We start from the raw sequence: 57,671 nt of genomic DNA on the forward strand, positions 1-57,671 counted from the left end.
GCACGTCGGGATCATCGGGATGCTGATCCTGACCCGCTGGTGGGACTTCTGGACCAGCTGAGCCGCGGCCGGGGTCCCTGCTTCACGGGGCCGGGCGGGATTGTCAGTGGGGTGACATAGGGTTTTCGACGTGGAGCCCGACCTGTTCACCGCCGCAGCCGAAGACCGCCAGGAAAAGGACCCGTCCAGCAGCCCCCTGGCCGTCCGGATGCGCCCGCGCACCCTCGACGAAGTCGTCGGCCAGCAGCATCTGCTGAAGCCGGGCTCACCCCTGCGCCGCCTCGTGGGGGAGGGCGGCGGCGGCCCCGCCGGGCCTTCGTCGGTGATCCTCTGGGGCCCGCCCGGCATCGGCAAGACGACCCTCGCGTACGTCGTTTCCAAGGCGACGAACAAGCGTTTCGTGGAGCTCTCCGCGATCACCGCGGGCGTCAAGGAAGTGCGGGCCGTCATCGACGGCGCCCGCAGGGCGCTCGGCGGCCACGGCAAGGAGACCGTCCTCTTCCTCGACGAGATCCACCGCTTCAGCAAGGCCCAGCAGGACTCCCTCCTGCCGGCCGTCGAGAACCGCTGGGTCACGCTCATCGCCGCGACGACCGAGAACCCGTACTTCTCGATCATCTCGCCGCTCCTGTCCCGCTCCCTGCTCCTCACCCTCGAATCCCTCACGGACGACGACCTGCGCGCACTGCTCCGGCGGGCGCTCACCGAGGAGCGCGGTCTCGGCGGCGCGGTCACGCTCCCCGATGAGGCCGAGGGTCACCTGCTGCGCATCGCGGGCGGCGACGCGCGCCGGGCTCTCACCGCCCTTGAGGCGGGCGCGGGTTCGGCCCTCGCCAAGCAGGAGAAGGAGATCACCCTCCAGACCCTGGAGGAGTCCGTCGACCGCGCCGCGGTCAAGTACGACCGGGACGGCGACCAGCACTACGACGTCGCGAGCGCCCTGATCAAGTCCATCCGCGGCTCTGACGTGGACGCCGCCCTGCACTATCTGGCCCGCATGATCGAGGCGGGTGAGGACCCCCGTTTCATCGCCCGCCGCCTGATGATCTCCGCGAGCGAGGACATCGGCCTCGCCGACCCGACGGCGCTGCCCACGGCCGTCGCGGCAGCCCAGGCCGTCGCGATGATCGGCTTCCCCGAGGCGGCGCTCACCCTCAGCCACGCGACGATCGCCCTGGCCCTGGCCCCGAAGTCGAACTCCGCGACGACGGCGATCGGCGCCGCCATGGAAGACGTCCGCAAGGGCCTCGCGGGCCCCGTCCCGCCCCATCTGCGCGACGGCCACTACAAGGGCGCGGCCAAGCTCGGCCACGCCCAGGGATACGTGTATCCGCACGACGTCCCCGGAGGCATCGCCGCCCAGCAGTACGCGCCGGACGCGGTCAAGGGAAAGCGCTACTACCAGCCCACCCGGTACGGGGCGGAGGCCCGGTACGCGGACGTGGCCGAGCGCGTCCGTGAGCGCCTCACCGGCGAGCAGCCGGGCGCGGCGGGCAGCTGACGCCCCGCGTGACCCCGGTCCGCGGCACTCCTCACCACCCTGTAAACTCTCCGAAGCGCTGCGTCTCGCGTCCGGCCCCGGCCGGCACCACCAGAGCGGGACATGCAGCCGGAACCCCGACGCCGCAAGGCATTGGGGATCCAGGAGCGTCGCGCACCGTCGAATAGGTGTCGCGGGCAGCCCACCACCATCCCGGACTTCCGGGAAGCGGTCGGTGGGCCACTCGCGTGCTGCACGTATGTGCCCAGACCAGGGAGCGGCTGCCTGCCCCGTCCGCAAGGACAAGGCGGGTTTCCCCGGCTGCGGATGCGACCTCCCTTAACCCTGGTGAAGCCGTATCCACACAGAACAATGAGGTGTTTGGTTCATGACGAACCAGTCCCGCCCCAAGGTCAAGAAGTCGCGTGCCCTCGGTATCGCGCTGACCCCGAAGGCCGTCAAGTACTTCGAGGCCCGCCCCTACCCGCCGGGCGAGCACGGCCGCGGCCGCAAGCAGAACTCGGACTACAAGGTCCGTCTGCTGGAGAAGCAGCGTCTGCGCGCGCAGTACGACGTGTCCGAGCGTCAGCTCGTCCGCGCCTACGAGCGTGCCGCCAAGACGCAGCTCAAGACCGGTGAGGCCCTGGTCATCGAGCTGGAGCGTCGTCTCGACGCCCTGGTTCTGCGTTCGGGCATCGCCCGCACGATCTACCAGGCCCGCCAGATGGTCGTTCACGGCCACATCGAGGTCAACGGTGGCAAGGTCGACAAGCCGTCGTACCGTGTCCGTCCCGACGACGTCGTGATGGTCCGCGAGCGCAGCCGCGAGAAGCCGCTGTTCCAGGTCGCGCGTGAGGGTGGCTTCGCCCCCGACGGCGAGATCCCGCGTTACCTCCAGGTCAACCTGAAGGCCCTGGCCTTCCGTCTGGACCGTGACCCGAACCGCAAGGAAATCCCCGTGATCTGCGACGAGCAGCTCGTCGTCGAGTACTACGCCCGCTGATCATCCGGCGGACGTAGCACTTCCTGCGTTTCAGCCCGTCGTCTCCCCGCTCTGCACGGTCGGGGAGGCGGCGGGTTCGCGCGTTTCCGGGGCCGGATGCGCGGTACGCGGCCCCGGCACCACCGCCGGCCGCGATGCGGCGTCCCGTCCGAGCGCTCGCTGAACGGCCTCCCCGGGCTCCAGGCGCGCCCCGGCCGCCACGAACGACTCGAACCGTGCGTCGCCGAGGATGGCCCGGGCGTCCGACGCACACCGCTCGTGCGGCGCGTTGTAGTGCGCCGAACCGAACAGCGGCAGCCCCACGGACGGCCAGATCCGGCCCGCGGCGCCCTGGAGCAGAGCCGCCTCACCCGCGTCCCCCTCCGTCACGGTGACGAGCGCCAGCAGCTCGATCGTCAGGACCGTGCCCAGCAGGTCGTGGAACGTGTCACCGATGACGAGGCACTCGCGCAGCAGCTGCCGCGCCCGCACCAGATCGCCCTTGGTCCACTCCGCGTACGCCAGGACATACAGCGCGTATGCCAGCGTCCACCGCTCGCCGTGGTCCTCGCAGATCAGCCGCACGTCCTCGCACAGCTCGACCGCCGCGGCGAGATCTCCCCGGAACGCCACGGCCATCGCCAGCTCGACCTGGCCCATCAGCACGCTGCTGTTCAGCTCACCGATCTCCCGGTAGCCGGCGAGGGCCGTCCGCAGCAGTTCCTCGGCGCGCGGCAGATCGTCCGTGACCAGCGCCAGGCAGCCTCTGCGGTGCTCCGCGTACGCGACCGCCGTGGCGTCGCCCACACGTTCCGCCTCGTCGCGGCACTCCTGGAGTGCGGCCAGCGCGGGCACCGTGTCGCCCTGGAGGATCGCCACATAGCCGAGCACCCACAGCGCCTTCAGCCGGGACCGGGAGTAGTCGCCGTCCTCGCTCTCGGCGTCGAGCCCCACGCTGCGCTCCAGCCAGTGCCGCCCCTCCGACAGACGGCCGCAGCCCGCCCAGAAGAACCACAGCGTGCCCGCGAGGTACTGCCCCAGATGCGTCTCGCCCGGTTCCGTCAGACAGAACTCCAGCGCGGCGCGCAGATTCGGCAGCTCCGCCCCGATCTGCGCCGCCACCTGCGCCTGCCGCGGCGAGAACCAGTCCAGCTCGCACCACGTGGCGAGGCCCATGTACCAGTCGCGGTGCCTGCGCCGCATGCGCGCGGTGTCGCCCGACACCTCCAGCCAGTCCGCGCCGTACGCCCTGACCGTGTCGAGCAGCCGGTAGCGCACCACGGAGTCCGCCTCCTCGCGGATCACCACGGACTGCGCGATCAGCTCGGAGAGCACATCGAGGATCGCTTCGGCGTGCAGCCCGTCCCCGCTGCAGATGTACTCCGCCGCGTCCAGGTCGAACTGCCCGGAGAACACCGAGAGCCGCGCCCACAGCAGCCGCTCCTGCGCCGTGCACAGCTCATGGCTCCAGCCGATCGCCGTCCGCAGCGTCTGATGTCGCGGCAGCGCTCCGCGCGTGCCGCCCGTCAGCAGCCTGAACCGGTCGTCGAGCCGCCCGAGCAGGTCCGCGGACGACAGTGCCCGCAGTCGCCCCGCCGCCAGTTCCACCGCGAGCGGCAGACAGTCGAGCCGCCGGCACACCTCGACGACATCCGTCCGGTTCCCGTCGTCCAGGGCGAAGCCGGGCAGCAGCGCGGCGGCCCGGTCGGCGAAGAGCTCCGCCGCGTCCGCCGTACCGAGCGGCGCCAGCGGGAAGATCCGTTCCCCTTCCACGGACAGGGGCCTGCGCCCCACCGCGAGGATCCGCAGATCCGGTGCCGCACCGAGCAGTTCGGTCACGAGCGGGGCGCACGCGCCGACGAGATGCTCGAACCCGTCGATGACAAGCAGGAGTTGACGCTGTCCGAGGTGGTCGAGAAGGACCTCGCGCTGCGGGCGGCTCGTGTGGTCGGTCAGTTCGAGGGCCGCGGCAAGCGCGTACTCGACCAGATGCGGCTCGCGCACCGTGGCGAGGTCCACCCGCCGGACCGCGTCGCAGCCCAGGTGCCCCGCGGCCACGGCCGCCGCTCTCGCCGCGAAGCGGGACTTGCCGACGCCGCCGGCGCCGGTCACGGTGACCAGGCGAGCCGCCTCAAAAGCTCGCGTGAGCTCCGCGAGTTCATCGGCCCGACCGACGAAGCGGTTGAGCTCGAGGGGGAGGTTGCCGGGCGGGGTGGAACCCTCCGGCCTGTCGGCAGGGCGCAGTTCGCGTCGCATCAGGTACGGAGAGTACTCGTGCGTGTGCAGTCCGTACAATCGGTACGCGCAACTCCGCCCGCGGCGAGGGGTAATCCGGTACGGAGCGCGGACCCCGGCGCGATAGGCTCGGGAGACGACTTTTCGATGTTCAGGAAGCGGTGCTAAGTGTCCGGTGGAGAGGTGGCCGGGATCCTGGTGGCCGTCTTCTGGGCGATCCTGGTCTCCTTCCTCGCGGTGGCTCTGGCGAGGCTGGCCCAGACGCTCAGGGCGACCACCAAGCTCGTGGCGGATGTGACCGAGCAGGCGGTCCCGCTGCTTGCCGACGCCTCCGCGGCCGTGCGTTCCGCACAGACGCAGATCGACCGGGTCGACGCCATCGCGTCGGACGTCCAGGAGGTCACGTCGAACGCGTCGGCACTGTCCTCCACCGTCGCCTCCACCTTCGGTGGCCCGCTCGTCAAGGTGGCCGCCTTCGGCTACGGCGTGCGCCGGGCGATCGGCCGCAAGTCCACGGGTGCCTCCGCAGCCGAAGCGCCCGCCAAGCCGTCCCGCCGCACCGTGATCGTGGGCCGCGCCGTCCCGTCGGCGCGGCGCAGCAAGCGAGCCACGCGGGACAACCCGAGTAAGAGGGACTGACGCAGCGATGTTCCGCCGTACGTTCTGGTTCACCGCGGGCGCAGCCGCCGGCGTATGGGCCACCACCAAGGTCAACCGCAAGCTGAAGAAGCTGACGCCGGAGAGCCTCGCCGCGCAGGCCGCGAACAAGGCGATCGAGGCGGGCCACCGCCTCAAGGACTTCGCCCTCGACGTCCGCGACGGCATGGCCGAGCGTGAGGCCGAACTCGACGACGCACTGGGTCTCAGCGCCCCCGTGGACGCCGAACTCCCCGCGCAGCGCCGCTTCGCCGGCGTCGAGAACCACGTGAAGAACAACCCCAAGTACCTCGAGAACACGACGTACTCGTACAACCGGAATGAGGACCACTGATGGAGTCGGCTGAAATCCGCCGCCGCTGGCTGAGCTTCTTCGAGGAGCGTGGCCACAAGGTCGTGCCCTCGGCGTCGCTCATCGCGGACGACCCGACTCTGCTGCTCGTCCCCGCCGGCATGGTCCCGTTCAAGCCGTACTTCCTCGGCGAGGTCAAGCCGCCCGCCCCGCGGGCCACATCGGTGCAGAAGTGCGTGCGCACGCCGGACATCGAAGAGGTCGGCAAGACGACCCGCCACGGCACGTTCTTCCAGATGTGCGGCAACTTCTCCTTCGGCGACTACTTCAAGGAAGGCGCCATCAAGTACGCCTGGGAGCTGCTCACCAGCTCCGTGGCGGACGGTGGTTACGGCCTCGACCCGGAGAAGCTCTGGATCACGGTCTACCTCGATGACGACGAGGCCGAGCGCATCTGGCACGACGTCGTCGGCGTTCCCAAGGAGCGCATCCAGCGCCTGGGCAAGAAGGACAACTTCTGGTCCATGGGCGTCCCCGGCCCCTGCGGCCCGTGTTCCGAGATCAACTACGACCGCGGCCCCGAGTTCGGTGTCGAGGGTGGCCCGGCCGTCAACGACGAGCGGTACGTGGAGATCTGGAACCTGGTCTTCATGCAGTACGAGCGCGGCGCCGGCATCGGCAAGGAGGACTTCGAGATCCTCGGCGACCTGCCGTCGCAGAACATCGACACCGGTCTCGGCCTCGAGCGCCTCGCCATGATCCTGCAGGACGTACAGAACATGTACGAGACGGACACCCTGCGCGTCGTCATGGACAAGGCCACCGAACTCACCGGTGTCCGGTACGGCGAGAAGCACGACACCGACGTGTCGATGCGTGTGGTCGCCGACCACATGCGCACCTCCGTGATGCTCATCGGCGACGGCGTCACCCCCGGCAACGAGGGCCGCGGCTACGTCCTGCGCCGCATCATGCGCCGCGCCATCCGCAACATGCGCCTCATGGGCGCCACCGGTCCGGTCGTCAAGGACCTCGCCGATGTCGTGATCGACACGATGGGCCAGCAGTACCCGGAGCTCATCACCGACCGCAAGCGGATCGAGACCGTCGCCCTCGCCGAAGAGGCCGCCTTCCTCAAGGCCCTCAAGGGCGGCACGAACATCCTCGACACCGCCGTCACCGACACCAAGGCCGCGGGCGGCACGGTCCTCGCCGGCGACAAGGCGTTCCTGCTCCACGACACCTGGGGCTTCCCGATCGACCTCACCCTGGAGATGGCCGCCGAGCAGGGCCTGTCCGTGGACGAGGACGGCTTCCGGCGCCTGATGAAGGAGCAGCGGGAGCGCGCCAAGGCCGACGCCCAGGCCAAGAAGACCGGCCACGCCAACGTCGGCGTCTACCGCGAGATCGCGGACGCCGCCGGCGCCACCGACTTCATCGGCTACACGTCGACCGAGGGCGAGTCCACGATCGTCGGCCTGCTGGTCAACGGCGTCTCCTCCCCGGCCGCCTCCGAGGGCGACGAGGTCGAGGTCGTCCTCGACCGCACCCCGTTCTACGCCGAGGGCGGCGGCCAGATCGGCGACACCGGCCGCATCAAGCTGGACAACGGCGCGGTGATCGAGATCCGCGACTGCCAGAAGCCCGTCCCGGGTGTCTACGTCCACAAGGGCGTCGTCCAGGTCGGCCAGGTCACCGTCGGCGCCCCGGCCCAGGCCGTCATCGACATCACGCGCCGCCGCTCCATCGCCCGCGCCCACTCCGCCACGCACCTCACGCACCAGGCGCTGCGCGACGCCCTCGGCCCGACGGCCGCCCAGGCCGGTTCCGAGAACCAGCCGGGCCGCTTCCGCTTCGACTTCGGCTCCCCGTCCGCCGTGCCCACGGCCGTGATGACGGACGTCGAGCAGAAGATCAACGAGGTGCTCTCCCGCGAGCTGGACGTCATGGCCGAGGTCATGAGCATCGACGACGCCAAGAAGCAGGGCGCCATCGCCGAGTTCGGCGAGAAGTACGGCGAGCGTGTCCGCGTCGTCACCATCGGCGACTTCTCCAAGGAGCTGTGCGGCGGCACGCACGTGCACAACACCGCTCAGCTCGGCCTGGTGAAGCTGCTCGGCGAGTCGTCCATCGGCTCGGGCGTCCGCCGCATCGAGGCCCTCGTGGGTGTCGACGCGTACAACTTCCTCGCCCGCGAGCACACGGTCGTCAACCAGCTGACCGAGCTGCTCAAGGGCCGCTCGGAGGAGCTGCCGGAGAAGGTCTCCACGATGCTCGGCAAGCTGAAGGACGCCGAGAAGGAGATCGAGAAGTTCCGCGCGGAGAAGGTCCTCCAGGCCGCCGCCGGTCTCGCCGCCGGCGCCACCGACGTACGCGGGATCGCGCTCGTCACGGGCCAGGTCCCGGACGGCACCGGCGCCGACGACCTGCGCAAGCTGGTCCTCGACGTGCGCGGCCGTATCCAGGGCGGACGCCCGGTCGTGGTGGCCCTGTTCACGACGGTCAACGGCAAGCCGCTGACGGTCATCGCCACGAACGAGGCCGCCCGTGAGCGCGGTCTGAAGGCCGGCGACCTGGTCCGCGCGGCCGCCAAGACCCTCGGCGGCGGCGGTGGCGGCAAGCCGGACGTCGCCCAGGGCGGCGGCCAGAACCCGGCCGCCATCGGTGACGCCGTGGCCTCGGTCGAGCGACTCGTCGCGGAAACCGCCTGATGCGACGCGGCCGCCGGCTCGCGATCGACGTCGGGGACGCCCGGATCGGGGTCGCCTCGTGCGACCCCGACGGGATCCTCGCCACGCCGGTGGAGACCGTGCCGGGACGCGATGTCCCGGCCGCCCACCGGAGGCTCCGGCAACTCGTGGAGGAGTACGAGCCGATCGAGGTCGTCGTCGGACTCCCTCGCTCCCTCAAGGGGGGCGAGGGCCCGGCCGCGGCCAAGGTCCGCGCGTTCACCCAGGAGCTGGCCGCCGGGATCGCCCCCGTCGGCGTGCGGCTCGTGGACGAGAGGATGACCACAGTGACGGCCAGTCAGGGGCTGCGCGCCTCGGGCGTGAAGTCCAAAAAGGGCCGGTCTGTCATCGACCAGGCCGCCGCCGTCATCATCCTCCAGCAGGCACTGGAGTCCGAACGGGCGTCAGGTAAAGCTCCGGGCGAGGGCGTCGAAGTGGTCATCTGATCGCGATACGGTAACGTTCCGCGCGACCGGCGGCGTTCGAACAGCTGCCGCACAGCATCAAGAGGCGGAACGGTTGCCCTGCCACCCAGACGCGGCTGCCGCCTCGCGGCTTGTAGGGGATCGATGACTGAGTATGGCCGGGGCCCGGGCTCCGAACCGTGGCACCCCGAGGACCCGTTGTACGGGGACCAGGGGTGGGGGCAGCAGGCCGCCGACGGCCAGCCTGTCTACGGCGGCCAGGGGCAGTACCACCCTCAGCAGCCGCAACAGCATCCTCAGGCCCAGCAGCCGCAGCAGTACGGCGGCGAGTGGGGCACCGGTCAGCACGACCAGTACGGCCAGCAGCAGTACGGGGGCGGCCAGCAGTACGGCGGTCAGCAGCAGGGTGGCGGTCAGCAGTACGGCGGTCAGCAGCAGGGTGGCGGCTGGGACACCGGTCAGCACGGCCATGTCCCGTACAACGCCGACCCGGTGGATCCGTACGGCGGTCAGCAGCAGCCTGTCGCGTACGGCGGTGAGCAGCCGGATCTCTACGGCACCCCCGACGCGTACCCGCCGCCGGAGCCGCCCGGCCGGCGCGGGTCCGCCGCGGAGCCGGAGACGAACTGGGACCCGGGCCCCGACCAGGGTGAGCACGCGTTCTTCGCCGGTGGCGGCGATGACGACGGCGACGACTACGACGACCCGAGTGACCGGGGCAGCCGCCGCGGCCGCGGCGGCAAGAAGCCGAAGAAGCGGCGCAGCGGATGCGCCTGCCTGGTCCTCACCGTGATCTTCGCGGGCGGCGTCGGCGGTGTCGGCTATTTCGGCTATCAGTTCTATCAGGACCGTTTCGGATCGGCGCCGGATTATGCGGGGTCCGGAAACGGCGAACCCGTTTCCGTGGACATTCCCAAGGGTGCGGGCGGCTATGTCATCGGCCAGCGTCTGAAGGACGCGGGCGTCATCAAGAGCGTGGACGCCTTCGTTTCGGCGCAGGAGCAGAATCCACGGGGCAAGTCCATTCAGGACGGCGGATATAACCTCGAGAAGGAAATGTCGGCCGAAAGTGCGCTCGAGATGATGCTCAGCCCGAGCAGCCGGAACAACCTGATCATTGCCGAGGGCCGCCGCAACGTGTGGGTCTACGAGCAGGTCGACGAGCGGCTCGGCATCGCGAAGGGCACGACGCAAAAGGTCGCGCAGAAGGACTACAAGAAGCTCGGTCTGCCCTCCTGGGCCATGAACGAGCCGAATGTGAAGGACCCTCTGGAAGGGTTCCTCTATCCGTCCAGCTACGGCGTCGCCAAGGGCGAAAACCCTGAGACGGTCCTGAAGCAGATGGTGTCGCGGGCGACCGAGACGTACGAGGACTACGGCGTCGAGAAGAAGGCCAAGAGCCTTGGCCTCGACAGCCCGTGGCAGCTGATCACGGTGGCGAGTCTCGCGCAGGCCGAGGGTACGAGCCACGACGACTTCCGCAAAATGGCAGAGGTCGTCTACAACCGTCTCAAGCCCGGCAACGTTCAGACGAACGGAATGCTGGAGTTCGACTCCACGTACAACTACGTCAAGAACCAGAGCAAGATCGACCTGAGCCTCACCGCGCTGCGCAAGTACGACAACCGCTACAACACGTACTACTACAAGGGCCTGCCGCCCGGGCCGATCGGAAACCCGGGTGAGGAAGCTCTGAAGGGCGCCGTCGACCCGACCAGCGACGGTTGGTACTACTTCATCTCGATGGACGGCAAGACCAGCGAGTTCACCAAGACGAACGCGGAACACCAGAAGCTGGTCGACAAGTGGAACGCGTCGAGGAAGAACTGATGCCGGCAATCAGAAGGGCGGCCGTACTCGGGTCGCCCATCGCCCACTCCCTTTCCCCGGTGCTGCACCGCGCCGCCTACGAGGAATTGGGCCTGACGGACTGGTCCTACGACCGCTTCGAGGTCGACGAGGTGGCCCTGCCCGACTTCCTGGCCGGGCTCGGGCCCGAGTGGGCGGGCCTCTCGCTGACCATGCCGCTGAAGCGCGCCGTGATCCCGCTGCTCGACACGATCAGTGACACGGCCGCCTCCGTCGAGGCCGTCAACACCGTCGTCCTCACCGAGGACGGGCACAAGGTCGGCGACAACACCGACATCCCCGGCATGGTCGCCGCCCTCGCCGAGCGCGGCATCGACAAGGTCGAGTCCGCCGCGATCCTGGGCGCGGGCGCCACCGCCTCCTCCGCGCTCGCCGCCCTGTCGCGGATCTGCGCCGGCGAGATCGTCGCGTACGTACGCAGCGACGCCCGCGCCGCCGAGATGCGGGAGTGGGGCGAGCGGCTCGACGTGGACGTGAAGATCGGGAAGTGGTCGGACGCGATGCGTGCCTTCACCGCGCCGCTGGTCGTCGCCACGACGCCCGCCGGAACCACGGACGCCCTCGCCGCCGACATCCCCGAGCGGCCCGGCACCCTCTTCGACGTCGTCTACGACCCCTGGCCGACACAGCTCGCGGCCCGCTGGTCCGGGTACGGCGGAGCGGTCGTCAGCGGGCTCGACCTGCTGGTGCACCAGGCCGTCCTCCAGGTCGAGCAGATGACGGGGCGCGCCTCGGCGCCGCTCGGTGCGATGCGCCGGGCGGGGGAGCGGGCGCTCGCCGGCTGACCCGGACCGTGTCCGTCCTGGCGTCCGTCTGATGGACCGGGGGCCGGGTCGGGTGCGCGGACGTGGGAGGATCGGGGGTGGCGGGCCAGGGCCGCGCACCCGGCCGCGCCATCGCAGTTCGAGGCGCGAGCAAGAGGAGCACCGTTGAGCAGGTTGCGCTGGCTGACCGCTGGGGAGTCCCACGGACCCGCACTTGTCGCGACGCTGGAGGGACTTCCCGCCGGCGTGCCGATCACCACGGAGATGGTGGCGGACCACCTGGCCCGGCGGCGGCTCGGCTATGGACGCGGCGCGCGGATGAAGTTCGAGCGCGACGAGGTGACCTTCCTCGGCGGCGTGCGCCACGGCCTGACCATGGGTTCGCCGGTCGCGGTCATGGTGGGCAACACCGAGTGGCCCAAGTGGGAGCAGGTCATGTCGGCCGACCCGGTCGACCCCGAGATCCTCGCCGATCTGGCGCGCAACGCGCCGCTGACCCGGCCCCGCCCGGGTCACGCCGACCTCGCCGGCATGCAGAAGTACGGCTTCGACGAGGCCCGGCCGATCCTGGAGCGGGCCTCTGCCCGTGAGACGGCGGCCCGCGTCGCGCTCGGCGCCATCGCCCGCTCCTACCTCAAGGAGACGGCCGGCATCGAGATCGTCAGCCACGTCACCGAGCTGGCGAGCGCCAAGGCGCCCTACGGCGTCTACCCGACCCCGGCCGATGTCGACAAGCTCGACGCCGACCCGGTGCGCTGCCTGGACGCGGATGCGTCGAAGGCGATGGTCGCGGAGATCGACCAGGCCCACAAGGACGGCGACACCCTCGGTGGCGTCGTCGAGGTCCTCGCCTACGGCGTGCCGGTGGGCCTCGGCTCGCACGTGCACTGGGACCGGCGTCTGGACGCCCGCCTCGCGGCGGCCCTCATGGGTATCCAGGCCATCAAGGGCGTCGAGGTCGGCGACGGCTTCGAGCTCGCCCGCGTGCCCGGCTCGAAGGCGCACGACGAGATCGTGACGACGGCCGACGGCATCAAGCGCACGTCGGGCCGCTCCGGCGGCACCGAGGGTGGCCTCACCACCGGTGAACTGCTGCGTGTGCGCGCCGCGATGAAGCCGATCGCGACGGTCCCGCGCGCGCTCGCCACCATCGACGTGGCGACCGGCGAGGCCGCGAAGGCCCACCACCAGCGCTCCGACGTGTGCGCGGTCCCGGCCGCCGGCATCGTCGCCGAGGCCATGGTCGCGCTCGTGCTCGCCGACGCCGTCGCGGAGAAGTTCGGCGGCGACAGCGTCCCCGAGACCCGGCGCAACGTGCAGTCGTACCTCGACCACCTCCAGATCCGGTGACCGGCCCGCTGGTCGTACTCGTCGGCCCGATGGGCGTCGGCAAGTCCACGGTGGGGGAGCTGCTCGCCGAGTGGCTCGGCTGCCCCTACCGGGACACCGACGCGGACATCGTGGCCGCCCAGGGCCGCACCGTCGCGGACATCTTCGTGGACGAGGGCGAGCCCCACTTCCGCGCACTCGAACGGCAGGCCGTGCGCGAGGCCGTCGCCGGGCACACCGGTGTGCTCGCGCTCGGCGGCGGAGCGATCCTCGACGAGTCGACGCGCGCGCTGCTGGCCCCGCTCCCCGTCGTCTATCTGTCGATGGACGTCGAGGAGGCGGTCAAGCGGACCGGTCTCAACACCGCCCGTCCGCTGCTCGCCGTCAACCCGCGCCGCCAGTGGCGCGAGCTGATGGAGGCCCGCCGCCACCTGTACACCGAAGTCGCCCGCGTCGTCGTACCCACCGACGACCGCACCCCCGAAGAGGTCGCCCGCGCGGTCCTCGACGCCCTGGAGTTGAAGAAGGCATGACCGAGCAGCAGGTGACCCGGATCCAGGTCGGCGGCACAGCCGGTACCGACCCGTACGAGGTCCTCGTCGGACGTCAGCTCCTCGGCGAACTCGGCGGCCTGATCGGCGACTCCGCCCAGCGCGTCGCGATCATCCACCCGGAGGCGCTCGCCGAGACCGGTGAAGCGCTGCGCGGCGACCTCGCCGACCAGGGTTTCGAGGTCGTCGCCATCCAGGTGCCCAACGCCGAGGAGGCCAAGACCGCAGAGGTCGCCGCCTACTGCTGGAAGGCGCTCGGCCAGTCCGGCTTCACCCGCACCGACGTCATCGTCGGCGTGGGCGGCGGCGCCACCACGGACCTCGCCGGGTTCGTGGCCGCGACGTGGCTGCGCGGGGTGCGCTGGATCGCCGTGCCGACCACCGTGCTCGGCATGGTGGACGCGGCCGTCGGCGGCAAGACCGGGATCAACACCGCCGAGGGCAAGAACCTCGTGGGGTCCTTCCACCCGCCGGCCGGCGTGCTCTGCGACCTCGCGGCCCTCGACTCGCTGCCGGTCAACGACTTCGTGTCCGGGCTCGCGGAGATCATCAAGGCCGGCTTCATCGCCGACCCGGCGATCCTCGACCTGATCGAGTCCGACCCCGAGGCGGCGCGCTCCCCGCAGGGCCCGCACACCGCCGAGCTCATCGAGCGCTCCATCAAGGTCAAGGCCGAGGTCGTCTCCGGCGACCTCAAGGAGTCGGGCCTGCGCGAGATCCTCAACTACGGGCACACCCTCGCGCACGCCATCGAGAAGAACGAGCGGTACAAGTGGCGGCACGGCGCCGCCGTTTCCGTCGGCATGCACTTCGCCGCCGAACTCGGCCGTCTCGCCGGACGCCTGGACGACGCGACCGCCGACCGGCACCGCACCGTCCTCGAGTCCGTCGGGCTGCCCCTGAGCTACCGCTACGACCAGTGGCCCAAGCTCCTGGAGAACATGAAGGTCGACAAGAAGTCCCGCGGCAACCTGCTGCGGTTCATCGTCCTCGACGGCCTCGCCAAGCCGACGGTCCTCGAAGGGCCCGACCCGGCCGTGCTCCTGGCGGCGTACGGCGAAGTGGCCGAATAGCTCCCGTCTTCGGGCACTTCGCGACCTCCCCGGCCGTTCACACAACGGCGGCCGGGGAAGGTACCGTTCGGTAGCGCCTTGTTCGCCGGCGCCAGTTGCCTGTACGAGACGGAGTCGCACCGGATGCAGCACGGAGTGGGTTCGCCGCTGCCGCCGCCCCCTCAGCAGGGGCACGGACCGGCCGCCGGCTGGTCCCAGGCCGGGCATCACCCGGGCCCCGGACCGGCGGGTCCGCCACCGCCTGCACCCGGCTTCGTCGGCCCACCGGGCCCCTCGGGCCCGGCACCGCACGCCCCGGCGCCCGCCCCGCACCAACCCGCGCCGCACCCCCAGGCTCCGCACACCCAGCCGCCGCAGAGCCAGCCCCCGCAACCGGGCGTCGTCCCTCAGCACGCCCCCCAGCAGTCCCCGCAGCCCCCTTCACGGGACACCACGGGCCATGTGCAGCTCCCGCCCGGCGGCCCCGTCGCGATGCCGAGCCCGCCGCCCGCCGCGGGCACCGCCGACGCCACCGCCACGACGCTCGCCGTCCTGCTCATCGGCCCCGCCGGCGCGGGCAAGACGAGCGTCGCCAAGTACTGGGCGGACCAGCGCCGCGTCCCCACGGCTCACATCAGCCTCGACGACGTACGCGAGTGGGTGCGCTCCGGATTCGCCGACCCGCAGTCGGGGTGGAACGACCACTCCGAGGCCCAGTACCGCCTCGCCCGCCGCACCTGTGGCTTCGCCGCGCGCAACTTCCTGGCCAACGGCATCTCCTGCATCCTCGACGACGCCGTCTTCCCGGACCGTCCGGTCGTGGGCCTCGGCGGCTGGAAGCGGCACGTGGGCCCCGGCCTGCTGCCCGTGGTGCTGCTCCCGGGCCTGGAGATCGTCCTCGAGCGCAACGCGGAGCGCAGCGGGAACCGCCGTCTCACGGACGAGGAAGTCGCCCGCATCCACGGCCGCATGGCCGGCTGGTACGGCTCGGGTCTGCCCATCATCGACAACTCCCAGATGGACGTGCCCACCACGGCCCGCGTCCTCGACGACGTCCTCGCGCGCTCGATCGCGAGCCCGCCCCAGTGGTAGCGGGCCGCGCAGAGCGCCCTGGAGGGGCCACCTCGCCGCCCGTCCGGACGCGCTGGCCGGGCCGCGCACCTCTGTCACTCGTACGCTCGATTCATGTCAGAGGTGTACGCGGCCCGTAGGGACCGGCTGAGGGAGCGCGCTGCGGCGGGCGGCAGTGCCGCCGCCCTTGTCTCGCGCCCCGCCAACGTTCGCTATCTCGCGGGTGCGGCGCCCCATGGTGCCGTACTTCTGCTGGGTAAGGGCCCCGGCGCCGAAGGCGACGTCCTGATGTGCCGGGTGCCCCCCAGCGACCAGCCTGCCGACGGGCGGCCCGACGAGTCGCTGCGGATCCAGGTGCTCGATGCGCCCGGCGGAGACCCCGCCGTCGCCGCCGCCGACGTCGCGCTGACCCTCGGGGCGGATTCGCTCGCCGTCGAGGAGCACCATCTGACCGTGGCCAGGCACCGGGCGCTCGGCTCCGTGGCGCCACGGCTGCGCCTCGGCGACCTGGGCAGCGCCGTGGAGCAGCTGCGGCTCGTCAAGGACGAGGACGAGATCTCCTGTCTGCGCATCGCTGCCGAGATCGCCGACCAGGCCCTCGGTGAACTGCTCGAATCGATCCTCGTCGGCCGCACCGAACGCCACCTCGCCCTGGAGCTGGAGCGCCGTCTCGTCGACCACGGCGCCGACGGCCCCGCCTTCCCGACCTCGGTCGGCACCGGGCCGAACTCGGGCCGCGGCGCCCACCGCCCCACCGATCGCCGCGTGGAGGAGGGCGACTTCCTCTCGGTCTGCCTCGGCGCCGCCTACCGCGGCTACCGTTGCGAGATCGGCCGTACGTTCGTGATCGGCACCTCGCCCGCGGACTGGCAGATCGACCTGTACGACCTGGTCTTCGCAGCCCAGAGGGCCGGCCGGGAGAGCCTCGCACCCGGCGCCGAGTGCCGCGAGGTGGACCGCGCGGCACGCCACGTACTGGACTCCGCGGGGTACGCGGACGGCCTCTCACAGCTCACCGGACACGGTGTCGGACTCGAAATCGACGAGGAGCCGCAGTTGGCCCCCGCGGCCATGGGTAAACTGGACCTTTGTGTGCCGGTCACCGTCGAACCGGGGGTCCACCTCCCGGGCCGGGGCGGTGTCCGGATCGATGACACGCTCGTCGTGCGCCCCGAGGCGGACGGCGGACCCGAGCTACTCACCATTACGACCAAGGAGCTGCTCGCGCTGTAAGGCGCGCGCGCCCGGGGTCGTCCATCGTCAGTCCAGGAGATTCCGCAACCGTGGCTTCCACGAACGACCTCAAGAACGGCCTGGTGCTCAAGCTCGACGGGGGCCAGCTCTGGTCCGTCGTCGAGTTCCAGCACGTCAAGCCCGGCAAGGGCCCTGCCTTTGTGCGCACCAAGCTCAAGAACGTGCTCTCCGGGAAGGTCGTCGACAAGACCTTCAACGCCGGCGTCAAGGTCGAGACGGCCACGATCGACAAGCGCGACATGCAGTTCTCGTACATGGACGGCGAGTACTTCGTCTTCATGGACATGCAGACGTACGACCAGCTCATGGTCGACCGCAAGTCTGTCGGTGACGCCGCCAACTTCCTGATCGAGGGCTTCAACGCCTCGGTCGCGCAGCACGAGGGCGAGGTGCTCTTCGTCGAGCTGCCGGCCGCCGTCGAGCTCGTCGTCCAGGAGACCGAGCCGGGCGTCCAGGGCGACCGCTCCACCGGTGGCACCAAGCCCGCCACGCTGGAGACCGGCCACCAGATCCAGGTGCCGCTCTTCATCACGACCGGCGAGAAGATCAAGGTCGACACCCGCACGAGCGACTACCTCGGCCGGGTGAACAGCTAACCGTGGCTGCTCGCAACACGGCCCGCAAGCGCGCCTTCCAGATCCTTTTCGAGGCAGACCAGCGCGGAGTCGACGTCCAGACGGTCCTCGCGGACTGGATCCGGCACTCCCGGTCCGACACCCGGCAGCCGCCGGTCAGCGAGTACACGATGGAGCTGGTAGAGGGATACGCGCGCAAGACCGCGCGTATCGACGAGCTCATCTCGCAGTACGCCGTTGGGTGGACCCTGGACAGGATGCCGGTCGTCGACCGCAACATCCTGCGCCTGGGCGCCTACGAACTCGTCTGGGTCGACGACACTCCGGACGCCGTGGTGCTCGACGAGGCCGTGCAGCTCGCCAAGGAGTTCTCCACGGACGACTCCCCGGCCTTCGTCAACGGGCTTCTGGGACGCTTCAAGGACCTGAAGCCGACGCTGCGCCGCGACGAGGCGTAGCAGACAGGCAGCGACAGTCATCAGGCCCGGAGCGGAACACTGAATCAGTGTTCCGCTCCGGGCCTGATGCGTTCCTGGGACGACGGCAGGGCACGGAAACGCCGGAGGGGCGGGCCGCGAAAACGCGGGCCCGCCCCTCCGGCGTGACGTTTCTGCCAGCTTCTGTTCGTCAGAGGTCGTCGTGTGCGACGGCGCGACGCGCGTCGGCGTCCAGGACGCCCCAGCTGATGAGCTGCTCGGTGAGGACCGAGGGCGACTGGTCGTAGATGACGGCGAGGGTGCGCAGGTCGTCCTGGCGGATCGACAGCACCTTGCCGTTGTAGTCGCCACGCTGGGACTGGATCGTCGCCGCGTAGCGCTGCAGGGGGCCCGCCTTCTCCGGCGGGACGTGGGCCAGGCGCTCCAGGTCGAGGACGAGCTTGGGCGGGGGCTCGGCCGCACCGCCCGGCGTGGTGCCCGGCAGGAGCTCCTGCACCGGCACCCCGTAGAAGTCCGCCAGCTCGGCGAGGCGCTGCACGGTCACGGCACGGTCGCCGCGCTCGTACGAACCGACCACGACCGCCTTCCAGCGTCCCTGGGACTTCTCCTCGACACCGTGGAGGGAAAGGCCCTGCTGGGTGCGGATGGCGCGGAGCTTGGCCCCGAGCTGTTTGGCGTATTCGCTGGACATATAGCTCCCGGACGCTGTATCAACGTGCGGCTCCGCCGCGTGGCTGGTAACTCACTGTGAGGTTACGCAGCGTTACTTGGCTGCGTCAAGCCGAGTGGTCCGATACCGACCTTCCCCCGGAACGGCGTCTCTCGCACCTCCAGGGGGGTGATCAGCGGCGTTCCGGGCCTGGTACCGTGGATGGCGCAAATCCGACGTCCTTTAAGGTCCGTCCCGTGAGGCGGAGAAGGGGGTCCGTTTTTATGGACATCAGCAGCTCCGATGAGGCACGCCCCGTACTCGAGGGTCCCGACATCGCGCGGGTACTGACCCGCATCGCTCACGAGATCGTCGAGCGCGCCAAGGGCGCCGAAGACGTCGTGCTCCTGGGCATTCCCACCCGCGGCGTCTTCCTGGGCCGCCGGCTCGCGGACAAGCTCGAAGAGATCACCGGACGCAAGATCCCGGTCGGCTCCCTCGACATCACCATGTACCGCGACGACCTGCGCATGCACCCGCCGCGGGCGCTGGCCCGCACGGAGATCCCCGCCGACGGCATCGACGGCCGCCTCGTCGTCCTCGTCGACGACGTGCTCTTCTCCGGCCGCACCATCCGCGCCGCACTCGACGCCCTGAACGACATCGGGCGCCCCCGCGCCGTGCAGCTCGCGGTCCTCGTCGACCGCGGCCACCGCGAACTCCCCATTCGCGCCGACTACGTCGGCAAGAACCTCCCCACGTCGCTGCGGGAGACGGTCAAGGTCCAGCTCGCCGAGGAGGACGGACGCGACTCCGTGCTGCTCGGCGCCAAGCGGACCGCTCCGGCCGGCGAGCAGTAGCCGCCCTCAGCCCGACCCTGAGGGTGCTGCCGCGCGCCCGTATGCCCGAATACTCCTGAACTTTCCTACGGAGCCTCCCCGATGATGCGACACCTCATCTCGGCCGCCGACCTCACCCGCGACGACGCCGTCCTCATCCTCGACACCGCCGAGGAGATGGCCCGGGTCGCCGACCGGCCGATCAAGAAGCTGCCCGCCCTGCGCGGCCGCACGATCTGCAACCTCTTCTTCGAGGACTCGACCCGCACCCGGATCTCCTTCGAGGCCGCCGAGAAGCGCCTCTCCGCGGACGTCATCAACTTCGCCGCCAAGGGATCCAGCGTCTCCAAGGGCGAGTCCCTCAAGGACACCGCGCAGACCCTGGAGGCGATGGGCGTCGACGCCGTCGTCATCCGGCACGGCGCATCCGGCGCGCCCTACCGCCTCGCCACCTCGGGCTGGATCGACGCCCCGGTCATCAACGCGGGCGACGGCACCCACCAGCACCCCACGCAGGCGCTCCTCGACGCGTTCACGATGCGTCGCCGCCTGGTCGGGCGCGACGCCGGACTCGGCAAGGACCTCGAGGGCAAGCGCATCACGCTCGTCGGGGACGTCCTGCACAGCCGCGTCGCCCGCTCGAACGTCGACCTGCTGCACACCCTCGGCGCCGAGGTCACCCTCGTCGCCCCGCCGACCCTCGTCCCGGTCGGCGTCGAGACCTGGCCCTGCGAGGTCTCGTACGACCTCGACAGCACCCTGCCGAAGTCCGACGCCGTCATGATGCTGCGCGTTCAGCGTGAGCGGATGAACGCCGCCTTCTTCCCGACCGAGCGCGAGTACTCGCGTCGCTACGGCCTGGACGGCGACCGCATGGCGAAGATGCCCGAGCACGCCATCGTGATGCACCCGGGCCCGATGGTCCGCGGCATGGAGATCACCGCCGAGGTCGCCGACTCCGACCGCTGCACGGTCATCGAGCAGGTCGCCAACGGCGTCTCCATCCGCATGGCCGTCCTGTACCTGCTTCTGGGCGGCAACGAGCCCGCCGTCACCCACACCCGTACCGAGGAGAAGTAAGAACCATGAGCAAGATCCTTATCCGAGGTGCGAAGGTGCTCGGCGGCGAGCAGCAGGACGTCCTGGTCGACGGCTCCGTCATCGAGGCGGTCGGCACCGGCCTGTCCGCCGAGGGCGCCCAGGTCGTCGAGGCCGGCGGCAAGGTGCTCCTGCCGGGTCTCGTCGACCTGCACACCCACCTGCGCGAGCCCGGCCGCGAGGACTCCGAGACCGTCCTCACCGGTACCCAGGCGGCCGCCTCCGGTGGCTACACCGCTGTGTTCGCCATGGCCAACACCTTCCCGGTCGCCGACACCGCCGGTGTCGTCGAGCAGGTCTACCGGCTCGGCCAGGAGCACGGCTACTGCGACGTGCAGCCCATCGGCGCCGTCACCGTCGGCCTGGAGGGCAAGAAGCTCGCCGAGCTCGGCGCCATGCACGAGTCCGCCGCCGGCGTCACCGTCTTCTCCGACGACGGCAAGTGCGTCGACGACGCGGTGATCATGCGCCGCGCCCTGGAGTACGTGAAGGCCTTCGGCGGCGTCGTCGCCCAGCACGCCCAGGAGCCCCGCCTCACCGAGGGCGCCCAGATGAACGAGGGCATCGTGTCGGCGGAGCTCGGGCTCGGCGGCTGGCCCGCCGTCGCCGAGGAGTCGATCATCGCCCGCGACGTGCTGCTCGCCGAACACGTCGGCTCCCGCGTGCACATCTGCCACCTGTCCACGGCCGGTTCGGTCGAGATCGTGCGCTGGGCCAAGTCCCGCGGCATCGACGTCACCGCCGAGGTCACCCCGCACCACCTGCTCCTCACCGACGAGCTGGTCCGCTCGTACAACCCCGTCTACAAGGTCAACCCGCCGCTGCGCACCGAGCGCGACGTGATGGCCCTGCGCGAGGCCCTCGCCGACGGCACGATCGACATCGTCGCCACCGACCACGCCCCGCACCCGCACGAGGACAAGGACTGCGAGTGGGCCGCGGCCGCCATGGGCATGGTCGGGCTCGAGACCGCCCTGTCCGTCGTGCAGCAGACGATGGTCGAGACCGGTCTGCTCGACTGGGCCGGCGTCGCCGACCGCATGGCCGTCAAGCCCGCGCAGATCGGCGGCGCCAAGGGCCACGGACGGCCCGTCTCGGCAGGTGAGCCCGCGAACCTGGTCCTGGTCGACGCCGATTACCGTGGAGCCGTGGACCCCGCCGGCTTCGCCTCGCGCAGCCGCAACACGCCCTACGAGGGGCGTGAGCTGCCCGGGCGCGTCACGCACACGTGGCTGCGGGGCAAGGCCACGCTCGTCGACGGGAAGCTCGCGTGACACGACTGACGCAACCACTGGCAGTGCTCGCCGCCGAACAGAAGTCGGCGGACGTGACGGACTGGCCCGACCGGATCGGCTGGATCGTCGGGCTGCTCCTCTTCATCGCGCTCGTCTACTGGCTGATGCGCCAGGGCTGGAAGTGGCGCGGCACCCTCCAGGGCGACCTGCCGCCGCTCCCCACCGCGCCGTCCGCGCCCGGTCCGGCCAGACTTGAGCTGAGCGGCCGGTACCACGGCTCCACGACCGCGGGGCAGTGGCTCGACCGCATCGTGGCGCACGGTCTCGGCACCCGCAGCCGCGTCGAGCTCACGCTCACGGACGCGGGTCTGGACGTCGTACGCCCCGGGGCCACGGACTTCTTCATCCCCGTCGCACAGCTGCGCGAGGCCCGGCTCGACAAGGGCATCGCCGGCAAGGTCCTCACGGAGGGCGGTCTCCTGATCGTCACCTGGGGGCACGGGGACAAGCTGATCGACTCCGGCTTCCGCTCCGACCACGCCGCGGAGCAGGCCGAGTGGGTCGAGTCCCTCAACAACATGATCGACACGAGTAGCTCAAGCAGCACGAACAGCACGACCATCACGACGGAAGGCACCGCACGATGACGACCTCCACCCGGGGAGCCGCCAACGCTCCCGCCGTACTCGTCCTGGAGGACGGCCGCATCTTCCGCGGCCGCGCCTACGGGGCCGTGGGGGAGACCTTCGGTGAGGCGGTGTTCAACACCGGCATGACCGGTTACCAGGAGACGCTGACCGACCCGTCGTACCACCGGCAGGTCGTCGTGATGACCGCCCCGCACGTCGGCAACACCGGCGTGAACGACGAGGACCCCGAGTCGAAGCAGATCTGGGTCGCGGGCTACGTCGTGCGGGACCCCGCGCGCGTGCCCTCCAACTGGCGCTCGCAGCGCTCGCTCGACGAGGAGCTGCGCAAGCAGGGCGTCGTCGGCATCAGCGGCATCGACACCCGCGCCCTCACCCGCCACCTGCGCGAGCGCGGCGCCATGCGCGTCGGTATCTTCTCCGGCAACGCGCTGCCCGACGACGGCACGATGCTCGCCGAGGTGCGCCAGGCGCCCGAGATGAAGGGCGCGAACCTCGCCGCCGAGGTCGCCACCAAGGAGGCGTACGTCGTCCCCGCGATCGGTGCGAAGAAGTTCACCGTCGCCGCCGTCGACCTCGGCATCAAGGGCATGACACCGCACCGGATGGCCGAGCGCGGCATCGAGGTGCACGTGCTGCCCGCGACGGCCACGGCCGAGGACATCTACGCGGTGCGGCCCGACGGCGTGTTCTTCTCCAACGGCCCGGGCGACCCGGCCACCGCCGACGGCCCCGTCGCGGTCATGCGGGAGGTCCTCTCCCGTAAGACCCCGCTGTTCGGCATCTGCTTCGGCAACCAGATCCTCGGCCGCGCCCTCGGCTTCGGCACCTACAAGCTGAAGTACGGCCACCGCGGCATCAACCAGCCGGTGCAGGACCGCACGACCGGCAAGGTCGAGGTCACCGCGCACAATCACGGATTCGCCGTCGACGCCCCGCTCGACAAGGTCTCCGACACCCCCTTCGGCCGCGCCGAGGTCTCCCACGTCTGCCTGAACGACCAGGTCGTCGAGGGGCTCCACCTCCTCGACCAGCCGGCGTTCAGCGTCCAGTACCACCCCGAGGCAGCGGCGGGCCCGCACGACGCGGCCTACCTGTTCGACCGCTTCGTAGAGCTCATGGAGGGCCAGCGTGCCTAAGCGCACCGATATCCAGTCCGTCCTGGTCATCGGTTCCGGACCGATCGTCATCGGCCAGGCCGCCGAGTTCGACTACTCGGGCACCCAGGCCTGCCGCATCCTGCGCGCCGAGGGCCTGCGGGTCATCCTCGTGAACTCCAACCCGGCGACGATCATGACCGACCCGGAGATCGCCGACGCCACGTACGTCGAGCCGATCACCCCCGAGTTCGTCGAGAAGATCATCGCCAAGGAGCGCCCCGACGCGCTCCTGCCCACCCTCGGCGGCCAGACCGCGCTCAACACCGCGATCTCCATGCACGAGAACGGTGTCCTCGAGAAGTACGGCGTCGAGCTCATCGGCGCCAACGTCGAGGCCATCAACAAGGGCGAGGACCGCGACCTCTTCAAGGGCGTAGTCGAGGCCGTCAAGGCCAAGATCGGCCACGGTGAGTCCGCCCGCTCGGTCATCTGCCACACCATGGACGACGTCATCAAGGGCGTCGACACGCTCGGCGGCTACCCCGTCGTCGTCCGCCCCTCCTTCACGATGGGCGGCGCGGGCTCCGGCTTCGCGCACGACGAGGAGGAGCTGCGCCGCATCGCCGGCCAGGGCCTGACCCTGTCTCCCACCACCGAGGTGCTCCTGGAGGAGTCCATCCTCGGCTGGAAGGAGTACGAGCTCGAGCTGATGCGCGACAAGAACGACAACGTCGTGGTCGTCTGCTCCATCGAGAACTTCGACCCGATGGGCGTCCACACGGGTGACTCGATCACCGTCGCCCCGGCGATGACGCTCACCGACCGCGAGTACCAGCGTCTGCGCGACATCGGCATTGCGATCATCCGCGAGGTCGGCGTCGACACCGGCGGCTGCAACATCCAGTTCGCGATCGACCCGGCCGACGGCCGGATCATCGTCATCGAGATGAACCCGCGCGTCTCCCGCTCCTCGGCGCTCGCGTCGAAGGCCACCGGCTTCCCGATCGCGAAGATCGCCGCCAAGCTGGCCGTCGGCTACACGCTCGACGAGATCCCGAACGACATCACCGAGAAGACGCCGGCCTCCTTCGAGCCGACGCTCGACTACGTGGTCGTGAAGGCCCCGCGGTTCGCCTTCGAGAAGTTCCCGTCCGCCGACTCCACCCTCACCACCACCATGAAGTCGGTGGGCGAGGCCATGGCGATCGGCCGCAACTTCACCGAGGCGCTCCAGAAGGCGCTGCGCTCCCTGGAGAAGAAGGGCAGCCAGTTCACCTTCGTCGGCGAGCCCGGTGACAAGACCGCGCTCCTCGAAGAGGCCGTCCGCCCGACCGACGGTCGCATCAACACCGTCATGCAGGCCATCCGCGCCGGCGCCACCCAGGAAGAGGTCTTCGAGTACACGAAGATCGACCCCTGGTTCGTCGACCAGCTCTTCCTCATCAAGGAGCTCGCGGACGAGCTGGCCGCCGCCGAGCGCCTCGACGTCGACCTGATCGCCGAGGCCAAGCGGCACGGCTTCTCCGACGCCCAGATCGCCGAGATCCGCGGCCTGCGCGAGGACGTCGTCCGCGAGGTGCGCCACGCTCTCGGTGTCCGCCCGGTCTACAAGACGGTCGACACCTGCGCCGCCGAGTTCGCCGCGAAGACCCCGTACTTCTACTCGTCGTACGACGAGGAGAGCGAGGTCGCGCCGCGCACCAAGCCCGCCGTGATCATCCTGGGCTCGGGCCCCAACCGCATCGGCCAGGGCATCGAGTTCGACTACTCCTGCGTCCACGCCTCCTTCGCTCTGAGCGACGCCGGCTACGAGACCGTCATGGTCAACTGCAACCCGGAGACCGTGTCCACGGACTACGACACCTCCGACCGCCTGTACTTCGAGCCGCTGACGCTCGAGGACGTCCTGGAGATCGTCCACGCGGAGTCTCTCGCGGGCCCGATCGCGGGCGTCGTCGTCCAGCTCGGCGGCCAGACCCCGCTGGGCCTGGCGCAGGCACTCAAGGACAACGGCGTACCGGTCGTGGGCACCCCGCCCGAGGCGATCCACGCCGCCGAGGACCGCGGCGCCTTCGGCCGCGTCCTCGCCGAGGCCGGTCTGCCCGCGCCCAAGCACGGCACGGCGACCACCTTCTCCGGGGCCAAGGCCATCGCCGACGAGATCGGCTACCCGGTCCTCGTCCGCCCGTCGTACGTCCTCGGCGGCCGCGGCATGGAGATCGTGTACGACGAGGCCCGCCTCGCCTCGTACATCGAGGAGTCCACGGAGATCTCCCCGTCCCGCCCCGTGCTCGTCGACCGCTTCCTCGACGATGCGATCGAGATCGACGTGGACGCGCTCTACGACGGTCACGAGCTCTACCTCGGCGGCGTCATGGAGCACATCGAGGAGGCCGGCATCCACTCCGGCGACTCGGCGTGCGCCCTGCCCCCGATCACGCTGGGCGGCTTCGACATCAAGCGCCTGCGTGCCTCGACCGAGGCCATCGCCAAGGGCGTCGGCGTCCGAGGCCTGATCAACATCCAGTTCGCCATGGCCGGCGACATCCTCTACGTCCTCGAGGCCAACCCCCGCGCCTCGCGCACCGTCCCCTTCACCTCGAAGGCGACCGCGGTGCCGCTCGCCAAGGCCGCCGCGCGCATCTCTCTCGGCGCGACCGTGGCCGAGCTGCGCGCGGAGGGCCTGCTCCCGAAGACCGGCGACGGCGGCACGCTGCCGCTGGACGCGCCGATCTCCGTCAAGGAGGCCGTGATGCCGTGGAGCCGCTTCCGCGACGTCCACGGACGCGGCGTGGACACCGTCCTCGGCCCGGAGATGCGCTCCACCGGCGAGGTCATGGGCATCGACTCGGTCTTCGGCACGGCGTACGCCAAGTCGCAGGCCGGCGCGTACGGCCCGCTGCCGACGAAGGGCCGCGCGTTCATCTCGGTCGCCAACCGGGACAAGCGCACGATGATCTTCCCGGCGCGCGAGCTCGTCGCCCACGGCTTCGAACTGCTCGCCACGTCCGGCACCGCCGAGGTGCTGCGCCGCAACGGCATCAACGCCACGGTCGTGCGCAAGCTCAGCGAGGGTGAGGGCCCGAACGGTGAGAAGACCATCGTCCAGCTGATCCACGACGGCCAGGTCGACCTCATCGTCAACACCCCGTACGGCACGGGCGGCCGCCTCGACGGCTATGAGATCCGTACGGCGGCGGTGGCGCGCAGCGTCCCGTGCCTGACCACGGTGCAGGCCCTCGCGGCCGCCGTACAGGGCATCGACGCCCTCAACCACGGTGACGTGGGCGTCCGTTCACTCCAGGAACACGCGGAACACCTGACCGCGGCCCGCGACTAGCAGCCCACAGAGGGGGACATCGGAAACGGTGTCCCCCTCCGTGTGAGGACACCCACGATGTACAAACTCTTCTTCAACCTCGTCTTCAAGCGCATGGACCCGGAGCAGGCCCACTACCTGGCCTTCCGCTGGATCCGCCTCGCGGCCCGCGTCCCCGTGCTCCGCACGGTCGTCGCCGCCGTCCTCGCGCCCCGCCACGAAGAGCTGCGCACGGAGGCCCTCGGCCTGCGGATGCACGGCCCCTTCGGGCTCGCCGCCGGCTTCGACAAGAACGCCGTCGCGATCGACGGCATGACGATGCTCGGCTTCGACCACATCGAGATCGGCACCGTCACGGGCGAGCCGCAGCCCGGCAACCCCAAGAAGCGCCTGTTCCGCCTCGTGCCGGACCGCGCGCTGATCAACCGCATGGGGTTCAACAACGAGGGTTCCGCGGCCGTGGCGGAGCGCCTGGCGGCCCGCAGGCCCGCCTTCAGGGCCACGGTCGGCGTGAACATCGGCAAGACCAAGGTCGTGCCCGAGGAGGAGGCGGCCGGCGACTACGTGAAGTCGACCGAGCGGCTCGCCGCCCACGCCGACTACCTCGTCGTGAACGTCTCCTCGCCGAACACGCCCGGCCTGCGCAACCTCCAGGCCACCGAGGCGCTGCGCCCGCTCCTGACCGCCGTGCGCGAGGCCGCCGACCGCACCGTCACCTCGCGCCGCGTCCCCCTCCTGGTGAAGATCGCCCCCGACCTCGCCGACGAGGACGTCGACGCCGTCGCCGACCTGGCGGTGGAGCTCGGTCTCGACGGGATCATCGCCACGAACACCACCATCGCGCGCGACAGTCTCGGCCTGGCCTCCGACCCGTCCCTCGTGAAGGAGACCGGCGGCCTGTCCGGCGCACCCCTCAAGGCACGCTCCCTGGAGGTCCTCAGGCGCCTCTACGCGCGCGTGGGGGACCGGATCACCCTGGTGGGCGTCGGCGGCATCGAGAACGCCGAGGACGCCTGGCAGCGCATCCTCGCCGGCGCCACCCTCGTCCAGGGCTACAGCGCCTTCATCTACGAGGGCCCGTTCTATGCTCGCGACCTCCACAAGGGCCTCGCCGCCCGCCTGAACGCCTCGCCGTACGCCACCCTCGCCGACGCCGTCGGCGCCGACGTGAAGAAGGCCCACGCATGACGGTTCTCGAACCCTTCGGCGCCCGCCTGCGCCGCGCCATGGACGAGCGCGGTCCCCTGTGCGTGGGCATCGACCCGCACGCGGCGCTCCTGTCGGCCTGGGGCCTGAACGACGACATCGACGGCCTGGAGCGCTTCACGCGGACCTCGGTCGAGGCGCTCGCCGACACCGTCGCCGTCGTCAAGCCGCAGTCGGCGTTCTTCGAGCGCTTCGGTTCGCGCGGCGTAGCCGTCCTGGAGCGCGCCGTCGCGGACCTGCGCGCCGCCGGCACGCTGGTCGTCATGGACGCCAAGCGCGGCGACATCGGCTCCACCATGGCCGCGTACGCGGAGACCTTCCTGCACAAGGACTCCCCGCTCTTCTCGGACGCCCTCACCGTCTCGCCGTACCTCGGCTACGGGTCCCTGAAGCCGGCCGTCGACCTGGCCCGTGAGTCGGGCGCCGGGCTCTTCGTCCTCGCCCTGACCTCCAACCCGGAGGGCGGCGAGGTCCAGCACGCCGTACGCGCCGACGGGCGCAATGTGGGCGCGACGATGCTCGCCCACCTCTCCGAGGAGAACGCGGGCGAGACGCCCATGGGCTCCTTCGGCGCGGTCGTCGGCGCGACGCTCGGGGACCTGTCCTCGTACGACCTGGACATCAACGGTCCGCTCCTCGCCCCGGGCATCGGCGCCCAGGGCGCGACCCCGGCGGATCTGCCGGCCGTCTTCGGTGCGGCCGCGCGCAACGTCGTCCCGAACGTCAGCCGCGCCGTCCTGAAGGCGGGCCCCTCGGTCGCCGCCCTGCGTGATGCGTCGGTCCGCTTCGCCGACGAGGTCCGCGCGGCGGTCGCCGCCGGCTGACCCGATCGGGTCACGGAATCGCGGCTGTTCGAGGCGCTGAGAGGCGCCGCCGAGGTGCGAAAAGAGTCCTGGCGGGGGCCCGCGGGAGCCTCCTTGACCATTCCGTGATGTTTCAACGGGGCCTCGAGGAGGGGCTCGCACACGGATCCGGGCAGAAATCCGGGGCTATATGTCTGTAATGTCGGGCTCGACGGAGGCTGACCAGGACTTTTCGTCTGTTCTCGCTGACTCAGGCGGTCCTGGCCGCTAGTCTCCGTCGAGTGGGGGCCCTCCCACGCTCTCAAGGCAGTGGGGGAGAAACGGGCGAGCGTATTGCTCGTTGCTCCCCAGGTGAGGGGCGACTAAGTTCCTCACCGGTCCGTATCCGACAGTTCGACATCCGAGGTGACGTAGGCGTGGCTCTTCCGCCCCTTACCCCTGAACAGCGCGCAGCCGCGCTCGAAAAGGCCGCCGCGGCTCGCCGGGAGCGGGCCGAGGTCAAGAATCGACTCAAGCACTCCGGCGCCTCCTTGCACGAGGTCATCAAGCAGGGTCAGGAGAACGACGTCATCGGCAAGATGAAGGTCTCCGCCCTTCTTGAGTCTCTCCCCGGCGTGGGCAAGGTCCGCGCCAAGCAGATCATGGAGCGGCTCGGAATTTCCGAGAGCCGCCGCGTGCGTGGACTCGGTTCCAACCAGATCGCGTCCCTGGAGCGCGAGTTCGGCAGCACCGGCGCCTAGTCCTCCGTGCCCGGACCGACTGGTCCGGGCACGCGGGGATAGCTGGAATAATCGCTGCATGAGTGAACGTCCGCGGCTGACCGTGCTCTCCGGCCCCTCCGGGGTCGGCAAGAGCACGGTCGTCGCTCATATGCGCAAGGAACACCCCGAGGTCTGGCTGTCGGTTTCGGCCACCACCCGCAAGCCGCGACCCGGCGAGAAGCACGGTGTCCACTACTTCTTCGTCACCGACGAGGAAATGGACAAGCTGATCGCCAACGGCGAGCTGCTGGAGTGGGCCGAGTTCGCGGGCAACCGGTACGGCACCCCGCGCCGGGCCGTCCTGGACCGTCTCGAGTCGGGCGAACCCGTCCTCCTCGAGATCGATCTCCAGGGCGCCAGACTCGTCCGCGAGTCGATGCCCGAGGCGCAGCTGGTCTTCCTCGCCCCGCCGAGCTGGGAGGAGCTGGTCCGCCGGCTCACCGGCCGGGGGACCGAGGCCCCCGAGGTGATCGAGCGCAGACTCGCGGCAGCCAAGGTCGAACTCGCAGCCGAAGCGGAGTTCGATACGACCCTGGTCAACACCTCCGTCGAAGACGTGGCCCGTGAGCTGCTAGCCTTGATGAGAGTTGTTTGATCTTCGATCTATTTGGGATCTCGAATTCCGCCGGAGCAATCCCGCGTTTCCTTGATCACATGTGATCTTCAATCCCATCGGAAGGCAGAGAGTGTCCTCTTCCATTACCGCGCCCGAGGGCATCATCAACCCGCCGATTGATGAGCTGCTCGAGGCGACCGACTCGAAGTACAGCCTCGTGATCTACGCCGCCAAGCGCGCGCGTCAGATCAACGCGTACTACTCGCAGCTCGGTGAGGGCCTGCTCGAGTACGTCGGCCCGCTGGTGGACACCCACGTCCACGAGAAGCCGCTCTCGATCGCGCTCCGCGAGATCAACGCGGGGCTGCTGACGTCCGAGGCCATCGAGGGTCCGGCTCAGTAAGCAATCAGTTTTTCTTGGCCACAGGCCCGGCAGCGCGACTGCCGGGCCTGTGGTGTGTCATGGAGTCGTACGGGTCCAAGGGGAGTCGTACGTTCCCGAGTGCGGGAATCCGAGTGCGGGGAGGCACGGACGGTGGACAAGCCCAAGGTCGTTCTGGGGGTCAGTGGCGGAATCGCCGCCTACAAGGCGTGCGAGCTCCTGCGCCGGCTGACCGAGTCCGGGCACGACGTACGCGTCGTGCCGACGGAGTCCGCCCTGCACTTCGTGGGGGAGGCGACCTGGTCGGCGCTGTCCGGCAACCCCGTCTCGACCGAGGTCTGGGAGTCCGTCCACGAGGTCCCGCACGTGCGCATCGGCCAGCACGCCGACCTGGTGATCGTCGCGCCCGCGACCGCCGACATGCTCGCCAAGGCCGCGCACGGCCTCGCCGACGACCTCCTCACGAACACGCTCCTGACCGCCCGCTGTCCGGTCGTCTTCGCCCCCGCCATGCATACGGAGATGTGGGAGCACCCGGCGACGCGGGAGAACGTGGCCACGCTCCGCCGCCGCGGCGCCCTCGTCATCGAGCCCGCCGTCGGCCGCCTCACCGGCGTCGACACGGGCAAGGGCCGCTTCCCCGACCCGGTGGAGATCTTCGAATTCGCCCGTCGGGTCCTCGCGCGCGGCGATCTGGCGACCACCCAGGACCTCGCCGGACGGCACGTCGTCATCAGTGCAGGCGGCACCCGCGAGCCCCTCGACCCGGTCCGCTTCCTCGGCAACCGCTCCTCGGGCAAGCAGGGCTACGCCCTCGCCCGCACGGCGGTCGCCCGCGGCGCCCGCGTCACCCTCCTCGCGGCGAACGCGACGCTGCCCGACCCGGCCGGCGTCGACGTCGTCCACATAGGGACGGCAGTAGAGCTGCGCGAGGCCGTCCTCGAGGCGGCGCCGGAGGCGGACGTGGTGGTCATGGCGGCAGCCGTGGCCGACTTCCGCCCCGAGACGTACGCCACAGGGAAGATCAAGAAGAAGGACGGGCAGGAGCCGGAGCCCATCGTCCTGGTCCGCAACCCGGACATCCTCGCCGAGCTCTCGGCGGACCGGCCGCGCCCCGGGCAGATCGTCGTCGGCTTCGCCGCGGAGACGGACGACGTCCTCGCCAACGGCCGCAAGAAACTGGCCCGCAAGGGCTGTGACCTGCTCGTGGTCAACGAGGTGGGGGAGCGCAAGACCTTCGGCTCCGAGGAGAACGAGGCCGTTCTGCTCGGCGCGGACGGCAGCGAGGCCCCGGTCCCGCACGGCCCGAAGGAAGTGCTCTCCGACACGATCTGGGACGCGGTCGCCCGGCTGCTGCCCATCGGCGACGAGCGGGCCGTGGAGCGGATCTACGACGGCGAGTGAATGCCGCTTTCGCTCCAGCGGAGGTCCCGAACCGCACGAAGCGCTTACAATTCGGACACGTTCGCCTCTTCCTAAGAGCGATCGTCGTACCGCAGAATGCAGTGCCGCTGGTCACAGCGCTCCCAAGTGGCGAGACGCGTGGTCCGACGGCCGAGAGTGACCGATAAACTGGTCACGGACGACGCCGGGCGCAGCCCCCGGCCGTCCGCAAATGATCAGCCAGCAGCCGCTGCAACCACAGGGAGCGTTGTGTCCCGTCGCCTGTTCACCTCGGAGTCCGTGACCGAGGGTCACCCCGACAAGATCGCTGACCAGATCAGCGACACCATTCTTGACGCGCTTCTGCGGGAGGACCCGACCTCCCGGGTCGCCGTGGAGACGCTCATCACCACGGGCCTCGTGCACGTCGCCGGTGAGGTCACGACCAAGGCGTACGCGCCGATCGCGCAGCTCGTGCGCGACAAGATCCTCGAGATCGGCTACGACTCCTCGAAGAAGGGCTTCGACGGCGCCTCCTGCGGCGTGTCGGTGTCCATCGGCTCGCAGTCCCCCGACATCGCCCAGGGCGTCGACACGGCGTACGAGTCGCGTGTCGAGGGTGACGAGGACGAGCTCGACAAGCAGGGCGCGGGCGACCAGGGCCTGATGTTCGGCTACGCCTGCGACGAGACGCCCGAGCTGATGCCGCTCCCGATCCACCTCGCGCACCGCCTCTCGCGGCGCCTGTCCGAGGTTCGCAAGAACGGGACGATCCCGTACCTGCGCCCCGACGGCAAGACCCAGGTCACCATCGAGTACGACGGCGACAAGGCGGTCCGCCTCGACACGGTCGTGGTCTCCTCCCAGCACGCGTCGGACATCGACCTCGAGTCGCTGCTCGCCCCCGACATCCGCGAGTTCGTCGTGGAGCACGTCCTGAACCAGCTCATCGAGGACGGCATCAAGCTGGACACCGAGGGTTACCGCCTTCTGGTGAACCCGACCGGCCGCTTCGAGATCGGCGGCCCGATGGGCGACGCCGGCCTCACCGGTCGCAAGATCATCATCGACACGTACGGCGGAATGGCCCGCCACGGCGGCGGCGCCTTCTCCGGCAAGGACCCGTCGAAGGTCGACCGCTCCGCCGCGTACGCGATGCGCTGGGTCGCCAAGAACGTCGTCGCGGCCGGACTCGCCTCGCGCTGCGAGGTCCAGGTCGCGTACGCGATCGGCAAGGCCGAGCCCGTCGGCCTGTTCGTCGAGACCTTCGGCACGGCGACGGTGGACACGGACAGGATCGAGCAGGCGATCGCCGAGGTCTTCGACCTCCGCCCCGCCGCGATCATCCGCGACCTCGACCTGCTGCGCCCGATCTACGCGCAGACCGCCGCGTACGGCCACTTCGGCCGCGAGCTTCCCGACTTCACGTGGGAGCGCACGGACCGCGTGGACGCGCTGCGTAAGGCCGCGGGCCTCTAAGCGGGACCCCGCGGCGGACGACGCCTGTAAGTGAACGGCCCCGGACCGGTTCGGTCCGGGGCCGTCGCGCGTCTTCGCCACCATCGCGGCGGCCGCTGTCAGTGCAGTCTGGTAGGAATTTGGCTGTGAGCAGCGAGAACGGGCAGGGCGACGGCGGTGGTGAGGGTGCGCCGCCCGAGCAGCTTGCGCTGATTCGGGAGAGCGTGCGGCAGGCCAAGGTGCCGCGGGCCAAGCCGCGTACGTGGCGGGGGGCCGCGCTCGCCAAGGAGCTGCCCGTGGCCCGGGTGCTCGTCGACAAGGGCGTGCTGCATCTCGACCGGTACTTCGACTACGCGGTGCCCGAGGAGCTCGACGCCGACGCGCAGCCGGGGGTGCGGGTGCGGGTGCGGTTCGGCGCCGGGAAGCATTCCGTACGGGACGGGCGCCGCGAGGGGGGCGGGCTGATCGACGGGTTCGTCGTCGCGCGGGTCGCCGAGTCCGAGTACCAGGGGCCGCTGGCCGCCCTCGCGCAGGTCGTGTCGCCCGAGCCCGTGCTCGGGGAGGAGCTGCTCGGCCTCGCCCGCGCCGTCGCCGACCGGTACGCGGGAAGCCTCGCCGACGTGCTCCAGCTGGCCGTCCCGCCACGGAACGCGCGCGCCGAGAAGAAGCCGTCGCCCGAGCCGCTCCCGCCTCCGCCGGCGCCGGACGCGGGGAGCTGGCGGCGGTACGAGCGCGGGCCGGGCTTCCTGGACGCTCTCGCGTCCGGTGGCGCGCCCCGGGCCGTGTGGAACGCGCTGCCAGGACCCGAGTGGGCCGACGAAGTGGCGCGCGCCGTCGCCGCGACCCTCTCCTCCGGGCGCGGGGCCCTGGTCGTGGTGCCCGACGGGCGGGCGGTCGCGCGGGTCGACGCCGCGCTGAGCGCCGTACTCGGCGAGGGACGGCATGCCGTGCTGACCGCCGACGCGGGTCCCGAGAAGCGGTATCGCGAGTGGCTCGGGGTGCGGCGCGGGGCGGTGCAGGCGGTCGTGGGGACGCGGGCCGCGATGTTCGCCCCTGTGCGGGACCTGGGGCTCGTGGTCATTTGGGACGACGGGGACTCCAGCCATGCGGAGCCGCATGCTCCGCAGCCGCACGCGCGCGATGTGCTGCTCTTGCGAGCGGCGCACGACAAGTGTGCCTTCTTGCTCGGGAGTTGGAGCTGCACGGTCGAGGCCGCGCAGCTCGTCGAGAGCGGTTGGGCCGCGCCCCTCATCGCTGGTCGTGAGCAAGTACGGGGCGCCGCGCCCCTCGTACGGACCGTGGGGGACGGGGACCTCGCGCGCGACGAGGCGGCGCGGGCCGCGCGACTGCCGACGCTCGCGTGGCAGGCGGTGCGGGAAGGGCTGAAGAGAGGGCCGGTTCTGGTGCAGGTGCCGCGGCGCGGATACGTGCCGCGACTCGCGTGCGAGCGGTGCCGCGAGCCCGCGCGCTGCCGCCACTGCGCCGGGCCCTTGGAAGCGAGCGAGGGGACCGCCGCCCTCAAGTGCGGCTGGTGCGGGCAGGAGGAGCGCGCCTGGCAGTGTCAGGAGTGCGGGGGGTTCCGGCTGCGGGCGCAGGTCGTGGGGGCGCGCAGGACGGCGGAGGAGCTGGGGCGGGCGTTTCCGGCGGTGCCGGTGCGCACGTCCGGGCGGGAGCAGGTTCTCGATACGGTGCCGGGGGCGCCGGCCCTCGTGGTGAGTACGCCGGGCGCGGAGCCGGTGGCCGAAGGCGGGTACGCGGCCGCGCTGTTGCTCGACGGCTGGGCGATGCTGGGCCGCCCCGACCTGCGGGCGGGGGAGGACGCGCTGCGGCGCTGGATCGCGGCGGCCTCGCTGGTCAGACCACAGGGGACGGGCGGCACGGTGGTGATCGTGGCCGAGCCGACGCTGCGTCCCGTGCAGGCGCTGGTGCGGTGGGACCCGGTGGGGCACGCCGTGCGGGAGCTTTCCGAGCGGGCCGAGCTCGGCTTTCCCCCGGTGTCGCGGATGGCGGCGGTGTCGGGTGCGCCCGAGGCGCTCGCCGGGTTCCTGGCGGCGGTGGAACTGCCGGGTGACGCCGAGGTGTTGGGCCCTGTCCCGGTGCCGGACGCGGCGCCGGGACCGTCACGCCGTCCCGGTGCGCCGCCGCCGGGGGAGCACTGGGAGCGCGTCCTGGTCAGGGTCCCGCCCGGCAGCGGCGCGGCACTCGCGTCGGCGCTGAAGCATGCTCAGGCGGCCCGGATGGCCAGGGGCGGCACGGAACCGGTACGGGTGCGGGTGGATCCGCCGGACATCGGCTGAGGTGGTGGACGTGGCGCGGGTGGCGCACCCGGAGCCGCCGGTGGCAATCGGCCTCTCCGGGTGCTGCCCCGAAACAACGCAGTACGCCCCACCACACCTCTGCCTCCCCGTACTTGACGATGTGCAGGGAGGCAGACCGCAGGTGAGGTCAGCCGTTACGCGGGCCGGGGAAGGCCGTTGGGCGGGGGTCCTCGCGGAGCACCGGGCTGCCCGCGGTCGGCTGCGTGGGCATGGAGCGGGCGGCGGGTACGGACGGGATCGTCGCCGTGCCGATGGGGACGGGGGGCCGTGTCCCCGCCGTCTCCGTGGCGCGCTCGGCCTCGGCCGCCGCCTGCGCCGCGGCCCTGCGGGCCCCGTACCGGCGGTGCACCGCCTGCTTCGTCACCCCGAGCGCGGAGCCCACGGCGTCCCACGAGAAGCCCAGCGAGCGGTCGAAGTCGACGGCGGCGGTCACCAGGGTCTCGACGCTGTCGCGCAGTTCCTGGGCCAGGCGGACGGTCGGGGCTGGAGCGCGCCCGTAGACGACGAAGCCCGCGGAGGGGCCGGAGCGGCGCGGACGGTAGACGTTGCCGAGCTGGGCGCTGAGGGTGCGCAGTGCGTCCACCTGCCGGCGGACCCGCTCGATGTCCCGTACCAGGAGGTGCAGGCTGGCCCGTGCCTGGGCGTCGTGGGTTGCGTGGTCGGCCATGAACAAGCCTCTCGAACCGGCGTTGAAACGGATGGGGCCGCATCTGTGGCCCGTGGTTGGTCAACTCTTCCTTGACCAACGCGCCAGTTGGTGAGGGGTCACGCTGGAGGGGCGTATGCGCATATGCGCAGGGCGCGCGTCCCTGCGTACGCCCCCAGGGGGAGGTGGCCCCGAATACCGGAGGAACGGGCCCGTGGAACGGCCATAGACTGGTGTGCTGCCCGTCAAGTCCCTGCCCCGAGAGGCCGAAAGACACCTATGAAGCTCGTCTTCGCAGGCACCCCCGAGGTCGCCGTTCCCGCTCTGGACGCCCTGATCGCCTCCGACCGGCACGAGGTCGCCGCGGTCGTCACCCGGCCGGACGCTCCCGCGGGCCGCGGCCGCAGGCTCGTCGCCAGTCCGGTCGCCGAGCGTGCGGAGGAGGCGGGGATCGAGGTCCTCAAGCCGGCGAAGCCGCGCGACGAGGCGTTCCTGGCCCGGCTGCGCGAGATCGCGCCCGACTGCTGCCCGGTCGTCGCCTACGGCGCGCTGCTGCCGAAGGTCGCCCTCGACGTCCCCGCCCGCGGCTGGGTCAACCTGCACTTCTCGTTGCTGCCCGCCTGGCGCGGCGCCGCCCCCGTACAGCACGCGATCATGGCCGGCGACGAGATCACCGGAGCGTCCACGTTCCTGATCGAGGAGGGGCTCGACTCCGGGCCCGTCTACGGGACGGTGACGGAAATGGTGCGGCCCACCGACACGAGCGGCGATCTGCTCACCCGGCTGGCCTTCGCCGGCGCCGGACTGCTCTCCGCGACCATGGACGGCATCGAGGACGGCTCCCTGAAGGCTGTGGCGCAGCCCGTCGACGGCATCACGGTCGCCCCGAAGATCACCGTCGAGAACGCGCACGTGGACTGGGCGGCGCCCGCCCTGCGGGTCGACCGCGTCGTCCGCGGCTGCACGCCCGCGCCCGGTGCCTGGACCGTCTTCCGGGACGAGCGCCTCAAGCTCATCCAGGCCGTCCCCGTCCCGGCCCGCACCGATCTCGCGCCCGGCGAGCTCGCCGTCGGCAAGAAGAACCTGTACGTCGGGACCGGGTCTTACGCGGTGGAGCTGCTGTGGGTGCAGGCCCAGGGCAAGAAGCCGATGGCCGCGGCCGACTGGGCGCGCGGGGTGCGGATCGCCCCGGGGGAGCGGCTGGGCGGGACCGACGTAGGCTGAATGGGTTCGAGCCGATACCAGCAGCGGAGCACCTTTGAACGACCAGCCCGGCCGGCGACCCCAGAAGTCGGGTAAGCCCGGCACCCCCGGGAAGCAGGGAAAGCCGTACCGCCGCCCTCAGAAGGACCCGGTCCGCTACCTCGCCTTCGAGGCGCTGCGGGCCGTGGACGAGCGCGATGCGTATGCGAACCTCGTGCTCCCGCCGCTGCTGCGCAAGGCCCGCGAGAAGGAGGGGCCCGAAAAGTTCGACGCCCGTGACGCCGCGCTCGCCACGGAGCTCGTCTACGGGACGCTGCGCCGGCAGGGCACGTACGACGCGATCGTCGCCGCCTGTATCGACCGGCCGCTGCGGGAGGTCGACCCGCCGGTTCTCGACGTGCTGAACATGGGCGTCCACCAGCTGCTCGGCACCCGGATCCCCACACACGCCGCCGTGTCGGCCTCCGTGGAGCTGGCGCGGGTCGTGCTCGGTGACGGGCGCGCCAAGTTCGTGAACGCCGTGCTCCGCAAGGTCGCGCAGGACGACCTCGACGGCTGGGTGGAGAAGGTCGCGCCCCCGTACGACGAGGACGCCGAGGACCATCTCGCCGTGGTGCATTCGCATCCGCGATGGATCGTGTCGGCGCTGTGGGACTCGCTCGGCGGCGGCCGTGCGGGCATCGAGGACCTGCTGGAGGCCGACAACGAGCGGCCCGAGGTCACGCTCGTGGCGCGGCCGGGCCGGACGACCGCGGACGTCGTCCTGGACGAGGTCGGCGAGGACTCGGCGCTGCCGGGGCGCTGGTCGCCGTACGCCGTGCGGCTCACCGAAGGCGGTGAGCCCGGCTCGCTCGACCCCGTGCGGACCGGCCGGGCCGGTGTCCAGGACGAGGGCAGCCAGCTCGTGGCGATCGCCCTCGCGAACGCGCCCCTGGAGGGCCGCGACGAGAAGTGGCTCGACGGCTGCGCAGGACCCGGCGGCAAGGCGGCCATGCTCGCCGGCCTCGCCTCCGAGCGCGGCGCCGCCCTGCTCGCCGCCGAGAAGCAGCCCCACCGCGCCCGCCTCGTGGCGAACGCGCTCGCGGGCAACCCCGGCCCGTACCAGGTCATCGCGGCCGACGGGACCCGTCCGCCGTGGGGGCCCGGCACCTTCGACCGCGTCCTCATGGATGTGCCGTGCACGGGTCTCGGCGCGCTGCGCCGCCGGCCCGAGGCGCGCTGGCGGCGGCGCCCCGAGGACCTGGAGGGCTTCGCGCCGCTCCAGCGCTCGCTCCTGACCACCGCCCTCGACTCCGTACGGGTGGGCGGCGTCGTCGGCTACGCGACCTGCTCGCCGCACCTGGCCGAGACCCGCGCGGTCGTGGACGACGTCATGAAGCACCACCCCGGCGCCGAACTCATCGACGCGCGCCCGCTGCTGCCGGGAGTACCGGCGCTCGGGGACGGCCCCGACATCCAGCTCTGGCCGCATCTGCACGGCACGGACGCGATGTATCTGGCCCTGATCCGGCGCACCGCCTGATCCGGACCCCGCCGCCTGACACGGACACGGCTGACCGCCGGTCCCGCGCGCCCTCAGGTGCCGGGGCCGGCGGCCTTTCCGGTCTCGCGGATCCGGGTCGCTCACCGTGGCACGGGGGCCCTGGCACGGCATCCGGGAAGCGAGACAGGTCTGGACCGGGGGGAGCAACCGGCGCCGGGCATGGCAGTCTTGGGTCATGGCCGTGCAGATCAACCCCAGCATCCTGTCCGCGGACTTCGCCCGCCTCGCCGAGGAGGCAAAGGCCGTCGAGGGCGCCGACTGGCTCCATGTCGACGTCATGGACAACCACTTCGTCCCGAACCTGACCCTCGGGGTGCCGGTCGTGGAGTCCCTGGCGCGGGCCACGGACATCCCGCTGGACTGCCATCTGATGATCGAGGACGCCGACCGCTGGGCCCCGCAGTACGTCGAGGCCGGCGCCGGCTCCGTCACCTTCCACGCGGAGGCCGCGGCCGCCCCCATCCGGCTGGCCCGCGAGATCCGCGCCAAGGGCGCCCGCGCCTCCATGGCGCTCAAGCCGGCGACCCCCATCGAGCCGTACGAGGACCTGCTCCCCGAGCTGGACATGCTGCTGATCATGACCGTCGAGCCGGGCTTCGGCGGGCAGGCCTTCCTGGACCTCATGCTGCCGAAGATCCGCCGGACCCGGGAGCTGATCAGCAAGCACGGCCTCGAACTCTGGCTTCAGGTCGACGGCGGCGTCTCGGCCTCCACCATCGAGCGCTGTGCGGAGGCGGGCGCCGACGTCTTCGTCGCCGGCTCCGCCGTCTACGGCGCCGCCGACCCCGCCCAGGCGGTACGTGCATTGCGCACGCAGGCCGAGACGGTGTCGGCCGCCGCGGCCTGGGCATGCGGCCACTGAGCCACAGGAACGTGAACGCCGCCCATCAGGGCAGATCAAGCCCGCCACATCTGCAAGGATGAACGGCGAGTCCAGGTTGTGAACAGCAGTGAGGAGATCGCCGTGTCGGCACTGTCGCCGGGTCGCTCAGCGATGCGGATGGGACCCGCGGAGCTGGTGCAGGCGGCGGCCATGGCCCGCCGCTTCTATCTCGAGGGCAAATCCAAGATCCAGATCGCCGAGGAGTTCGGCGTGAGCCGCTTCAAGGTGGCCAGGGTCCTGGAGACCGCGCTCGAACGTGATCTCGTACGCATCGAGATCCGCGTACCGGCCGAGCTCGACGCGGAGCGCTCCGACGCGCTGCGCGCCCGCTACGGCCTGCGGCACGCCGTGGTGGTCGAGTCCCCGGCCGAGGCCGAGGAGTCGCCCGACCCCGAGAACCTCGGCGAGGTCGCGGCCGACCTCCTGGGCGAGCTGGTCTCCGAGGGCGACGTGCTCGGCCTTGCGTGGGGCCGGTCGACCATCCACATGGCGGCCGCGCTCGACCGGCTGCCGCCCTGTACGGTCGTGCAGCTCACGGGCGTGTACGACGCCGGGACCGCCGAGCGTGGCTCCGTCGAGGCCGTGCGGCGCGCCGCCCAGGTCTCCGGCGGCGAGGCCCACCCGATCTACGCCCCGATGCTGCTGCCCGACCCGGCCACCGCGGCCGCGCTGCGCGGCCAGACGGGCATCGCCCGCGCCTTCGAGTACTTCGACAAGGTCACGGTCGCCTGCGTCTCCATCGGCTCCTGGGAGCCGGGCATCTCCACCGTCCACGACATGCTCAGCGACGAGGAGCGGGCGCACTACGCCTCGCTCGGCGTCGCCGCCGAGATGTCCGCGCACCTCTTCGACGCCGAGGGCCGCCGCGTCGGCCGTGACCTGGGCGAGCGGTGCATCACGGTCGAGGCGGACCGCCTGCGGCGCATACCGGAGGTCGTCGCCATCGCGGGCGGCCAGCGCAAGGCTGCCGCGATCGACGCGGTGCTGAGGTCGGGGCTCGTCACCAGCCTGGTCACGGACACGGCCGCCGCGGACTTCCTCCTCACAGCGGGTCCCACGCCCAAGCCGGCGCTGAACCGGGCCGACCCGGACGGCGTCTAGGGCCTCTCGTTCGGATGATGCTGGGCTCGCGGGGTCTGGCACGCACGCCCCAAGCTCTCGGCTTCGCTCGAGCAAGGGGGACCCCATGACCCCGCTCCCTGATCCAGCCTGATCCAATTGAAAGACCGCAGGGTCCCAGTCCCGTCGCGCGCTGCTCACGTCGTGTACCGCGCTCACCGGAGGCGGCTGTGGCAGCATCGGCGGCATGCTGCCGCGGCTTCTCACCCGCCTCCCTGACCGCATCCCCGCTCTCCTCCTGGGGGCGCTGCTCGCCGCCCTCGCCCTGCTGGCCACCGGGTGCTCCGCACAGGACACCCGGGCCGTCCCGGACCGCTCCACACCCGCCTGGGCGCAGGGCATGGCCACGGTCCCCGAATCCCGGCTCCCCGCAGAGGCCCGTACGACCCTCGGCCTCATCGACAAGGGCGGGCCGTTCCCGTACGCCAAGGACGGTGCCGTCTTCGGGAACTTCGAGCGGGAGCTGCCCCGGCAGAGCCGCGGCTATTACCACGAGTACACCGTTCCCACCCCTGGCGAGCGGGACCGCGGCGCCCGGCGCATCGTCACGGGGCAGAGCCACGAGACGTACTACACCGATGACCACTACGAGTCGTTCAAGGCGGTGCTGAGATGACCGGAGGTCCTCCCGACAGGATCCGTGTCCTCGACCTCGAAGGCGTCAAGGACAAGGCCGGGTTCATGGACAGGTGCGTGCGCGACCTGGAGCTGCCGGACTGGTTCGGCCGCAACTGGGACGCTCTGTTCGACGTCCTGACCGATGTCTCCTTCTGGCCCGACGGCAGCGACCAGGCGCTGCTCCTGTCCGTCGTGGGCTGGCGGGCCTACGCCAGTGCCAGGCCCGAGGACTGGGAGACCGCGCTCGATGTGTTCACGGACGCGGTCGACCGCAGGCGTGGCCGGAATCCGAGGCTCGTGATCGCCCTGACCCTTGGAGGATCCGACCACGCCCCCTCCCGACCGCCTGTGTAATCGTCCGTGGGCATGTGGTAGCGGCGGCATGGGACACTGAAGTACGTGCTTTTCCCCCACGGGCTGACCTGCCCGGGGGCCACCTCTGATCGACTGGGATGAGCAGCACGTGCGTTTCCTCAACGACATCCAGCCTGCGTACGACCTGACCTACGACGACGTCTTCATGGTGCCGAGCCGCAGCGCCGTGGGCTCCCGTCAGGCGGTCGACCTCGCGTCCCCCGACGGCACCGGCACCACGATTCCGCTGGTCGTCGCCAACATGACCGCGATCGCCGGGCGCCGCATGGCCGAGACCGTCGCCCGCCGCGGGGGCCTCGTCGTCATCCCGCAGGACATTCCGATCGAGGTAGTCACCGAGGTCATCTCCTGGGTGAAGACCCGCCACCTGGTCCTCGACACCCCCATCGTCCTCGCCCCGCACCAGACCGTCGCCGACGCGCTCGCGCTGCTGCCCAAGCGCGCGCACAACGCCGGTGTCGTCGTGGACGAGGACCAGCGGCCCGTCGGCGTCGTCACGGACGCCGACCTGACCGGCGTCGACCGGTTCACGCAGCTGTCCGAGGTCATGTCCAAGGAGGACCTGCTCCTGCTCGACGCGGACATCGACCCGCGCGACGCCTTCAACAAGCTGGACCACGCCAACCGCCGCTACGCCCCCGCCGTGGGCGCCGACGGCCGCCTCGCGGGCATCCTGACCCGCACGGGGGCCCTGCGCGCGACGCTCTACACCCCGGCCACCGACGCGAACGGCAAGCTCCGCATCGCCGCCGCCGTCGGCATCAACGGCGATGTCGCGGGCAAGGCCAAGCTGCTCCTCGACGCCGGCGCGGACACCATCGTGGTCGACACCGCGCACGGCCACCAGGAGTCGATGATCTCCGCGATCAAGGCCGTCCGCGGCCTCGACCCGCAGGTGCCCATCGTCGCGGGCAACATCGTCGCCGCCGAGGGCGTCAAGGACCTCATCGAGGCCGGCGCCGACATCATCAAGGTCGGCGTGGGCCCCGGCGCCATGTGCACCACGCGCATGATGACCGGCGTCGGCCGGCCGCAGTTCTCCGCCGTCCTGGAGTGCGCCGCCGAGGCGAAGAAGTACGGCAAGCACGTGTGGGCCGACGGCGGCGTCCGTCACCCGCGCGACGTCGCCATGGCGCTCGCCGCCGGCGCCTCGAACGTCATGATCGGCTCCTGGTTCGCGAGCACGTACGAGTCCCCGGGCGACCTCCAGCACGACGCCCAGGGGCGCGCGTACAAGGAGTCCTTCGGCATGGCCTCGGCTCGCGCCGTCAGGAACCGGACCTCCGACGAGTCCGCGTACGACCGTGCCCGCAAGGCGCTGTTCGAGGAGGGCATCTCCACCTCGCGCATGTTCCTCGACCCGCAGCGTCCGGGCGTCGAGGACCTGATCGACTCGGTCATCGCGGGCGTCCGCTCCTCCTGCACCTACGCGGGTGCCAACTCCCTCGCGGAGTTCGAGGAGAAGGCCGTCGTCGGCATCCAGTCCGCCGCCGGTTACGCGGAGGGCAAGCCGCTGCACGCCAGCTGGAGCTAGTCGCTCCACTGCAGGACCCGGCCCCGCGCCCCCGTTTTCGAGGGCGCGGGGTTTCGCTTTTTCCGGAGAAGAACGCAACGGACGAAACGGACTGCGCAACGTTCGTCCACACCCGCGCGCACCACGCAACGTTCATGCGCGCATACGCAAGGTTGCTGCATTACAGCTGGGAAGAGAAACCCTTTAGAGTCAAGCGCTGTACGTGGCGTGGCGGGGACGGCCTGCTCGGCGGTTCCCCGGTCTGTGTGGGCTGCCGTTGCTTGTTGTTCCCGGTGCGCGCCCACCTGACCGGCAGCGATGAAGGAGCCAGCCCGTGCTCGACCACGGCGCACCACCGCGCACCCGAACAACCGAGACCCCCACCCCGGGCCTCGGCGCCAGGCTGATGCGGCGCAAGCCGGTGGAAGCCCTGGTCGCGGAGGGTGGCCAGGGCGAAGGCGGCAGTCTGCGCCGCTCGCTCGGCATGTGGCAGCTGACCATGATCAGCATCGGCGCCACGCTCGGCACCGGCATCTTCGTGGTGCTCGGCGAGGCCGTCCCGAAGGCGGGCCCCGCGGTCACCCTGTCGTTCGTGATCGCCGGTCTCACGGCCCTCTTCTCGGCGCTCTCGTACGCCGAACTGGCTGGGACCATACCGGTCGCGGGCTCCTCCTACTCGTATGCGTACGCAACGATGGGTGAGCTGATCGCCTGGATCTGCGGCTGGTGTCTGGTCCTCGAGTACGGCGTGTCGGTCGCGGCCGTCGCCGTCGGCTGGGGCGAGTACCTGAACGAGCTCCTGGACGGCACGATCGGCGTCACGATCCCCGACGCCCTGTCCGCGCCCCCTGGCGACGGCGGCATCTTCAACCTGCCGGCGCTGATCGTCGTACTCCTCGCGATGGCGTTCCTGCTCGGCGGCGCCCGTGAGTCCGCCCGCGCCAACACGATCATGGTCGCCGTCAAGATCGTGGCGCTGCTGCTGTTCTGCGCCATCGGCATCAAGGGCTTCCAGTCCGGCAACTACGAGCACTTCATGCCGCTCGGCATGGCCGGAGTGAGCGCGGCCGGTGCGACGCTCTTCTTCTCGTACATCGGCTTCGACGCCGCCTCCACGGCCGGCGAGGAGGCCAAGAACCCGCAGCGCGATCTGCCGCGCGCCATCATGCTCTCCCTCGTGATCGTCACCGCGCTGTACGTCCTCGTGGCCGCCGTCGCCGTCGGCGCGCGCCCCTGGAAGCAGTTCAACGACTCCGAGGCCGCCCTGGCCGGGATCATGAAGGACGTCACCGGGCAGTCGTTCTGGGCGACGCTGCTCGCCGCCGGTGCCGTCATCGCCATCGCGTCCGTCGTACTGACCGTGCTCTACGGCCAGACCCGCATCCTGTTCGCGATGTCCCGCGACGGCCTCGTGCCCAAGGTGTTCTCGAAGGTCCACCCGAAGACCGGGGCACCGCGCGCCAACACGGTGATCGTCTCGCTGTTCTGCGGTGTCCTCGCCGCCGCGATCCCGCTCGGCCAGCTCGCCGACGCGACCAGCATCGGCACGCTCTTCGCGTTCGCCCTGGTCAACATCGCGGTCGTGGTCCTGCGCCGCACACGGCCCGAAATGAAGCGCACCTTCCGCGTGCCGCTCTCGCCGATCCTGCCGGCGCTCGGCTTCGGGTTCTGCGTCTGGATGATGGGCAGCCTGTCCACCGTCACCTGGGTGGTCTTCGGCGTGTGGATGGCCGTCGGCCTCGTGTTCTACTTCCTTTACGGGGCCCGTCGCTCCCGACTCGCCTCCGCGCCTGCCCAAGAGAAGTGAACCACCTGCCTTGCTGAACGATCTCGACGAACGCATCGTGCACGCCCTCGCCGAGGACGCCCGCCGCTCCTACGCCGACATCGGCCAGCTCGTCGGCCTGTCCGCGCCCGCGGTCAAGCGGCGCGTGGACCGGCTGCGGGCCACCGGAGCCATCACGGGTTTCACGGTGAGGGTCGACCCGGCCGCGCTCGGCTGGGAGACCGAGGGGTTCATCGAGATGTACTGCCGCCGCAACACCTCGCCCGAGGCCATCAAGCGCGGCCTCGAGCGGTACCCCGAGGTCGCGTCCGCGTCCACCGTCACCGGTGACGCGGACGCCATCGTCCAGGTCTTCGCCTCGGACATGCGGCACTTCGAGCGGGTACTGGAACGCATCGCGGGGGAGCCGTTCGTGGAACGGACCAAGTCGGTGCTCGTCCTGTCGCCGCTGATGCGGCGCTACACGTCGGGCTCGCCCGCGTAACACCTCACTTCGTGGGGATGCACCGGGCGCCACGGCAGCAGCGTGAAGCGCCGGTGCCCTGCCTGACCGTCTCGAAGGTGCCGCCGAGCTGAGGCTCCGCGGCACCTTCGCCTTTTCCGTGTCGGGGCTGAGTCAGGCGCGGCCCAGGATCCCCACCCGGCACGTCGCGCCACGGTCGGCTTCCCACCCCGCCGTGCGGTGGAGGCCGCCCCCTACGGACCGCGACCGACGGCTCACCTGAACGCGCAACGAATCGCCGCCGTCTGCCCATCAGGCGCAACGGATCGTACGAGAAGACGCAACAGTCCCGTCTTGTCCCGCCGGTCCGGGGAAACGTACCGTCTTATCCGATCCCCCTCCCCCTTTCTTCGCACGCTCCCTAGGACGCCCATGCCGCCGCTGCGCACCGCCCTGCTCCAGAGCTCCGGCCGCCCCGGGTCCGTCGACGAGAACCTCAAGGTGCTCGATGACGCCGCCGGCCGCGCCGCCGCGACCGGAGCCCGGCTCCTGGCGGCCCCCGAGATGTTCCTGACCGGGTACGCGATCGGCGACGACGTGGCCCGCCTCGCCGAGCCCGCCGACGGGCCCTCCGCGCAGGCCATCGCCGGGATCGCGGCTCGGCACGGCGTCGCCGTGGCCTACGGCTACCCGGAGCGTGACGGGGAGCTGGTGTTCAACTCGGCCCAGCTGATCGCCCCCGACGGCACCCGCCTCGCGAACTACCGCAAGACCCACCTCTTCGGCTGCTTCGAGCGCGACTCGTTCACGCCCGGCGACCAGGCCGTCGTCCAGGCCGACCTCGACGGTGTCCGCATCGGCCTCATGATCTGTTACGACGTCGAGTTCCCGGAGAACGTGCGTGCCCACGCCCTCGCCGGCACCGACCTGCTCCTCGTACCGACGGCCCAGATGCACCCGTACCAGTTCGTCGCCGAGTCCGTCGTCCCCGTGCGGGCCTTCGAGAACCAGATGTACGTCGCGTACGTCAACCGGGTCGGCCAGGAAGGGGAGTTCGAGTTCGTCGGGCTCTCCACGCTCGCCGGCCCCGACGGTGTCGCCAGGGCGCGCGCCGGCCGCGGCGACGAGCTGATCTGTGCCGACGTGGACCCCGCCTTCCTGGCCGCGTCCCGCGACGCCAACCCGTACCTCAGCGACCGCCGCCCGGGCCTGTACACGCCGCTGATCTGAGCCCCGAGCCGCCGCCCCGAACCTTCAGTACCTCAGTTCCCGCAAGGAGTCCGTACCCCATGACGTCCACGGTGCCCAACGCCGTCCAGCACACCGACGCGCAGCCCCCCATCACGATGTTCGGGCCGGACTTCCCGTACGCGTACGACGACTTCCTCGCGCACCCCGCGGGCCTCGGCCAGATACCGGCGACCGAGCACGGCACCGAGGTAGCGGTCATCGGCGGCGGCCTCTCCGGCATCGTCGCCGCGTACGAGCTGATGAAGATGGGCCTCAAGCCCGTCGTGTACGAGGCGGACGAGATCGGCGGCCGGCTGCGCACCGTCGGCTTCGAGGGCACCCCCTCCGAGGCCGCCGGGCTGACCGCGGAGATGGGCGCGATGCGCTTCCCGCCGTCGTCGACCGCGCTCCAGCACTACATCGACCTGGTGGGCCTCGAGACGCGGCCCTTCCCCAACCCTCTCGCCCCCGAGACCCCGTCGACCGTCGTCGACCTCAAGGGCGAGTCCCACTACGCGAACACCGTCGACGATCTGCCGCAGGTCTACCGCGACGTCATGAACGCGTGGAACGCCTGCCTCGAAGAGGGCGCCGACTTCTCCGACATGAACCAGGCCATGCGGGAGCGCGACGTGCCGCGCATCCGCGAGATCTGGTCGAAGCTCGTCGACAAGCTCGACAACCAGACGTTCTACGGGTTCCTCTGCGACTCCGAGTCCTTCAAGTCCTTCCGGCACCGGGAGATCTTCGGGCAGGTCGGCTTCGGCACCGGTGGTTGGGACACCGACTTCCCGAACTCCATCCTGGAGATCCTGCGCGTCGTCTACACCGAGGCCGACGACCACCACCGCGGCATCGTCGGCGGTTCCCAGCAGCTCCCGCTGCGCCTGTGGGAGCGCGAGCCGGAGAAGATCGTCCACTGGGCGTACGGCACCTCGCTCGCCGAGCTGCACGACAGCCGGAAGCCGCGCCCGGCCGTGACCCGCCTGCACCGCACCGCGGGCAACCACATCACGGTCACCGACGCGTCGGGTGACATCCGCACCTACCAGGCGGCGATCTTCACCGCCCAGTCCTGGATGCTGCTGTCCAAGGTCGCGTGCGACGACTCGCTCTTCCCGATCGACCACTGGACGGCGATCGAGCGCACCCACTACATGGAGAGCTCGAAGCTCTTCGTCCCGGTCGACCGGCCGTTCTGGCTGGACAAGGACGAGGAGACCGGGCGGGACACGATGTCCATGACCCTCACCGACCGCATGACACGCGGCACCTACCTGCTCGACGACGGCCCGGACAAACCGGCCACCATCTGCCTGTCGTACACGTGGTGCGACGACAGCCTGAAGTGGCTGCCTCTGTCGGCGAACGAGCGCATGGAGGTCATGCTCAAGTCGCTCGGCGAGATCTATCCGAAGGTCGACATCAGGAAGCACATCATCGGCAACCCGGTGACCGTGTCCTGGGAGAACGAGCCCTACTTCATGGGCGCGTTCAAGGCGAACCTGCCGGGTCACTACCGCTACCAGCGGCGCCTGTTCACGCACTTCATGCAGGACCGCCTCCCCGGGGACAAGCGGGGCATCTTCCTCGCGGGCGACGACATCTCCTGGACGGCGGGCTGGGCCGAGGGAGCCGTGCAGACCGCGCTCAACGCCGTCTGGGGCGTGATGCACCAGCTCGGCGGCGCGACGGACGGCACGAACCCCGGCCCCGGCGACGTGTACGACGAGATCGCTCCGGTCGAGCTGCCCGAGGACTGACGGGCGTGCGGGCCCCGGCAGGAGCCGGGGCCCGCACCGCTCAGACCCCGGCCGCGCGTGCCGCCGTGAACACCTCGGCCGCGACATCCGTCAGCTCGTCGGCGTCGCGGACGAGGCCCTGGAGGTCGATCAGGATCTCCTCGAGGCCCACCGCGTTGTGCGCGGCCAGGTCCTCGACGATCTGCGCGACGCTGCCCTGGAACGGGCGGCGGTCGTCGCCCTTGTACTCGTCCCGCGTGTAGACCGTGTTCACCCGCAGCACGCTCTGGATGGGCTCCTTGCGGCCGCGCTCCTCGGCCAGTTCCTGCAGGTTCCGCCACTGCTCGGCGAGCTGCTCGGCGCCCGCGGCCCCCGGCATCCAGCCGTCCGCGCGGTCCACGAGCCGGCGCGCGGCCTTCGGGCTGTTCGCCGGCAGGAGCACCGGGATCGGCCCGGCGGGCTTCGGCCCCACCACGGACGGCGCGATCGTCGTGAACTCACCCTCGTAACTCACCGGGTCGGGGCCCCACACGGCCTCGAACACGTCGAGCAGCTCGTCCAGGACCTGGCCTCGCTTCTCGAACGGGGCCACGGAAGCGGCCGCGTACTCGTCGTGGGACCACCCCGTGCCGATGCCCGCGACGACGCGGCCACCGCTCGCCGCGTCCAACGAGGCCAGGGCGCGCGCCAGTTGGAACGGCACGTGCAGTGGGCCGACAAGCACGCTCGTGCCGAGCCTGGCCCGCTCGGTGACGGCGGCGGCCAGGGTGAGCGAGACCAGCGGGTCGGCGACCGAGCGGTACTGGTCCGGCCAGGGGAGGCCCGGAACCCCGTACAGGCCCTGGCGGGCGGGCTCGGGGAAGAGGATCCGCTCGAAGACCCACAGGCTCTCGTAGCCGATCTCCTCGGCGGCGCGTGCCACCGCCGGGATGTCGCGCCCGATGTCGTACTGCTTCATCTGGGGGAGGCTGAGGCCGAGTCGGGTCGCCATGCCGGTGCTCCTTCGCGTTCGCATCAGGGATCGCTTGCGTAACTCCTCGTCAACGTACAGCGATCACGTGGGAGTTCCGTGGCGAAGGCGGACGCGTGGCCGAATCAGTCCGGCAGGGGGGTGAGCATCATGCGGCCCACCAGGCCCACCGAGGTGTCGAGGCGCCGGACGAACTCCTCGGTGACGTCCGGGAATTCACGCAGCACCCACAGGGCGCGGGCCGCGGCCCAGGCGCCGTCCCTGGCGCGCTCCAGGGTCCAGGAGCCGAGCAGATGGGTGAGGGGATCGGCGATCTGGAGCAGATCGGGGCCCGGCATCAGATCTTCGCGGATGCGCTCCTCCAGCGAGACGAGGAGATCGCCCACGCGGTCGAACTCATTCTCCACGTCGGCCGGTTCGCAGCCGAGCGTACGGCAGGTGTCCACGACGGCGAGCGCAAGATCGTGGCCGATGTGCGCATTGATGCCCGCGAGCGCGAACTGCAGGGGGCGTACCCCGGGATGGCGCCGGTACTGGAGCAGCGGACGCCAGCAGGCGGGCGGACGGTGGTCCGGGGAGCGGGTTTCGACGGCCGCCAGATAGCGCCCGGCGAAGCGAACGTCCAGCGTGGCCGCGGCTTCGGTGTCGGCGAACCGGCCGCCGTCGATGTGCCGGTCGACCTCTTCCGTGACGGACAGATAGACCCGGTTGAAGACGGCCACACCGTCGCAGGCGGGCCAGGACGCGGCAAGCTCACGCATCCGGGCCACCACGGAGTCGACCCCGCGCGCGGCGGGCGTGCACTTCGCGAACCGTTCCAACTGCGCCATGGGGGCAGGTTCTCAAGCCTAGGCTGGCGCGCGCGCAGCCTGGCCGGGGGCTTCCCCAGAACGAGGGAACGGGCCGGGGTCTGTGCGTGGGGGAAGGGGAGAACAGCGTGTCAGGCTTACGTGCGCAGCGACTGGCCGAGCGTCGCGCCGAGCGCAGGGGCGCCGCCCGCAGGGGCGCCATGGCGGCGGCCGCGTCGGTGGTCGCCGCGGTCGGGGTGGTCACCGGGATGGTGTCGGCGCTCGACGGGTCCGAGGGCGGCGACGTGGCCCGGCCCCGCGCGACGCGGTCGCCCGACCTACTGCCGCTGCCGGCCGTGCCGAGCGCGACGTCTGCCTCGGCCTCGCCCAGCCCGTCGGCCGGCCCTTCGCGGACCGCGAGGAAGAGGCCGAAGCCCACTCCCAAGGCGTCCGACGGCCGGTCCGCGGCGCCCGCTTCCACTCGCTTGTACCGGCACACCGACTCCCAAGTGCTCGACTGGGTGAGGACCAATCGCTCGGACCCGCGGCGCGCCCTCATCGAGTCCCGGATCGCCGACCGGCCCGCCGCGGTCTGGTTCGCCGGCTTCACGCCCGGCACCATCACGTCCCGGGTGCGCGCGGTGACGTCCACGGCGGCGCGCGAGGGCCGGGTCCCGGTGCTCGTGCCGTACGCGATACCCGAGCGCGACTGCGGAGGCGCGTCGGAGGGCGGGGCGCCGGACATCGCCGCGTACGACAGCTGGACCCGGAAGTTCGCGGCGGGCCTCGGCTCCGGCGAGGTCGTCCTGATCCTCGAACCCGACGCGCTCTCCCAGACCGAGTGCCTCTCCGGCGGGCAGCTCGCCGACCGTTACGCGGCGCTGGCCCGCGCGGGCCGCGCCTTCAAGTCCGCGAACCCCAGGGCCCGGGTGTACTACGACGCCGGGCACTCCGACTGGAATCCCGCCGGTACTCAGGCGGCCCGGCTGCGTGCGGCGGGCGCCGCGTCGCCCGACTCGTCGGACGGCATTTTCACGAACGTCTCCAACTTCAACCGCACCCCCGCCGAAGTGGCCTACGCCCGCCGGGTCCTGGCGGCGATGGGCGGCCCGCCGTCCCTGGGCGCCGTGATCGACACCAGCCGCAACGGCAACGGCGCCCCGGCGAACGGCGCGTGGTGTGACCCCTCGGGCCGCAAACTGGGGCAGGCGCCGACCCTGCGCACCGGGGAGCGCGGGATCGACGCCTACTTGTGGGTGAAGCTGCCGGGGGAGTCGGACGGCTGCAAGGGCGAGCCGGGGTCGTTCGCCCCCGACTACGCCTACGACTTGGCGGACTGACCGCCGTCGTCCGAGGACGGCTCGTCGTACGTCGAGGTCCCCTCGTCGAGCAGCGGCTCCTGCGTCTTGAGGTGCGCGGGGGCCATGGCCCGCAATGCGTGGTAGCCGGTGATGACGACGATCGTGCCGAGGGCGATGCCGCTCAGCGAGAAGTTGTCGGTGAACTTCAGGGACACGTTGCCGATGCCGATGATGATGCCCGCGGCGGCCGGGACGAGGTTCAGCGGATTGCGCAGGTCGACCTTGGCGTTGATCCAGATCTGGGCGCCGAGCAGGCCGATCATGCCGTAGAGGATGACGGTGATGCCGCCGAGCACGCCGCCCGGAATGGCGGCCACGATCGCGCCGAACTTCGGGCACACGCCGAAGAGCAGGGCGAAGCCGGCGGCCGCCCAGTACGCGGCGGTCGAGTAGACGCGGGTCGCCGCCATCACGCCGATGTTCTCGGAGTACGTCGTGTTGGGCGGGCCGCCGACCGCGGTGGAGAGCATGGAGCCGACGCCGTCGGCGGAGATCGCGGTGCCGAGCTTGTCGTCGAGGTTGTCGCCGGTCATCTCGCCGACGGCCTTGACGTGTCCGGCGTTCTCGGCGATCAGCGCGATCACGACGGGCAGCGCGACGAGGATCGCCGACCACTGGAACGAGGGGGCGTGGAAGGAGGGCAGGCCGATCCAGTCGGCCTTGCCGACGGCGGACAGGTCCAGGCGCCAGTGGTCGACGGCCTCGGCGCCGCCGGAGACCGAGTGGATCCGGCCGAAGATCCGGTCGAACACCCAGGAGATGCCGTAGCCGAAGAGCAGCCCGAGGAAGATCGCGATGCGGGACCAGAAACCGCGCAGGCACACCACGGCCAAACCGGTGAACAGCATCACGAGGAGTGCGGTCCACTGGTCCTGCGGCCAGTACGTAGACGCCGTCACCGGCGCGAGGTTGAAGCCGATCAGCATGACGACGGCGCCGGTGACGATCGGCGGCATCGCGGCGTGGATGATCCGCGCGCCGAACTTCTGCACGGCGAGCCCCACCAGGAACAGAGCGGCGCCGACCACGAACACCGCTCCGGTCACCGTGGCGCTGGACCCGCCCTGCGCCCGGATCACGGCGGCGACGCCGACGAAGGAGAGCGAGCAGCCGAGATAGCTGGGCACACGGCCACGGGTGGCGAGCAGGAAGATCACGGTCGAGACGCCGGACATCATGATCGCGAGGTTCGGGTCGAGACCCATCAGGACGGGCGCCACGAAGGACGCGCCGAACATCGCGACGACGTGCTGGGCGCCGAGCCCGAGCGTGCGCGGCCAGGAGAGGCGCTCGTCCGGGCGCACGACGGCGCCCGGAGCCGGGGTGCGCCCGTCGCCGTGAAGTTTCCAGCGCACACCGAGGTCCATGTGAGTTCTGCTTTCTGTGGTGCTTTTGTGGCTCGAAATGATCGCCGCCATGTTAGTGCGCCGTAAGGCCCTTTTCGCGCCACGGCCGACGGCCCCGATCCCATCCATGAATCCCTGTCAGGGGCATTGTCACGCCCACCTCGGAGCTCTACGCTCGCACGGCTCAATCCATGAACGTCGTTCAGATATGTGATGGGAGTTGTGATGCGTGCCAGATCCCGTGTGCGTCTCGGTGCCCTGCTCACCGCGGCGGCGGCCCTCGCCGTCGTCGTCGCCGTCCCCGTGTCGGCCCAGTCCGCGACGGCCCGCGTGAGCGCCCCGCGCACCGCCGTCCTCGACGGTGAGCGCCTGCTGCGGACCAAACAGCGCCTCGACCACGGCGACCCGCAACTCAAGCGCGCGGTCAGGGAGTTGACGGCCCGTGCCGACACCTGGCTGGACCAGGGCCCCTGGACCGTCGTCGACAAGCCGAAGCCCGCGCCGGGCGGCGACGTCCACGACTACCTGAGCCAGGCCCCCTACTGGTGGCCCTCACAGACACCGACCGCCGACAACCCCTGGGGCTGCCCCTACGTCCAGCGAGACGGGCAGCGCAACCCCGAGGTCGACACCGGGACCGACCGCCAGGACGTGGAGAAGGTCTTCGACTCGACGTACGACCTCGCCCTGGCCTGGTACTACACGGGCCGCAAGGAGTATGCGGAGAAGGCCGCCACCGTCCTGCGCACCTGGTTCCTCGATCCGGCTACGCGCATGAACCCGAACCTGGACCACGCGCAGTTCATCCCCTGCAAGTACGACGGCCGGGCCATCGGCATCATCGACTTCTCGCAGTCGTACACGAGCGTCACCGACGCCGTCGCCCTGCTCGGCACGGGCGCCCCCGGCTGGTCGAAGGGCGACCGCTCCGCGATGGGGGAGTGGAACAAGGACTTCCTCGGCTGGCTCGTGGACAGCGACTTCGGCAAGCAGGAGGGCGCCGCCGAGAACAACCACGGCACGTTCTACGACCTCCAGGTCGCGGCCCTCGCCTACGCGACCGGCGACACCGCCCTCGCCCGCCGCACCGTCCTCGACGCCCGCACCAAGCGCATCGCCCCGCAGATCGCGGGCGACGGCAGCCAGCCGCAGGAGCTCGCCAGGACCCGCAGCTGGCACTACTCGACCTTCGACCTGGTCGCCTACACCCGGCTCGCCGCGATCGGGCGGCATGTGGGCGTGGACCTGTGGTCGTACCGGGGCCCGGACGGTCAGAGCCTGTTCAAGGCCGTCGACTATCTGCTGCCCGCGGCCACCGGGGCGACGGCGTGGCCGCACCCCGAGCTGGAGTTCCACCGGTTCGCGGCGAGCGACATCGTGCACGCGGCCGCCGACGCCGGGAGCGCCGCGGCGAAGCGAGCGGTCCCGCACCTGGAGGCGCCGCCCGGCGGGGATCTGTGGGCGCTGCGCCCGGCGGCCGAACAGCTGGACTCGATCGCGGGCTGAGCGGGTCGCGTCCCGCCCCGACCTGGCCTGCTGAGCGTTTGCTTAGCCAAAGGTCGTACGATGGGGCTCTTGTACGTACCGCATCAGGAGCCCCACCCGTGACCGCCGAAGCCCTCGCCCGCCCCGCCCAGTCCTACGGACAGCTCGTCCCCGTCGCCGTGCACTTCGACGACCTCGACGCGCTCGGCCTGCTCCACAACGCCCGCTACCCGGTGATGGTCGAGCGGGCCTGGACCGCGCTGTGGGCGGAGCGCGGCCTCGTCTTCGAGGGCGACTGGGTGGCGGCCGGCGACTTCTGCAACGCCGTCAAGGAACTGCGCATCACCTACGACGCGCCGGTCAACCGCCCCGGCGCGTACGCCGTGCACCTCTGGCTCGACCGACTCGGCACCACCGGCCTGACGTACGGCTTCCGCTTCTGCTCGGCGGACGGTGGGACGACCTACGCCCGAGGCACCCGCGTGCTCGTCCGCCTCGACCCGGCCACCCTGCGCCCCGCCCCCTGGAGCGAGATGTTCAGGACCCTTGGCCGTGAGCTCCTGCGGACGCAGGACTGACCTCGGCCTGCTTCGTCGGCTTACGGTCCCCCGTGCGCAGCACCCCCGCGAACACCGCGAGCCCGCACGCCAGGAACGTCACCAGGCCGAAGGACACCACCAGGCTCGTCGCGTCGGCGACCGTCCCGATCGCGGAAGGGGCGATGAGGCCCGAGGTGTAGGTGATGGTGGCGACACCGGCGATGGCCTGGCTCGGATTCGGCCCGCTGCGACCCGCCGCCGCGAAGGCGAGCGGCACGACGACCGCGATCCCGAGGCCCATCAGGCCGAATCCGGCCATCGCGACCGCCGGGTTCGGCGCCACCACGACGAGCAGTCCGCCGAGCGCGGCGCCCACCCCGCCGACCCGCACGGTGCGCACCGCGCCGAACCGGTCCACGATCCTGTCGCCGACGAGCCGCGCCACGGCCATCGTGAGCGTGAACGCGGTGGTGCACGCGGCCGCGAGTCCGGCGGACGTGTCCAGGACGTCCCGCAGATAGACCGCCGACCAGTCCAGGCTCGCCCCCTCGGCGAAGACGGCGCAGAAGCCGACAGCGCCGATCAGCAGCGCCGACCTGGGCGGCAGCGCGAAGCGCGGTGGCGGCTCCTCGTCCTCCGTGGGGCGCAGGTCCAGCACGCCTCCGCACGCGATGAAGCCCACGACCGTCAGCGTCGCCGCGGCGAGCAGGTGGTGCAGCCGGGCGTCGGAGCCGAGGTGCGCGGCCAGCGTGCCGGCCGCCGAACCGATGAGGGCGCCCACGCTCCACATGCCGTGCAGGCTGGACATGATCGACCGGTCGAGGCGGTTCTCCACCTCGACGCCCAGCGCGTTCATCGCCACGTCCGACATGCCCGCCGACGCGCCGTACGCGAAGAGAGCCACGCACAGCACGAGCAGATTCGGCGCGAGCGAGGGCAGGATCAGCGCGAGGGTCCACAGGGCCAGCAGCCCGCGCAGCGCCGTGCGCGCGCCGAACCGATGGCTCACCCAGCCCGCGATCGGCATCGCCACCGAGGCGCCGAGCGCGGGGAAGGCGAGCGCGAGTCCCAGCTGGCCCGCGCTGACCCCCGCGTGCTCCTGGATCCAGGGCACCCGGGTCGCGAACGACCCGGTGACCGCTCCATGGACGCAGAAGACGGCCGCGACCGCATAGCGGGCACGCTTCAACTCCCTTGCCCCGTAACCGACTTCACTCATCCGGCGTGCCCTTCCCGATACCGTCCCAGGCTACTGGCGTAAACTATCAGGAACCCTGCCTGATAAATAGCCGGTTTCCCACCGGTCTCCCCGTGCGGCCCCGGTCCCGGCAGCGAAGGCGATCTGGAAGGATCCGCGCCATGCCCGCATCACCGAGTACCGCCAGGGCCATCAACGACCGGCTCGCCCTGCGCCTCCTGCAGAGCGAAGGGCCCCTGACCGCCGGGCAGTTGAAGGAGCTCACCGGCCTGTCCCGGCCCTCCGTCGCCGACCTCGTCGAGCGGCTCACGGCCCAGGGCCTGATCGAGGTCGTCGGGGAAGCCGGCGCCCAGCGCCGCGGCCCCAACGCCAAGCTCCACGGGATCGTTTCCGGGCTCGCCCATCTCGCCGCGCTCGACGTCCGCACCGAGGGCGTCACCTTCACCGTCGCCGACCTGGTGGGCACGGTCCTCGCCGAGGCGTCCGCGCCCATCGACGACGAGGAAGGCACCGACCCCGCCGTCGAACGGGCCGTCGCACTGGTCGAGCGCACGGCGAAGGAGGCGGGCGCCGAACGTCTGCACACCGTGGGAATCGGCGCGCCCGGTCTCATCGATCCCGTCACCGGCGAACTGCGCGACTCGTCGGGCCTGCCCGAGTGGCACCGCCGCCTCGTCGCCGCACTCCACGAACGCCTGCCCGCCCGCGTCCTGGTCGAGAACGAGACCAACCTCGCCGCCCTCGCCGAACAGCGCGACGGCGCGGCCCGCGACCGCGACACATTCGCCCTGCTCTGGCTCGGCCACGGCATCGGCGCCGCGGTCGTCCTCGACGGCGTCCTGCGCCGGGGGGCCTCCGGCGGCACCGGCGAGATCGGCTTCCTGCCCGTGCCAGGGACGTCCGGACTCCCGTCCGCGATCGGGTGCGACGGAGGCTTCCACTCGCTGGCCGGATCCGCCGCCATCGCCGAACTCGCCCGTGCGCACGGCCTGGTGGGCCCGACAGCCGCACCGGGGGAGCCGGCCGCCGCGGCGCTCGTGCGTGAAGCGGTGCGGGCGGAGCCCGGGACGCCCGCCGCCCGCTTCCTCGACGCACTCGCCGACCGGCTCGTGCTCGGCGCCGCCTCGGTCGTCGCCGTCCTCGACCCCGGCTGCCTCGTCCTGGGCGGCGAGGTCGGCCGCGCCGGAGGCGACCGCCTCGCGACTCTGGTCGCCACCCGCCTCGCCGCCATGTCCCCCCTGCCCACGGAGGTGCGGGCCAGCGCTCTCGGCGGCGGCGCGGTGCTGCGAGGAGCGCTCCTCATGGCGCGTGACGGGGCGCAGGACGACCTCTTCGCGCCGACGGACCGCTGACCCCGCGCACGCACGCGGGTCAGCTCGCGGGGAACCGCCGCGCGAGGAACTCCTCGAACGTGCCCTTGCCCACTGC

At 71.1% G+C, this 57,671-nt stretch carries 52 protein-coding genes (1 of these 52 running past the window's edge); 44 read left to right on the forward strand and 8 right to left on the reverse strand.

All coding sequences use genetic code 11. From position 1 onward, the window contains the following. The first annotated feature begins 130 nt into the window (after positions 1-130). Together CG723_RS34205 and rpsD are read left to right on the forward strand one after the other, a co-directional pair. Positions 131-1,501, forward strand: a complete 1,371-nt coding sequence (locus CG723_RS34205) for a replication-associated recombination protein A (protein ID WP_100597403.1) — start codon at positions 131-133, stop codon at positions 1,499-1,501. 367 nt (positions 1,502-1,868) lie between these two features. Further along, positions 1,869-2,483 (forward strand): 30S ribosomal protein S4, encoded by a 615-nt coding sequence (gene rpsD, locus CG723_RS34210; protein ID WP_100597404.1) that lies wholly within the window; start codon positions 1,869-1,871, stop codon positions 2,481-2,483. Positions 2,484-2,513: 30 nt separating this feature from the next. On the opposite strand, the gene CG723_RS34215 is transcribed toward rpsD, so the two are convergent. Continuing rightward, positions 2,514-4,718, reverse strand: a complete 2,205-nt coding sequence (locus CG723_RS34215; protein WP_100597515.1) for an ATP-binding protein — start codon at positions 4,716-4,718, stop codon at positions 2,514-2,516. A gap of 147 nt (positions 4,719-4,865) precedes the next feature. Here CG723_RS34215 and CG723_RS34220 point away from each other — a divergent pair, with 147 nt between their 5' ends. The 13 genes from CG723_RS34220 (at position 4,866) to nusB (ending at position 17,723) form a co-directional block, all read left to right on the forward strand. Next, positions 4,866-5,336 carry a DUF948 domain-containing protein gene (locus CG723_RS34220; RefSeq protein ID WP_100597405.1) on the forward strand — a complete coding sequence of 157 codons (471 nt, stop codon included), beginning with the start codon at positions 4,866-4,868 and terminating at the stop codon, positions 5,334-5,336. A gap of 7 nt (positions 5,337-5,343) precedes the next feature. Next, positions 5,344-5,688, forward strand: a complete 345-nt coding sequence (locus tag CG723_RS34225; RefSeq protein ID WP_100597406.1) for a DUF6167 family protein — start codon at positions 5,344-5,346, stop codon at positions 5,686-5,688. Then, positions 5,688-8,357 (forward strand): alanine--tRNA ligase, encoded by a 2,670-nt coding sequence (gene alaS / locus CG723_RS34230; RefSeq protein ID WP_100597407.1) that lies wholly within the window; start codon positions 5,688-5,690, stop codon positions 8,355-8,357. The genes CG723_RS34225 and alaS overlap by 1 nt, the downstream gene beginning before the upstream one ends. Beyond that, entirely contained in the window at positions 8,357-8,821 is a 465-nt protein-coding gene (ruvX, locus tag CG723_RS34235; RefSeq protein WP_100597408.1) for a Holliday junction resolvase RuvX, read from the forward strand. Before alaS ends, ruvX begins: the two co-directional genes overlap by 1 nt. A gap of 123 nt (positions 8,822-8,944) precedes the next feature. Continuing rightward, the gene (mltG, locus tag CG723_RS34240; protein ID WP_199842006.1) at positions 8,945-10,630 is read left to right on the forward strand and encodes an endolytic transglycosylase MltG; all 1,686 of its coding nucleotides are present in this window, start codon (positions 8,945-8,947) and stop codon (positions 10,628-10,630) included. Continuing rightward, on the forward strand, positions 10,630-11,454 hold the full coding sequence (locus tag CG723_RS34245; RefSeq protein ID WP_100597410.1) for a shikimate dehydrogenase: 825 nt from the start codon (positions 10,630-10,632) through the stop codon (positions 11,452-11,454). Before mltG ends, CG723_RS34245 begins: the two co-directional genes overlap by 1 nt. 144 nt (positions 11,455-11,598) lie before the next feature. Next, positions 11,599-12,783: a chorismate synthase gene (gene aroC, locus CG723_RS34250; protein WP_100597411.1), complete on the forward strand. Its 1,185-nt coding sequence runs from the start codon at positions 11,599-11,601 to the stop codon at positions 12,781-12,783. A 29-nt stretch (positions 12,784-12,812) separates the two neighbouring features. Continuing rightward, positions 12,813-13,295 (forward strand): shikimate kinase, encoded by a 483-nt coding sequence (locus CG723_RS34255; protein ID WP_100597516.1) that lies wholly within the window; start codon positions 12,813-12,815, stop codon positions 13,293-13,295. Beyond that, the gene (gene aroB, locus CG723_RS34260; RefSeq protein WP_100597412.1) at positions 13,292-14,386 is read left to right on the forward strand and encodes a 3-dehydroquinate synthase; all 1,095 of its coding nucleotides are present in this window, start codon (positions 13,292-13,294) and stop codon (positions 14,384-14,386) included. The genes CG723_RS34255 and aroB overlap by 4 nt, the downstream gene beginning before the upstream one ends. A 123-nt stretch (positions 14,387-14,509) precedes the next feature. Then, positions 14,510-15,457, forward strand: coding sequence for an AAA family ATPase (locus CG723_RS34265; RefSeq protein WP_100597413.1), 948 nt, complete (start codon positions 14,510-14,512; stop codon positions 15,455-15,457). Positions 15,458-15,550: 93 nt separating this feature from the next. Next, the gene (locus tag CG723_RS34270; protein ID WP_100597414.1) at positions 15,551-16,669 is read left to right on the forward strand and encodes an aminopeptidase P family protein; all 1,119 of its coding nucleotides are present in this window, start codon (positions 15,551-15,553) and stop codon (positions 16,667-16,669) included. 50 nt (positions 16,670-16,719) lie between these two features. Beyond that, positions 16,720-17,286, forward strand: coding sequence for an elongation factor P (gene efp, locus CG723_RS34275; RefSeq protein ID WP_100597415.1), 567 nt, complete (start codon positions 16,720-16,722; stop codon positions 17,284-17,286). Positions 17,287-17,288: 2 nt separating this feature from the next. After that, the gene (nusB, locus tag CG723_RS34280) at positions 17,289-17,723 is read left to right on the forward strand and encodes a transcription antitermination factor NusB (RefSeq protein ID WP_100597416.1); all 435 of its coding nucleotides are present in this window, start codon (positions 17,289-17,291) and stop codon (positions 17,721-17,723) included. A 169-nt stretch (positions 17,724-17,892) separates the two neighbouring features. On the opposite strand, the gene bldD is transcribed toward nusB, so the two are convergent. Then, entirely contained in the window at positions 17,893-18,393 is a 501-nt protein-coding gene (gene bldD, locus CG723_RS34285; protein WP_100597417.1) for a transcriptional regulator BldD, read from the reverse strand. 242 nt (positions 18,394-18,635) lie between these two features. Here bldD and pyrR point away from each other — a divergent pair, with 242 nt between their 5' ends. From pyrR to CG723_RS34355, 14 genes are all read left to right on the forward strand, one after another. Further along, entirely contained in the window at positions 18,636-19,211 is a 576-nt protein-coding gene (gene pyrR, locus CG723_RS34290) for a bifunctional pyr operon transcriptional regulator/uracil phosphoribosyltransferase PyrR (RefSeq protein WP_100597418.1), read from the forward strand. An 81-nt stretch (positions 19,212-19,292) separates the two neighbouring features. After that, positions 19,293-20,270, forward strand: coding sequence for an aspartate carbamoyltransferase catalytic subunit (locus CG723_RS34295; protein WP_100597419.1), 978 nt, complete (start codon positions 19,293-19,295; stop codon positions 20,268-20,270). A 5-nt stretch (positions 20,271-20,275) separates the two neighbouring features. Further along, positions 20,276-21,562, forward strand: coding sequence for a dihydroorotase (locus CG723_RS34300; protein ID WP_100597420.1), 1,287 nt, complete (start codon positions 20,276-20,278; stop codon positions 21,560-21,562). A 5-nt stretch (positions 21,563-21,567) separates the two neighbouring features. Beyond that, complete coding sequence (locus tag CG723_RS34305) at positions 21,568-22,170, forward strand: PH-like domain-containing protein (protein WP_442802616.1); 603 nt, start codon at positions 21,568-21,570, stop codon at positions 22,168-22,170. Beyond that, positions 22,167-23,309, forward strand: coding sequence for a glutamine-hydrolyzing carbamoyl-phosphate synthase small subunit (carA, locus tag CG723_RS34310; protein ID WP_100597422.1), 1,143 nt, complete (start codon positions 22,167-22,169; stop codon positions 23,307-23,309). The genes CG723_RS34305 and carA overlap by 4 nt, the downstream gene beginning before the upstream one ends. Then, positions 23,302-26,610, forward strand: a complete 3,309-nt coding sequence (gene carB, locus CG723_RS34315; protein ID WP_100597423.1) for a carbamoyl-phosphate synthase large subunit — start codon at positions 23,302-23,304, stop codon at positions 26,608-26,610. The genes carA and carB overlap by 8 nt, the downstream gene beginning before the upstream one ends. A 57-nt stretch (positions 26,611-26,667) precedes the next feature. Further along, on the forward strand, positions 26,668-27,777 hold the full coding sequence (locus CG723_RS34320; RefSeq protein WP_100597424.1) for a quinone-dependent dihydroorotate dehydrogenase: 1,110 nt from the start codon (positions 26,668-26,670) through the stop codon (positions 27,775-27,777). Continuing rightward, the gene (gene pyrF, locus CG723_RS34325; protein ID WP_100597425.1) at positions 27,774-28,619 is read left to right on the forward strand and encodes an orotidine-5'-phosphate decarboxylase; all 846 of its coding nucleotides are present in this window, start codon (positions 27,774-27,776) and stop codon (positions 28,617-28,619) included. The genes CG723_RS34320 and pyrF overlap by 4 nt, the downstream gene beginning before the upstream one ends. A 395-nt stretch (positions 28,620-29,014) precedes the next feature. Next, complete coding sequence (locus tag CG723_RS34330; RefSeq protein ID WP_026246651.1) at positions 29,015-29,338, forward strand: integration host factor; 324 nt, start codon at positions 29,015-29,017, stop codon at positions 29,336-29,338. 58 nt (positions 29,339-29,396) lie between these two features. After that, on the forward strand, positions 29,397-29,954 hold the full coding sequence (gene gmk, locus CG723_RS34335; RefSeq protein WP_100597426.1) for a guanylate kinase: 558 nt from the start codon (positions 29,397-29,399) through the stop codon (positions 29,952-29,954). A 91-nt stretch (positions 29,955-30,045) separates the two neighbouring features. Beyond that, on the forward strand, positions 30,046-30,318 hold the full coding sequence (rpoZ, locus tag CG723_RS34340) for a DNA-directed RNA polymerase subunit omega (protein ID WP_005319902.1): 273 nt from the start codon (positions 30,046-30,048) through the stop codon (positions 30,316-30,318). A 132-nt stretch (positions 30,319-30,450) separates the two neighbouring features. Next, a complete protein-coding gene (gene coaBC / locus CG723_RS34345; protein WP_199842007.1) occupies positions 30,451-31,701 on the forward strand; it encodes a bifunctional phosphopantothenoylcysteine decarboxylase/phosphopantothenate--cysteine ligase CoaBC in 1,251 nt (416 codons plus the stop codon). Between the two features lie 249 nt (positions 31,702-31,950). Beyond that, complete coding sequence (gene metK, locus CG723_RS34350) at positions 31,951-33,159, forward strand: methionine adenosyltransferase (RefSeq protein ID WP_100597428.1); 1,209 nt, start codon at positions 31,951-31,953, stop codon at positions 33,157-33,159. A 125-nt stretch (positions 33,160-33,284) separates the two neighbouring features. Then, on the forward strand, positions 33,285-35,435 hold the full coding sequence (locus tag CG723_RS34355; protein ID WP_100597429.1) for a primosomal protein N': 2,151 nt from the start codon (positions 33,285-33,287) through the stop codon (positions 35,433-35,435). A gap of 148 nt (positions 35,436-35,583) precedes the next feature. Here the strand turns inward: CG723_RS34355 and CG723_RS34360 are convergent, their stop codons facing one another. Further along, positions 35,584-36,123: a hypothetical protein gene (locus CG723_RS34360; protein ID WP_100597430.1), complete on the reverse strand. Its 540-nt coding sequence runs from the start codon at positions 36,121-36,123 to the stop codon at positions 35,584-35,586. A gap of 258 nt (positions 36,124-36,381) precedes the next feature. On the opposite strand from CG723_RS34360, the gene fmt reads away from it, so the two are divergent. From fmt to CG723_RS34415, 11 genes are all read left to right on the forward strand, one after another. Next, positions 36,382-37,326 (forward strand): methionyl-tRNA formyltransferase, encoded by a 945-nt coding sequence (fmt, locus tag CG723_RS34365; protein ID WP_100597431.1) that lies wholly within the window; start codon positions 36,382-36,384, stop codon positions 37,324-37,326. 34 nt (positions 37,327-37,360) lie between these two features. Continuing rightward, positions 37,361-38,827: an RsmB/NOP family class I SAM-dependent RNA methyltransferase gene (locus CG723_RS34370; protein ID WP_100597432.1), complete on the forward strand. Its 1,467-nt coding sequence runs from the start codon at positions 37,361-37,363 to the stop codon at positions 38,825-38,827. A gap of 196 nt (positions 38,828-39,023) precedes the next feature. After that, positions 39,024-39,710: a ribulose-phosphate 3-epimerase gene (gene rpe, locus CG723_RS34375; protein ID WP_100597433.1), complete on the forward strand. Its 687-nt coding sequence runs from the start codon at positions 39,024-39,026 to the stop codon at positions 39,708-39,710. Between the two features lie 78 nt (positions 39,711-39,788). Continuing rightward, positions 39,789-40,832: a sugar-binding transcriptional regulator gene (locus tag CG723_RS34380; RefSeq protein WP_100597434.1), complete on the forward strand. Its 1,044-nt coding sequence runs from the start codon at positions 39,789-39,791 to the stop codon at positions 40,830-40,832. A gap of 205 nt (positions 40,833-41,037) precedes the next feature. Then, the gene (locus tag CG723_RS34385) at positions 41,038-41,466 is read left to right on the forward strand and encodes a ribonuclease domain-containing protein (protein ID WP_100597435.1); all 429 of its coding nucleotides are present in this window, start codon (positions 41,038-41,040) and stop codon (positions 41,464-41,466) included. Beyond that, positions 41,463-41,822, forward strand: a complete 360-nt coding sequence (locus CG723_RS34390) for a barstar family protein (RefSeq protein ID WP_100597436.1) — start codon at positions 41,463-41,465, stop codon at positions 41,820-41,822. The genes CG723_RS34385 and CG723_RS34390 overlap by 4 nt, the downstream gene beginning before the upstream one ends. Before the next feature lie 109 nt (positions 41,823-41,931). Next, positions 41,932-43,377: a GuaB1 family IMP dehydrogenase-related protein gene (locus CG723_RS34395; protein ID WP_100597437.1), complete on the forward strand. Its 1,446-nt coding sequence runs from the start codon at positions 41,932-41,934 to the stop codon at positions 43,375-43,377. 313 nt (positions 43,378-43,690) lie between these two features. Then, positions 43,691-45,163 carry an amino acid permease gene (locus CG723_RS34400; RefSeq protein WP_100597438.1) on the forward strand — a complete coding sequence of 491 codons (1,473 nt, stop codon included), beginning with the start codon at positions 43,691-43,693 and terminating at the stop codon, positions 45,161-45,163. Between the two features lie 10 nt (positions 45,164-45,173). Further along, positions 45,174-45,626 carry an Lrp/AsnC family transcriptional regulator gene (locus CG723_RS34405; RefSeq protein ID WP_100597439.1) on the forward strand — a complete coding sequence of 151 codons (453 nt, stop codon included), beginning with the start codon at positions 45,174-45,176 and terminating at the stop codon, positions 45,624-45,626. A gap of 390 nt (positions 45,627-46,016) precedes the next feature. Beyond that, complete coding sequence (locus CG723_RS34410) at positions 46,017-46,814, forward strand: carbon-nitrogen hydrolase family protein (protein WP_199842008.1); 798 nt, start codon at positions 46,017-46,019, stop codon at positions 46,812-46,814. 59 nt (positions 46,815-46,873) lie between these two features. Then, positions 46,874-48,577: a flavin monoamine oxidase family protein gene (locus CG723_RS34415; RefSeq protein WP_100597440.1), complete on the forward strand. Its 1,704-nt coding sequence runs from the start codon at positions 46,874-46,876 to the stop codon at positions 48,575-48,577. Between the two features lie 40 nt (positions 48,578-48,617). Here CG723_RS34415 and CG723_RS34420 read toward each other — a convergent pair whose 3' ends face one another. After that, positions 48,618-49,547 carry an LLM class F420-dependent oxidoreductase gene (locus CG723_RS34420; protein WP_100597441.1) on the reverse strand — a complete coding sequence of 310 codons (930 nt, stop codon included), beginning with the start codon at positions 49,545-49,547 and terminating at the stop codon, positions 48,618-48,620. Between the two features lie 104 nt (positions 49,548-49,651). Next, on the reverse strand, positions 49,652-50,356 hold the full coding sequence (locus CG723_RS34425; RefSeq protein WP_100597442.1) for a DUF5995 family protein: 705 nt from the start codon (positions 50,354-50,356) through the stop codon (positions 49,652-49,654). A 179-nt stretch (positions 50,357-50,535) separates the two neighbouring features. Between CG723_RS34425 and CG723_RS34430 the strand changes: the two genes are divergently transcribed. Continuing rightward, positions 50,536-51,654, forward strand: a complete 1,119-nt coding sequence (locus CG723_RS34430; protein WP_100597443.1) for a glycoside hydrolase family 6 protein — start codon at positions 50,536-50,538, stop codon at positions 51,652-51,654. Here the strand turns inward: CG723_RS34430 and CG723_RS34435 are convergent. Beyond that, entirely contained in the window at positions 51,636-53,042 is a 1,407-nt protein-coding gene (locus CG723_RS34435; protein WP_100597444.1) for a uracil-xanthine permease family protein, read from the reverse strand. The two genes, CG723_RS34430 and CG723_RS34435, sit on opposite strands and share 19 nt — an antisense overlap. A gap of 204 nt (positions 53,043-53,246) precedes the next feature. Between CG723_RS34435 and CG723_RS34440 the strand changes: the two genes are divergently transcribed. Next, positions 53,247-54,527, forward strand: coding sequence for an alginate lyase family protein (locus CG723_RS34440; RefSeq protein WP_100597445.1), 1,281 nt, complete (start codon positions 53,247-53,249; stop codon positions 54,525-54,527). A 98-nt stretch (positions 54,528-54,625) separates the two neighbouring features. Further along, positions 54,626-55,084 (forward strand): acyl-CoA thioesterase, encoded by a 459-nt coding sequence (locus tag CG723_RS34445; protein ID WP_100597446.1) that lies wholly within the window; start codon positions 54,626-54,628, stop codon positions 55,082-55,084. On the opposite strand, the gene CG723_RS34450 is transcribed toward CG723_RS34445, so the two are convergent. Continuing rightward, positions 55,044-56,264, reverse strand: a complete 1,221-nt coding sequence (locus tag CG723_RS34450) for an MFS transporter (protein ID WP_100597447.1) — start codon at positions 56,262-56,264, stop codon at positions 55,044-55,046. The genes CG723_RS34445 and CG723_RS34450 overlap by 41 nt on opposite strands. Before the next feature lie 140 nt (positions 56,265-56,404). Here CG723_RS34450 and CG723_RS34455 point away from each other — a divergent pair, with 140 nt between their 5' ends. Beyond that, positions 56,405-57,595 (forward strand): ROK family transcriptional regulator, encoded by a 1,191-nt coding sequence (locus tag CG723_RS34455; RefSeq protein WP_100597448.1) that lies wholly within the window; start codon positions 56,405-56,407, stop codon positions 57,593-57,595. Positions 57,596-57,614: 19 nt separating this feature from the next. Here the strand turns inward: CG723_RS34455 and CG723_RS34460 are convergent, their stop codons facing one another. Beyond that, on the reverse strand, positions 57,615-57,671 hold the 3' end of the coding sequence (locus CG723_RS34460; RefSeq protein WP_100597449.1) for an SDR family oxidoreductase. The gene runs 690 nt beyond the window's last position; 57 of the gene's 747 nt are visible here — the last part of the coding sequence; its start codon lies off the right edge, out of view; its stop codon occupies positions 57,615-57,617.

The sequence above is a fragment of the Streptomyces sp. CB01635 genome, from assembly GCF_002803065.1.
Classification (GTDB): Bacteria; Actinomycetota; Actinomycetes; order Streptomycetales; family Streptomycetaceae; genus Streptomyces.

Coding starts and splice junctions, on each gene's coding strand:
- rpsD (WP_100597404.1), top strand. CDS start 1,869: ATGACGAACCAGTCCCGCCCCAAGGTCAAGAAGTCGCGTGCCCTCGGT.
- CG723_RS34215 (WP_100597515.1), bottom strand. CDS start 4,718: ATGCGACGCGAACTGCGCCCTGCCGACAGGCCGGAGGGTTCCACCCCG.
- CG723_RS34225 (WP_100597406.1), top strand. CDS start 5,344: ATGTTCCGCCGTACGTTCTGGTTCACCGCGGGCGCAGCCGCCGGCGTA.
- alaS (WP_100597407.1), top strand. CDS start 5,688: ATGGAGTCGGCTGAAATCCGCCGCCGCTGGCTGAGCTTCTTCGAGGAG.
- ruvX (WP_100597408.1), top strand. CDS start 8,357: ATGCGACGCGGCCGCCGGCTCGCGATCGACGTCGGGGACGCCCGGATC.
- mltG (WP_199842006.1), top strand. CDS start 8,945: ATGACTGAGTATGGCCGGGGCCCGGGCTCCGAACCGTGGCACCCCGAG.
- CG723_RS34245 (WP_100597410.1), top strand. CDS start 10,630: ATGCCGGCAATCAGAAGGGCGGCCGTACTCGGGTCGCCCATCGCCCAC.
- CG723_RS34255 (WP_100597516.1), top strand. CDS start 12,813: ATGGGCGTCGGCAAGTCCACGGTGGGGGAGCTGCTCGCCGAGTGGCTC.
- aroB (WP_100597412.1), top strand. CDS start 13,292: ATGACCGAGCAGCAGGTGACCCGGATCCAGGTCGGCGGCACAGCCGGT.
- CG723_RS34265 (WP_100597413.1), top strand. CDS start 14,510: ATGCAGCACGGAGTGGGTTCGCCGCTGCCGCCGCCCCCTCAGCAGGGG.
- CG723_RS34270 (WP_100597414.1), top strand. CDS start 15,551: ATGTCAGAGGTGTACGCGGCCCGTAGGGACCGGCTGAGGGAGCGCGCT.
- bldD (WP_100597417.1), bottom strand. CDS start 18,393: ATGTCCAGCGAATACGCCAAACAGCTCGGGGCCAAGCTCCGCGCCATC.
- pyrR (WP_100597418.1), top strand. CDS start 18,636: ATGGACATCAGCAGCTCCGATGAGGCACGCCCCGTACTCGAGGGTCCC.
- CG723_RS34295 (WP_100597419.1), top strand. CDS start 19,293: ATGATGCGACACCTCATCTCGGCCGCCGACCTCACCCGCGACGACGCC.
- CG723_RS34300 (WP_100597420.1), top strand. CDS start 20,276: ATGAGCAAGATCCTTATCCGAGGTGCGAAGGTGCTCGGCGGCGAGCAG.
- carA (WP_100597422.1), top strand. CDS start 22,167: ATGACGACCTCCACCCGGGGAGCCGCCAACGCTCCCGCCGTACTCGTC.
- CG723_RS34320 (WP_100597424.1), top strand. CDS start 26,668: ATGTACAAACTCTTCTTCAACCTCGTCTTCAAGCGCATGGACCCGGAG.
- pyrF (WP_100597425.1), top strand. CDS start 27,774: ATGACGGTTCTCGAACCCTTCGGCGCCCGCCTGCGCCGCGCCATGGAC.
- gmk (WP_100597426.1), top strand. CDS start 29,397: ATGAGTGAACGTCCGCGGCTGACCGTGCTCTCCGGCCCCTCCGGGGTC.
- CG723_RS34360 (WP_100597430.1), bottom strand. CDS start 36,123: ATGGCCGACCACGCAACCCACGACGCCCAGGCACGGGCCAGCCTGCAC.
- fmt (WP_100597431.1), top strand. CDS start 36,382: ATGAAGCTCGTCTTCGCAGGCACCCCCGAGGTCGCCGTTCCCGCTCTG.
- rpe (WP_100597433.1), top strand. CDS start 39,024: ATGGCCGTGCAGATCAACCCCAGCATCCTGTCCGCGGACTTCGCCCGC.
- CG723_RS34385 (WP_100597435.1), top strand. CDS start 41,038: ATGCTGCCGCGGCTTCTCACCCGCCTCCCTGACCGCATCCCCGCTCTC.
- CG723_RS34390 (WP_100597436.1), top strand. CDS start 41,463: ATGACCGGAGGTCCTCCCGACAGGATCCGTGTCCTCGACCTCGAAGGC.
- CG723_RS34410 (WP_199842008.1), top strand. CDS start 46,017: ATGCCGCCGCTGCGCACCGCCCTGCTCCAGAGCTCCGGCCGCCCCGGG.
- CG723_RS34415 (WP_100597440.1), top strand. CDS start 46,874: ATGACGTCCACGGTGCCCAACGCCGTCCAGCACACCGACGCGCAGCCC.
- CG723_RS34420 (WP_100597441.1), bottom strand. CDS start 49,547: ATGGCGACCCGACTCGGCCTCAGCCTCCCCCAGATGAAGCAGTACGAC.
- CG723_RS34425 (WP_100597442.1), bottom strand. CDS start 50,356: ATGGCGCAGTTGGAACGGTTCGCGAAGTGCACGCCCGCCGCGCGCGGG.
- CG723_RS34430 (WP_100597443.1), top strand. CDS start 50,536: ATGGCGGCGGCCGCGTCGGTGGTCGCCGCGGTCGGGGTGGTCACCGGG.
- CG723_RS34435 (WP_100597444.1), bottom strand. CDS start 53,042: ATGGACCTCGGTGTGCGCTGGAAACTTCACGGCGACGGGCGCACCCCG.
- CG723_RS34440 (WP_100597445.1), top strand. CDS start 53,247: ATGCGTGCCAGATCCCGTGTGCGTCTCGGTGCCCTGCTCACCGCGGCG.
- CG723_RS34450 (WP_100597447.1), bottom strand. CDS start 56,264: ATGAGTGAAGTCGGTTACGGGGCAAGGGAGTTGAAGCGTGCCCGCTAT.
- CG723_RS34455 (WP_100597448.1), top strand. CDS start 56,405: ATGCCCGCATCACCGAGTACCGCCAGGGCCATCAACGACCGGCTCGCC.